Annotated in this window: 49 protein-coding genes and 1 other annotated feature (1 of these 50 running past the window's edge); of the genes, 3 read left to right on the plus strand and 46 right to left on the minus strand. The window is 50.4% G+C overall.

All coding sequences use genetic code 11. From position 1 onward, the window contains the following. Positions 1-410: 410 nt before the first annotated feature. From holA to DW826_RS12090, 6 genes are all read right to left on the minus strand, one after another. Entirely contained in the window at positions 411-1,388 is a 978-nt protein-coding gene (gene holA, locus DW826_RS12065) for a DNA polymerase III subunit delta (protein WP_117552825.1), read from the minus strand. A 54-nt stretch (positions 1,389-1,442) separates the two neighbouring features. Further along, positions 1,443-1,922, minus strand: coding sequence for a hypothetical protein (locus DW826_RS12070; RefSeq protein ID WP_117552826.1), 480 nt, complete (start codon positions 1,920-1,922; stop codon positions 1,443-1,445). Positions 1,923-2,027: 105 nt separating this feature from the next. Continuing rightward, positions 2,028-4,403: a DNA internalization-related competence protein ComEC/Rec2 gene (locus DW826_RS12075; protein WP_181968056.1), complete on the minus strand. Its 2,376-nt coding sequence runs from the start codon at positions 4,401-4,403 to the stop codon at positions 2,028-2,030. Between the two features lie 28 nt (positions 4,404-4,431). Beyond that, complete coding sequence (locus DW826_RS12080; RefSeq protein WP_015555043.1) at positions 4,432-5,370, minus strand: GerMN domain-containing protein; 939 nt, start codon at positions 5,368-5,370, stop codon at positions 4,432-4,434. A gap of 11 nt (positions 5,371-5,381) precedes the next feature. Continuing rightward, on the minus strand, positions 5,382-6,854 hold the full coding sequence (locus DW826_RS12085) for an ATP-binding protein (protein ID WP_015555044.1): 1,473 nt from the start codon (positions 6,852-6,854) through the stop codon (positions 5,382-5,384). Then, positions 6,841-7,725: a DegV family protein gene (locus tag DW826_RS12090; protein WP_015555045.1), complete on the minus strand. Its 885-nt coding sequence runs from the start codon at positions 7,723-7,725 to the stop codon at positions 6,841-6,843. The genes DW826_RS12085 and DW826_RS12090 overlap by 14 nt, the downstream gene beginning before the upstream one ends. A gap of 289 nt (positions 7,726-8,014) precedes the next feature. Here DW826_RS12090 and DW826_RS12095 point away from each other — a divergent pair, with 289 nt between their 5' ends. Beyond that, entirely contained in the window at positions 8,015-8,728 is a 714-nt protein-coding gene (locus tag DW826_RS12095; protein WP_117470929.1) for a hypothetical protein, read from the plus strand. Positions 8,729-8,788: 60 nt separating this feature from the next. Here DW826_RS12095 and sigE read toward each other — a convergent pair whose 3' ends face one another. From sigE to DW826_RS12260, 33 genes are all read right to left on the minus strand, one after another. Then, a complete protein-coding gene (gene sigE, locus DW826_RS12100; RefSeq protein ID WP_117470930.1) occupies positions 8,789-9,529 on the minus strand; it encodes an RNA polymerase sporulation sigma factor SigE in 741 nt (246 codons plus the stop codon). 75 nt (positions 9,530-9,604) lie between these two features. Next, positions 9,605-10,513 (minus strand): sigma-E processing peptidase SpoIIGA, encoded by a 909-nt coding sequence (locus DW826_RS12105; RefSeq protein ID WP_181968057.1) that lies wholly within the window; start codon positions 10,511-10,513, stop codon positions 9,605-9,607. Between the two features lie 414 nt (positions 10,514-10,927). After that, positions 10,928-12,124 (minus strand): cell division protein FtsZ, encoded by a 1,197-nt coding sequence (gene ftsZ / locus DW826_RS12110; RefSeq protein ID WP_117470932.1) that lies wholly within the window; start codon positions 12,122-12,124, stop codon positions 10,928-10,930. Between the two features lie 218 nt (positions 12,125-12,342). After that, positions 12,343-13,158, minus strand: coding sequence for a cell division protein FtsQ (locus DW826_RS12115; RefSeq protein ID WP_347472362.1), 816 nt, complete (start codon positions 13,156-13,158; stop codon positions 12,343-12,345). Between the two features lie 119 nt (positions 13,159-13,277). Continuing rightward, positions 13,278-14,540, minus strand: a complete 1,263-nt coding sequence (gene murA, locus DW826_RS12120; protein ID WP_242990596.1) for a UDP-N-acetylglucosamine 1-carboxyvinyltransferase — start codon at positions 14,538-14,540, stop codon at positions 13,278-13,280. 62 nt (positions 14,541-14,602) lie between these two features. After that, positions 14,603-16,030 (minus strand): putative peptidoglycan glycosyltransferase FtsW, encoded by a 1,428-nt coding sequence (locus DW826_RS12125; protein WP_347472363.1) that lies wholly within the window; start codon positions 16,028-16,030, stop codon positions 14,603-14,605. Between the two features lie 12 nt (positions 16,031-16,042). After that, positions 16,043-17,389, minus strand: coding sequence for a UDP-N-acetylmuramoyl-L-alanine--D-glutamate ligase (gene murD / locus DW826_RS12130; protein WP_117552829.1), 1,347 nt, complete (start codon positions 17,387-17,389; stop codon positions 16,043-16,045). A gap of 79 nt (positions 17,390-17,468) precedes the next feature. Then, complete coding sequence (gene mraY, locus DW826_RS12135; RefSeq protein ID WP_117470952.1) at positions 17,469-18,437, minus strand: phospho-N-acetylmuramoyl-pentapeptide-transferase; 969 nt, start codon at positions 18,435-18,437, stop codon at positions 17,469-17,471. 258 nt (positions 18,438-18,695) lie between these two features. Next, the gene (locus DW826_RS12140) at positions 18,696-20,429 is read right to left on the minus strand and encodes a penicillin-binding transpeptidase domain-containing protein (RefSeq protein WP_117552830.1); all 1,734 of its coding nucleotides are present in this window, start codon (positions 20,427-20,429) and stop codon (positions 18,696-18,698) included. Positions 20,430-20,501: 72 nt separating this feature from the next. Next, on the minus strand, positions 20,502-21,179 hold the full coding sequence (locus DW826_RS12145; RefSeq protein ID WP_117552831.1) for a YkgJ family cysteine cluster protein: 678 nt from the start codon (positions 21,177-21,179) through the stop codon (positions 20,502-20,504). 196 nt (positions 21,180-21,375) lie between these two features. After that, the gene (locus tag DW826_RS12150; RefSeq protein ID WP_117552832.1) at positions 21,376-23,550 is read right to left on the minus strand and encodes a penicillin-binding transpeptidase domain-containing protein; all 2,175 of its coding nucleotides are present in this window, start codon (positions 23,548-23,550) and stop codon (positions 21,376-21,378) included. Next, positions 23,528-24,019: a septum formation initiator family protein gene (locus DW826_RS12155; protein WP_117470938.1), complete on the minus strand. Its 492-nt coding sequence runs from the start codon at positions 24,017-24,019 to the stop codon at positions 23,528-23,530. The genes DW826_RS12150 and DW826_RS12155 overlap by 23 nt, the downstream gene beginning before the upstream one ends. Before the next feature lie 137 nt (positions 24,020-24,156). Continuing rightward, complete coding sequence (gene rsmH / locus DW826_RS12160; protein ID WP_015555056.1) at positions 24,157-25,092, minus strand: 16S rRNA (cytosine(1402)-N(4))-methyltransferase RsmH; 936 nt, start codon at positions 25,090-25,092, stop codon at positions 24,157-24,159. Next, entirely contained in the window at positions 25,089-25,514 is a 426-nt protein-coding gene (mraZ, locus tag DW826_RS12165; RefSeq protein WP_117552833.1) for a division/cell wall cluster transcriptional repressor MraZ, read from the minus strand. The genes rsmH and mraZ overlap by 4 nt, the downstream gene beginning before the upstream one ends. Positions 25,515-25,912: 398 nt before the next feature. Then, positions 25,913-26,065, minus strand: coding sequence for an aspartyl-phosphate phosphatase Spo0E family protein (locus tag DW826_RS12170; protein WP_015555058.1), 153 nt, complete (start codon positions 26,063-26,065; stop codon positions 25,913-25,915). 1 nt (position 26,066) lies between these two features. After that, positions 26,067-26,942, minus strand: coding sequence for a prolipoprotein diacylglyceryl transferase (lgt, locus tag DW826_RS12175; protein ID WP_117552834.1), 876 nt, complete (start codon positions 26,940-26,942; stop codon positions 26,067-26,069). Positions 26,943-27,179: 237 nt separating this feature from the next. Next, positions 27,180-28,277, minus strand: a complete 1,098-nt coding sequence (gene ychF, locus DW826_RS12180) for a redox-regulated ATPase YchF (protein ID WP_117552835.1) — start codon at positions 28,275-28,277, stop codon at positions 27,180-27,182. 302 nt (positions 28,278-28,579) lie between these two features. Next, the gene (locus tag DW826_RS12185) at positions 28,580-28,915 is read right to left on the minus strand and encodes a DUF1292 domain-containing protein (protein WP_117552836.1); all 336 of its coding nucleotides are present in this window, start codon (positions 28,913-28,915) and stop codon (positions 28,580-28,582) included. A gap of 167 nt (positions 28,916-29,082) precedes the next feature. Next, complete coding sequence (locus tag DW826_RS12190) at positions 29,083-29,613, minus strand: cob(I)yrinic acid a,c-diamide adenosyltransferase (RefSeq protein ID WP_117552837.1); 531 nt, start codon at positions 29,611-29,613, stop codon at positions 29,083-29,085. Positions 29,614-29,720: 107 nt separating this feature from the next. Beyond that, entirely contained in the window at positions 29,721-31,691 is a 1,971-nt protein-coding gene (locus DW826_RS12195) for an ATP-dependent helicase (protein WP_117552838.1), read from the minus strand. Positions 31,692-31,798: 107 nt separating this feature from the next. Further along, positions 31,799-33,256 (minus strand): glutamate--tRNA ligase, encoded by a 1,458-nt coding sequence (gltX, locus tag DW826_RS12200; RefSeq protein WP_117552839.1) that lies wholly within the window; start codon positions 33,254-33,256, stop codon positions 31,799-31,801. Positions 33,257-33,321: 65 nt separating this feature from the next. Beyond that, complete coding sequence (mgtE, locus tag DW826_RS12205) at positions 33,322-34,689, minus strand: magnesium transporter (protein ID WP_021905901.1); 1,368 nt, start codon at positions 34,687-34,689, stop codon at positions 33,322-33,324. A 506-nt stretch (positions 34,690-35,195) separates the two neighbouring features. Next, positions 35,196-35,753, minus strand: a complete 558-nt coding sequence (efp, locus tag DW826_RS12210; RefSeq protein WP_015555065.1) for an elongation factor P — start codon at positions 35,751-35,753, stop codon at positions 35,196-35,198. A 102-nt stretch (positions 35,754-35,855) separates the two neighbouring features. Then, positions 35,856-36,389: a YqeG family HAD IIIA-type phosphatase gene (locus tag DW826_RS12215; RefSeq protein WP_117484206.1), complete on the minus strand. Its 534-nt coding sequence runs from the start codon at positions 36,387-36,389 to the stop codon at positions 35,856-35,858. 117 nt (positions 36,390-36,506) lie between these two features. Continuing rightward, positions 36,507-36,962: a transcriptional regulator NrdR gene (nrdR, locus tag DW826_RS12220; protein ID WP_117470946.1), complete on the minus strand. Its 456-nt coding sequence runs from the start codon at positions 36,960-36,962 to the stop codon at positions 36,507-36,509. Positions 36,963-37,099: 137 nt separating this feature from the next. Next, entirely contained in the window at positions 37,100-38,155 is a 1,056-nt protein-coding gene (locus DW826_RS12225; protein WP_242992085.1) for a spore coat protein CotS, read from the minus strand. Positions 38,156-38,454: 299 nt separating this feature from the next. Continuing rightward, complete coding sequence (locus tag DW826_RS12230; RefSeq protein ID WP_117552840.1) at positions 38,455-39,687, minus strand: CCA tRNA nucleotidyltransferase; 1,233 nt, start codon at positions 39,685-39,687, stop codon at positions 38,455-38,457. Between the two features lie 30 nt (positions 39,688-39,717). Then, positions 39,718-40,284, minus strand: coding sequence for a biotin transporter BioY (locus tag DW826_RS12235; RefSeq protein WP_021905906.1), 567 nt, complete (start codon positions 40,282-40,284; stop codon positions 39,718-39,720). Beyond that, positions 40,284-41,717 (minus strand): proline--tRNA ligase, encoded by a 1,434-nt coding sequence (gene proS, locus DW826_RS12240; protein ID WP_117552841.1) that lies wholly within the window; start codon positions 41,715-41,717, stop codon positions 40,284-40,286. The genes DW826_RS12235 and proS overlap by 1 nt, the downstream gene beginning before the upstream one ends. Positions 41,718-41,970: 253 nt before the next feature. Then, positions 41,971-42,233 (minus strand) — a binding site (T-box leader). A gap of 127 nt (positions 42,234-42,360) precedes the next feature. Beyond that, positions 42,361-42,579, minus strand: coding sequence for a hypothetical protein (locus tag DW826_RS12245; protein ID WP_021905908.1), 219 nt, complete (start codon positions 42,577-42,579; stop codon positions 42,361-42,363). 226 nt (positions 42,580-42,805) lie between these two features. Further along, entirely contained in the window at positions 42,806-44,593 is a 1,788-nt protein-coding gene (locus DW826_RS12250; protein ID WP_117552842.1) for an ABC transporter ATP-binding protein, read from the minus strand. A gap of 77 nt (positions 44,594-44,670) precedes the next feature. After that, positions 44,671-46,575 carry an ABC transporter ATP-binding protein gene (locus DW826_RS12255; RefSeq protein WP_117552843.1) on the minus strand — a complete coding sequence of 635 codons (1,905 nt, stop codon included), beginning with the start codon at positions 46,573-46,575 and terminating at the stop codon, positions 44,671-44,673. Positions 46,576-46,772: 197 nt separating this feature from the next. Next, positions 46,773-47,273, minus strand: coding sequence for a helix-turn-helix domain-containing protein (locus DW826_RS12260; protein WP_117471073.1), 501 nt, complete (start codon positions 47,271-47,273; stop codon positions 46,773-46,775). 503 nt (positions 47,274-47,776) lie between these two features. Here DW826_RS12260 and pckA point away from each other — a divergent pair. Beyond that, a complete protein-coding gene (gene pckA, locus DW826_RS12265) occupies positions 47,777-49,381 on the plus strand; it encodes a phosphoenolpyruvate carboxykinase (ATP) (protein WP_117552844.1) in 1,605 nt (534 codons plus the stop codon). Between the two features lie 161 nt (positions 49,382-49,542). Here pckA and DW826_RS12270 read toward each other — a convergent pair whose 3' ends face one another. From DW826_RS12270 to DW826_RS12280, 3 genes are all read right to left on the minus strand, one after another. Continuing rightward, complete coding sequence (locus DW826_RS12270) at positions 49,543-50,271, minus strand: purine-nucleoside phosphorylase (protein ID WP_117552845.1); 729 nt, start codon at positions 50,269-50,271, stop codon at positions 49,543-49,545. A gap of 75 nt (positions 50,272-50,346) precedes the next feature. Further along, a complete protein-coding gene (locus DW826_RS12275) occupies positions 50,347-51,654 on the minus strand; it encodes a putative ABC transporter permease (protein WP_117505224.1) in 1,308 nt (435 codons plus the stop codon). Between the two features lie 121 nt (positions 51,655-51,775). Next, complete coding sequence (locus DW826_RS12280) at positions 51,776-52,000, minus strand: hypothetical protein (RefSeq protein WP_117552846.1); 225 nt, start codon at positions 51,998-52,000, stop codon at positions 51,776-51,778. 242 nt (positions 52,001-52,242) lie between these two features. On the opposite strand from DW826_RS12280, the gene DW826_RS12285 reads away from it, so the two are divergent. Beyond that, a complete protein-coding gene (locus tag DW826_RS12285; RefSeq protein ID WP_117552847.1) occupies positions 52,243-53,676 on the plus strand; it encodes an amino acid permease in 1,434 nt (477 codons plus the stop codon). Positions 53,677-53,756: 80 nt separating this feature from the next. On the opposite strand, the gene DW826_RS12290 is transcribed toward DW826_RS12285, so the two are convergent. The 4 genes from DW826_RS12290 to gdhA form a co-directional block, all read right to left on the minus strand. Beyond that, a complete protein-coding gene (locus DW826_RS12290) occupies positions 53,757-54,500 on the minus strand; it encodes a zinc ribbon domain-containing protein (RefSeq protein ID WP_015555080.1) in 744 nt (247 codons plus the stop codon). A 145-nt stretch (positions 54,501-54,645) separates the two neighbouring features. Further along, positions 54,646-55,827, minus strand: coding sequence for an amidohydrolase (locus DW826_RS12295; RefSeq protein WP_015555081.1), 1,182 nt, complete (start codon positions 55,825-55,827; stop codon positions 54,646-54,648). An 82-nt stretch (positions 55,828-55,909) separates the two neighbouring features. Beyond that, positions 55,910-56,854, minus strand: coding sequence for a D-2-hydroxyacid dehydrogenase (locus tag DW826_RS12300; RefSeq protein WP_015555082.1), 945 nt, complete (start codon positions 56,852-56,854; stop codon positions 55,910-55,912). A 292-nt stretch (positions 56,855-57,146) separates the two neighbouring features. Beyond that, positions 57,147-57,671: the 3' end of an NADP-specific glutamate dehydrogenase gene (gdhA, locus tag DW826_RS12305; protein WP_015555083.1), read on the minus strand. The gene runs 828 nt beyond the window's last position; the window shows 525 of its 1,353 coding nt (coding positions 829-1,353); the start codon falls outside the window, past its right edge; it ends in the stop codon at positions 57,147-57,149.

Below are 57,671 nucleotides of genomic sequence, written 5' to 3' on the forward strand. Positions count from 1 at the left end.
TAATGTTTTATACGCTATACCCAAAACTCAGAAAGAACCGGTGTGTCAGAAACAGCGGTTCTTTTTTATATCTCAGCACCGGTCAATGTACCCAGCAGGTTCGGAGACTCCTGCTCGATCTTTCTTATCGGATCCAGCTCCAGCACCGGTCAATGTACCCAGCTCCATCCAACCCCCAGCGCAGGCCTGCCTTCGGACCCGGATGCCTGATTGCGGGGGCTCTGGCTTCCTCTTGGCTCGCAGGAAAATGCGTTGGAGGAAAGGTGACACTTGTCTGAGCGCAGCGAGTTGTGTCACCTTTTCTCCGCCCTTAGCATTTTTCTGCAAGCCTAGAGGAACCGCCCCTGAAATCCACCAGCACCCGAATCCGAAGCCAGGCCTGCGCGTCCTTTTGCCAAGTTGATCCAACCTTACTCATACTTCTTCGCAATCAGCAACTCCACCGCCAACCGATCCGAGAGTCGACCGGTTTTCACAGCCTCCTCCGATTCCACACAAAACTCCACATAAGAAAGAATCTGCTCCCTCGTAAACGCCCTCGCCTGCGCCATCAGCTTCCCCGCCACAAACGGCGGTACCTTCACCCTGGACGCGATCTCACTCTTCTGCGCCCCCTTACCCGCCAATTCCTTCACCTGCAGAAGCTGGTTAAACTGCTTCGCGATCAAAAACATGATCCGCATCGGCGGCTCCTTCAGAGTCAGAAGATCCTCATAGAGATCCATCGCCTTCCTCGTATTCCCCGCCACGATCGCCGTCACCATCTCAAAGATCCGGTTCGTCACATGGACCGTCCCGACCGCCTCCACGTCCTCCTTCGTGATCACCTCGCGCCCCATGGTATAGCAGATCAGCTTCTCCAGCTCCATCCTGATATTCTCCATGTCATCCCCGGTCCGCTCCATAAAATACTCCATGACCTGGCGCGTGATCTTCTTCCCGTCCTTCGAAAGGATCCCCGCTGCCCAGCGCATCAGCTGGTCCGCGTCCTGCTTCTTTAATTCCGCTGCATACCCGTTGTCCTTCACCTTCTTGTAGAGCTTATTCCTCTTGTCAACCTCATTCTCCACAAACACCATACATGTAGACTCCGGGATCTCCGGGATATAATTCACAAGCTCCTCCGGCGCACTGCTCTTAAAAAATCCGCTGCCATCGATCAGCACAAGTCTCCGCTCAGCAAAAAAAGGCATGGTGTCCGCGAGACTAATGATCTCTTTCACATCCTGTCCCTTGCCCTCAAAATAATTATAATTCATCGTGTCATCCCCGGCGATCGCCTCCCGGAGACGCTTTTTATAACTGTTCACAAGAAACGGCTCATCCCCAAACAGCAAATAGACTCTCCTAAATGTCTTATCCTTAATATCCTGGTTTAAAGTCTGCATAGCCGCCTCCGTAAACTGTCTTATTGGTATCATTTTGAAACTTTTCTAATTTTATCAGATATACGAACACTGGTCAAGCTGCGCCTTCGGGCGCTTCGCGTCCTCCTCATCCTTTTTCTTCACGAGCACCACCAGGCTGTACACGAAGAATACAATGAAGACGATCGCTGCGGACATCGCCGCTGGGCTGCTCCAGGACAGTGTGATAATGTAGGACGGGATGATATACGGCGCGAGGACCAGAAGTTCTAAGAGTTTCTTTCTCTTTACATTCGTATAGGCGGTTAAGAATACAAAAAAGCTTCCCGCCGCCACCGCGATGACTGTTGACGCAGTGGATATGATAAGCGTATTCCGGACCGCCTTCACCGTTCTCTCCTCATGCAGCATGTCCACATAGTTTTGCAGACCAAAGCCTCCGTCGGTCGTCAGGCTCATCCGAAGGAGGCTTAAAATCGGCATAATGAATATGAAGCACACTGCGATGAAAAAGAGGATCCGGCCTGCAATTGTTTTAATTTTACTGGATTTCATGTTTTTTCCTCTTATTATAGAAACGCGATGTAAAATGCAAAACGGACTTTTTGTAAAATCTTTGTAAGCGGAAATTAAAACTTTTCCTTCCGATGTAAAGCACGGTCAGTCTGTGTCAAGCGGAAGCATCGTTTTTATTTTAAGTTTCTTTCCACCTGTCCGGACCATGACAGCGCCGGAAAGGCCTGTTTCATAGATCTTTGATCCGTGTTCTAAAAGCCGCTTCCGGACTTTCTCCGCAGGATGTCCGTACCGATTCTTTCTTCCGTAGGAGAGGATCGTCACGGATGGGGACAGTTTTTCTATAAACTCTTCGCTGGATGAGGTGGCGGAACCGTGATGTCCGGCTTTTAAGATCGTCACCGGAGTCAGAACGCCGGAAGTCAAAAGTGTTTCCTCCCCGGATGTCTCCATATCTCCCGTGAGGAGCATGGAAAAACGTCCGTAGGTCAGGCGGAATACCAGGGATTCCTCATTCCGGTCCGTGAACTCTGTTCCGCCATCCGGCGACAGGCATTCCATGGACATTCCTTTTCCCGGAAAGTTATTCCATATATCTCCCTTTTGGGCATAAAAAACAGGAATATCCCGCTTTTTCGCAAGTTCCGCCATCTTCCCGTAGATCTCATCCTTTCCCGCCTCCGGCATCATGAGACCTCCCACCCGGATTCCCGATTCCGGGTGTTCCAGAAGATACCGGATCCCGTTCATGTGATCCTGGTCCCCGTGGGTCATGACCGCAAGATCCAGACGCGTCACCCCCTGGCTCTTGAGATACGGCACCAGAACCTTCTCTCCGATGGATTTCTGCTGGCTGCTGCCGCAGTCCACCAGGATCGTATGGGATTCGGAGCGCAGAACGATTCCGTCGCCCTGGCCTACGTCGAGGAATGTGGCAGAGAATCCGGTTTGGCGGGATGGGAGCAGGAAAAGAAATGCCGCAAGCCAGGCGGCGCATAATAACACCAGGCGATGTTTTTTATTTTCCGCAATCTCCATCCCCCTCTCATAAACAACTGCTCCGAATATCATCAATCCATAATAACACCCAATTTTCCATATTTCCGGCTGCCCCAGCACTAGCTCTGCCCCCGGAAGCTCCCCTGTCCAATTACATATCACCTCATAAAATTTCAAAATATAATGCGCGCCTCCAAGCATCGCACCCCCAACCGATTCTGATAAAAAAGACAGACCTAGTCCAAGAAATCCCGATATGACCACATACGCCATAAGCGGGATCACAATTAGATTTAAGAACACCCCGTAGACCGGTATCCCAAAAGAATGCCAGAGAATGACCGGCGCTGTCACCACCTGGATCGAAAGACTTGTAAAGAACGCGGACGCTGCCGCAGATATTTTTTCATCCGTAAAAAGCTTTTCCCCCCGCGAAGAAAAAAGCCTGCCGGGATAGATCAGTGATGTCACCGCAAGAAAGGACAGCTGAAAGGACGCCTGGGACAGCAGATACGGATGAGCAACCAGCAATCCTGCCGCCGGAATACACATTGCCGTCGGAAGATCGTATGTCCGCCCTACGGCCGCCGCGAGAAAGGAGAGCCCTGCCATTGACACCGCCCGGGCCACAGACGCGCCGCTGCCCACCATCATGCCGTAGGCGCAGAGAAATCCCCCTGCGAAGATCCCGGAGATCCAGAACCCCGCCCCGCCTTTCCTGAAAATCTTCCAGATTCCCAGTCCCACAATGGAGACATGAAGCCCGCTGATGGCAAGGAGGTGGGATATCCCATTCTTCCGGTAAAGTTCATAAATTTCACTGTCCAGATCATCCTTCTCCCCAAAGAGAACCGCCGACAGAATTCCAGCGTCCTCCGGGAGAGCGATCGCCTTTAACCGCTCAGAAAGGCACCTCCGGATCCGGTACAGGCTGTCCGAAAATACATGTACCTTCCCGCCAGTCACCGTATATCCCTCCACATAGATGATCCCGGAAATTCCGCGGGACCTGCAATACAGACGGTAGTCAAACGCCCCAGGATTTCTCGCCGGATCTGCCGTTTTTCCCTCTCCGAAGACTCGGATTTTCTCACCGACAGCGGGTGATGGTTTTTGCTTCGAAACCGCCTCAGCTGCTTCCCCTGTTTTATTCACATCCAGATAACATAAAACTCTTCGAAGCTTCTCACCAGACTCCCCATCTTTACCTTCCATTGCGCAATCCCTAAGCACGACCTCCAGCGTCCCATCCTTCTCCTTCACCGACTGGACAGTTCCCTGAAGAACCACGCCATCCTCATGTTCCTCCCGGAAAAATCCCTCCTCCCGGGAGAAAACCGCCTGCTCCGCTCCCATCCGAAGACATCCGGCAGACATTCCCGCCACAAAAAGAAAGACCGGCAGCCCATATCTGCTCTTCCGGCGGGCAAACACGCACACCAAAAAGAGCAGCCAGACTGCCAGTCCAAAAATCATCTGCTCTGCCGGGATCCACAGGTTCAGTGTCTCTCCAAGTACCAATCCCCCTGTCACACACAGCAAAGGCCTTTTAATCGTTTTTTCCTCCTACGATATAATCGTAATTTCGTTCAAATACCGTGCTTAACGGAATCTGGTCCCGGAACACATCGTCCTGGGATCCGTTGATCCGGATCTGCACACGGCTCACCGTCGAGAGCTCCGCAAGGGAATCCACGATGGAATAGATCGGAATATATGCCGCCACATCCAGAGTGCTGTTTAAAAACGCCGCGTCAAGGTTGATTGAGCAGACCGAATCATTGACGGACACATTCAAAAGCTTCACATCTGACGGGATCGTCGCATAATGTCCAAGCTCCTGAGGACCTTCGATCAGCTGTTCCACGATGAGGCGCTCCAGGGATGTATTGCTGTTCTGCATAACTTCCCGCTTTTCCTCCACCAGCTGGTCTCCCGCCTCATTGGCAAAATACAGCGTCAGCTCCGTCCGCTCGAAGGAGTTGACATCGCGGATGCTGTCCACAAAATCAGAGGCGGAAAGCATTCCCACCGGGTTTCCCGCAGCGTCCGTGATCGGCTGCTCCGCGCAGTAGATGCTCAGATACTCGATATCCGGAATCTGGGTCAGTGTTTTCGTCAGCGCCGCCCGGCACAGGATCTCCTGCACCGAATTCATCAGCGCATAGTTGGCATCTGCATATAAATACAGAACATTCCCCTCGATCCGGTAGGTGATCTTTTCGATCCGCTCCGGTAGCGCTCTCTGACAGTCGAGATCCGCCGGCACATTTCCCATCTTATCGAGAAGTTCCCGGACCAGTGCATCCAGGTCCGTCGTCTCCGTCCGGTACTCGCTTCCAACGAGCTGGATCCCGGACGTGTTTAAATAGTAGATCGTATAGGCATTTCCGCTCTGCTCCACGGTCGTCTTTCCCGTACAGCCGCTTAAGGCGAACAGGACCGCGAAGAGGAGAAAAAACACCCGAAACATCCTAAATTTCTTCATTTTTCTCCCTCCTACGGAATATAGATCAACGGGATCCGCACCATAAAGGTACTTCCCTCGCCCTCGACACTGTCCACACGGATCGCGCCGTGATGCATCAGGACCACACTTTTCGTGATCGCAAGTCCAAGCCCTGTTCCGCCGGTCTCTCTGGATCTCGCCTTGTCCACGCGGTAGAAGCGTTCGAACACGCGCTCCTTAAACTCCGCAGGAATACCGATTCCGGAATCCGCAACCTTTAAATAGAAGAACTTGTGGTCGGCATCCAGTGTGACCCGGACCCATCCGTCTTCCTTATTATATTTGACCGCATTCTCCACCAGGTTATTCACCGCCAGGGAGAATTTCACCTCGTCAATATCCGCTGAGACATCGCGCTTACTCTCGAAGATCAGCTCGATATTCCGCTTTCTGGCGATGGGACGCAGGCGTTTTAAGACCATCTCGATCAGTCCGTTGATCTGGACCTGGCTGCAGGAAAGTCCCGAGGACGCCTTGTCCATGCGGACCAGAGTCAGAAGATCGTCGATGATCTTACTCTCACGGTCGATCTCATCGGAGATATCGTGCATGAATTCCTGGTAAAGTTCCTTCGGCGTGTCCTCCATTCCCATCAGGGAATCCGCAAGGACACGGATCGACGTGATCGGAGTCTTGAGCTCATGGGAGACATTGGAAACAAACTCCTGTCTCGACTGGTCCACGGCCTTCAGCTTCTCCAGGGTTTTATTGATGGTCTCGGAGATCTGCTTTGTCTCCCGGTACGCCTCCTCATTGACATCCTCATCCAGGTTTCCCTCACCTACACGCCGGATCGACGCGATCAGGCTTCCAAAGGGCTTCATGATAAAATGGACCGAGAGGACCGCAAGGATCAGCAGGATCACGAAGATCATCATCTCGTACAGGGATGCCTTATCATTCAGACTGTCCTCCAGACTGTACATGCTCTCCGTCGACGCTGTCACGATCATCACGCCCGCAGTCTTTCCCGTTGTGATGGTTCCCGTCTCCTGCTCAAACTCCGGAATTGGGATTGCCAGGACGAAATAGTGTTTCAGGCTGTCATACCGGCTCGTATTCTCACCCTGGAAGCACCTGATCACCTCATTGGAAATCAATGTCTTTCCCTTCGAGAGAGAAAACGTATCCTCTACGATCTTAAACCCGGAGTTTACGATCAGGATCCGTCCGCTGAAGATATCCGAGAGCAGGGAGAGCTCCGTATCGATGGCGGCGTTGTCCACCACCGAGTTTGTGAGATATCCAGTTCTTGACATCTTATTGCTCAGGATCTGACACTGGTTCTGGACATCAATGATCCGGCGCTCCACCTGACTCTGTCTTGAGGAACTGGCAAGGATCCGGCTCTCCACGAGAAGCGGGATCATACAGAACATCACCATCAGGATGATCAGGGGAACCTTGACGCTCGGCGTATGCTTCCGGTAAATTTTCCGGATCCTTTCCCTAATTTTTCTCATGTTCCTCTTCCATCTTTCTCGTTGCCGTCACAGCAAGGCTGCCCGGTCCGATATGGCACGCGATGCTTAAGGAAAGCGGTGCCATGTATACATCAGCATTCGGGAAGCGCTCTTCGACCTCTTTCTTAAACTCCAGCGCTGCTTCCTCGTTGTCGGTGTGGGCGATTGCCAGATGGCAGTTTCTGCACTCACTGTCGTGAAGCCTCCCGTCCAGCTCTTTCTGGATCGCGTTCATCATCATGGTCTTTGCCTGCTTCATGGTACGGGCTTTCGCGAAGGAATCAAGCTTTTCACCTAAAATGATCAGCACTGGCTTGATTTTTAAAAGTGTGCCGAGAGCCGCTGCAGCCGGTGTGATCCGGCCGCCCTTTTTCAGGTATTTTAAGGTATCGACGGTGATGAAGATGACGGAATCAGCCGCAGTCTCCTCCAGGCGCTTCTTGATCTGCGTTCCGTCCATCCCCATAGCTGCCAGCATCTGCGCGTCCTTTACAGACTGATACTGGGTCACAGAGATCCGTCGATTGTCAACGACGAACACTTTTCCCTCGTACTCATCCTCTCCCGCCAACATCATCGCTGTGGAGCAGGATCCGGAAAGTCCGGAGGACATCGGGATATGGATGATCTGGTCATACTCTTTTAAGAGCTTGTCCCACATCTTCAGGATGGAATCTGGTGTGGGCTGGGAGGTAGCGATATCAGCATTGTCCTTTAATCTCTGGTAGAACTGCTCCCGTGTCAGTGTGATATCTTCGTAATATGTTTCTCCATCTATCATAAACGGCATTGGCAGAACCGCAACTCCCATCTCTTTTGCCTGAGCCTGGGTGATTCCGCTGTTGCTGTCTGTTACAACTGCAATTTTCATACAAAACTGCCCCTTTCTGTTTCTCTTTCGTCCGCCCTCTTTCTCTCCATTCCATACGGACAGGACTCGCTCCTATTTTAACCGATTTCCTACCTAAATGGAAGTGCAAAACTGCCCAAACTGTGGACGAAATAGAAAATTTATGATATGCTGAGCAGTAAGTGAGTGAAAAGCATGCTCGCATGTTTGGCACGAGCGGCGAAGCGGATTACGGCAGCCGCAAAGCAGCGCTTAGTGTGAAAGCGCAGACCGTAATATGCAATGTATTTTTTATATGGAGGTACAGATTATGCCTTATTGTCCGAAATGCGATATGGAATTTGTCGAGGGAATCAAAGTCTGCAGCGATTGCGGCGGTCCCCTCGTGGAATCAAAAGAAGTGGCGGAAGCCATGAAAAAGAAGGAACAGGAAGAACAGCTTGCCGCCATGGCGCAGGAGATGGATCCGTTTTCCGGTGAAGGGACTGATACGGAGTTCTCCGGGGATAATCCACCCGAGAAGTCTTCCCCGGCCGCTGAGCCGGTCCACGCCTACGTGGATAAGGGCCAGCGCTACGATGACATGAGTTCCTCCGCATCCGCGTTCTTCTTAGTCGGCGGGGTACTTGCCATCGGCGCGGCACTCTGCCTTCTGGGAATTTTCCATCTCCCAATGGCAGGATTCCAGAAATATATGTTTGAGGGCGTTCTCGTTGTTCTCGCCATCGGCAGCTTTGTCGTTGCAGTCTCCTCAAGGAAGCGCGCTGCCGAGTTAAAGGTGGAAGCCGACGATGAAAAACGCCAGACCCAGGAGATCATCGATTGGTTCTTAAAGAATTACTCCGCAAAAGAGCTGGATGAGCAGCTTCTGATGGAAGACCCGGACCTCTCCGGCGAGGAACTGAGTCTCAAGCGCTTCGAGCTGATCCAGGATTTCCTCATCACCGGCCGCGACATCCCTGACCAGTCCTATGCGGATTCGCTCTGTGAGACGCTGTATACGAAGCTATACGATCAGGAATAATTTAAAAGACTGTCTGACCGATGAACCTGATTCATCAGCCGGGCAGTCTTTTTAATTTTCTTATTCAAATTTCACGATTTCCTTCTTCAGCCTCATCATGATCTTCTTCTCCAACCTCGAAATATATGACTGGGAGATCCCCATGAGATCCGCCACCTCTTTCTGCGTCATCTCCGCCCCATCCCGGCGCTTCAGACCATAGCGCAGCTCCACGATTTTTCTCTCCCTCGGGCTTAAGCGGCTCACCGCATTCTTAAGAAGGTCTTTTTCCACCTCATCCTCCATGTCTTTATAGATCACATCCTCCTCCGTCCCGAGAATATCCGACAGCAGAAGCTCATTCCCGTCCCAGTCCACGTTTAACGGCTCATCGATGGAAACCTCAAGCTTCATCTTGCTGGTCCTACGAAGATACATCAGGATCTCATTCTCAATGCATCTGGACGCATAGGTCGCCAGCTTGATATTTTTCGTCGGGTTAAAGGTGTTGATGGCCTTGATGAGTCCAATGGTCCCGATGGAGATCAGGTCCTCTACGCCAACGCTGGTATTGTCAAATTTCTTTGCTATGTAGACAACCAGGCGGAGATTGTGCTCGATCAGCTCTGCCTTTGCCTCTTTCTCCTCTTCGGTTCCAAACTTATTTAACGCCTCAGTCTCCTCCTTCAGTGACAGCGGAGCCGGAAGAATATCCGCACCTCCAATATAATGGATCTCCCCCCGCTCCGGACGAATCATCGTGCGGAACCCCATCACTTTTTTGAGGCGGAACCGGTTTGGCATAGAAATTCTCATAATCATACTCATTCTCTCCTTTTTCTAACTGTTAGTCACCTTCACAGTTATTTTTTCACACATCGTCGTTCAGACTTCATGTCAATCCCCTATTGCCACAGGCACATTTTCCCCTGACACCAGACACTCCGGCAGTATCATCGTAAAATCCTTCCCGAAAAACAGAGGTTCCTTCGAAATCGCCACGATCGGACGCTCGATCCAGATACTCCCGCACTCTTCGGACATGACCTCCATCCGGTCAAAGAGAACTCCCGGCAGCATTCCATTTTCCGTTCCGACAGCCCGGTATGGGATCATAAGGACTCCCGCCTTCTCGCCTAAGAACTCTTTCGCATCCGCCGCCGCGATAATGCTCACCGGCTTTCCCGTCACAGGCTCCAAGAGCCGATTCCCTGAATCCGCCATCGCCGTGAACTCCTTCGACTTTTCATTTAAGAAAAGACGGACCTGATACCGTGTTTTCCCGATCATCGGCCGCCTCACAAGAGCTACCGCCAAGAAACGAACTCCCATACAGAAAAATCCCATAAACATCAGACTTTTCCAGCCTGTAAGAAAACACCGCTCCCGCAGAATCGCCAGCCCACTCTGCAAAATCCCTGCGGATAAGACCAGGACTCCCAGTTCCTTCCCGCGCCACTTCAAAACTTTCATCCAGGAATCTCCTCTATCTGCAGAAGCATTCCTTTTCTCCTGGCGCATGGTCTGTTTTCCCGGAAAAGCGATCCAGATCATCAAAAATCCTGTCACCAGCAGTTTCCAAACTTCCCATATCCCAGCGAATACCGGCTGTCCGCCTGCAGGACATCTTCCCATAAGTTCCAGATAAACGCTTCCAGTACTGCAGAGTCCCCCGGCGATCCCGGCGCCCAGAAGTCTCAAGGCCTCTGCCCGCCTTCTCATAAGCACCGCCGCCAGCCATAAGATCAAAACATCCCGGTACACCTCCTCCAGAAAAAAGAGATCGGCGTACCAATCATACTCCACCGGACTTCCTCCTTTCCCTGGCATCCCTTTCTGATGTTTTCCCATAGTATACCTGTCTTTCTCTCCAGAATTTGTCAAAGCAGGGACGAGAAATTTGAAAACCCATCGGGTCGTTTTAACAGAATCTCTCCTGTTTTTTCATGAAGATCAGAGATTTCCGCAGACATTTGCGGAATACACGAAAAAAGAAGAACAAAAAGAGAGCAGATCTGGACAATTTTTGTCGCGATCTGCGGTGAAATTTCAGAAATATTTCGCGCGAGTGCGCATCATTGGCACGTTAGTGCCTTTTGTGTAATAGGGAATTCCTCGGAATTTCCTATTACACAAAAAGACCTGGAAAAGATTTCTCTCTTCCAGGTCTCAATATGTTCATAAATTAAATTCCAATACGGCTTGTCCGTCCTCAGAATCTTATCTGCGGTTCTTTAAGAAATCCGGGATATTGATCTGGGTCTCGCCGCGCTGTGCCGGACGGTAAACCGGGGCATTTCCAGTCGGGATGTTGTACTTCGGTGCGGAAGTCTCTGTTGTAGCTGCTGCCTCAGACGGAGTCTTTACGGACGGAGCAGTTCTCTGAACCGGGGCCTGCTGAGCCGGTACCTTTGTCTTGTAGTTTGTGAAATCCTTCATTGCGCGCTCAACCGGTGTGTTTGCACCGTGTGCGTCAAGGCCTGTAGCGATAACTGTGATCGTTACCTCGTCCTCCGCATTCTCATCGTACATAGCGCCGAAGATGATGTTAGCGTCATCGCCTGCAAGCTCCTGAACATAGCCAGCAGCCTCGTTTGCCTCGATCAGGCTGATGTCGCCGGAAATGTTGATGATAACGTGGGAAGCACCCTCGATGGTTGTCTCAAGAAGCGGGCTGGATACAGCCTGCTTAACAGCCTCAAGTGCCTTCTCGTCGCCCTTCGCCTTACCAATACCGATATGAGCGATGCCCTTATCTGTCATAACAGTCTGAACATCAGCGAAGTCAAGGTTGATAAGACCCGGAACATTGATCAGGTCTGTGATTCCCTGTACTGCCTGAAGAAGAACCTCATCGGCTTTCTTTAATGCATCCGGCATGGTTGTCCGTCTGTCAACGATCTCAAGGAGACGGTCGTTTGGGATCACGATCAGAGTATCCACTGCGTTCTTTAAGTTCTCGATTCCCTTTAACGCGTTGTTCATTCTCTGTCTGGCTTCGAAGCGGAACGGCTTTGTTACAACGCCGACTGTAAGAATTCCCATGTCTTTTGCGATCTGAGCGATCACCGGAGCTGCACCGGTACCGGTTCCGCCTCCCATACCACAGGTAACGAATACCATATCTGCGCCCTTAAGTGCCTGGGAGATCTCCTCCTGGCTCTCCTCAGCTGCCTTCTCGCCGATCTCCGGCTTTGCGCCTGCGCCGAGTCCCTTTGTGAGCTTCTCACCGATCTGCATGGCAGTCGGAGCTTTACAGAACTGAAGCGCCTGTTTATCTGTGTTGATACCGATAAACTCAACGCCCATAATATTTTCTTCTACCATGCGGTTTACCGCGTTATTTCCGGCACCGCCGACACCGATCACAAGAATTCTTGCGGCATTCTCTGCCTCGTTTATCTTAATCTCTAACAAGAATGTCTCCTCCTTTAATATCTATCAATCTATTACATCTGTATTAGCATGGTCATAAAAATCCCAAGTTAATCTAACATATATCATATTTGATTTTTTGAAAAATATCAACCTTAAATTTATGGTTTTTTTGAAAAAAACACTGATTTTCCGCTGTCCCCGGCCTAAGCTTTCTTACGGTCAGCGCAGCAAGTGCGCAGACCTGATGAATCGTTACTCTAATTCTTCTTCACAAAACGGTACGTCGGGCTGGAATTCGTCTCGTCATAGGTATCCAGATACAGCGTACCCGAAAGTCCTGTGAGCTCCGTCATGATATCGTGAAGCTCCGCGATCTTTCCGTCAAGGCTATCCGAATTTCCAAGCTCCACCGTGATGTCCCCCATCACAAGCTCCGCCTCATTGTAGCTGTTATAGTTGATCTTGTCCACCTGGATATCGCTGACATTCAGCACCTGGGTCAGGTTTAAGATCTCGCCGAAAATATCCTGATCCGCCACCGGAAGCGGCTGGTGCAGGACGATATGTCCGAACTCGAGACCAGTGATCACCGGAACGCCCGGAAGCTGCTCGGAAGAGCTCTCCACAATGATTCCATCCTTATCGAAGTACATGTAGCTGCTCATGTAGGAGACGCAGCCCACAACGCTCTTCTCAAACACAACGACCTCCACCTTTGTGGGGCTCTTGAAATTGATCTTATATTCCTCGATAAACGGAATGGACTTGTGCTCCTTAAACCGGTTCTGATAATAGCAGAACGCGGAATTTCTGGACCACTTGCCGTCAAATAAGAGCGACTCGATCTGTTCCTTCGTATACTGCTTATTTCCGCTCACTTCCACATCCTTGATCCGTATCGAAAAGACAAGAACGAGAAGAATGACGAGAATCGCCAGGAACACTCCAATGATGATCCCCGTCTTTCTTCCTCCTCTCCTGTTGTACATTCCAAATCCGTTGCTGCTTCTTCTCCCGAAATGGAAATTGAAGCCGCGTCTTCCAAATCCAAGACCTCTTCTTCTAAATAACATTTTCTCTTCACCTGTTATCTGATCACTTGTTCTCACGTAACATCATTGGGACCCGCGCACCTGACACACTGATCACCGGAAGACTCTGGTCTGGAGCAAAAAATCCATTGCCACGATCATCACAGCTCATCTTCCTCTATGTCTGCCCCAAGCTTTCTCAAATCTCTTCCGATATCCTCGTACCCGCGCTTTAAATGTCCACTGTCCGAGATCACACTGAGTCCGTCCGCCGCCAGGGCCGCCACTAGAAGCGCCGCCCCGCCGCGAAGATCCGGCGTCTCCGCAATTCCCGGAACAAGAGGATATCTTCCTCTTATTATGGCTGTATCTTTATGGAGCGATACGTCGGCCCCAAAGGCTGCAAGCCGCATCGCCGCCTCAAACCGTGCCTCATACACGGTCTCTTTAAACCGGCTCTCCCCGCTTCCCGCTGCCTCCACGGCGAGAAAGACAGACTGAAGATCCGTCGGAAATCCCGGGTATGGCCCGGTGTCGATCTCGACCCCGGCCGGACGCCGTTCCATCACCATACCGATCCTGGCTTTCGGTCCGGTCGCCCCGGATATCCGGATCCCGGCTCCCATTTTTCGGAGTGCCTTTAACGGTTCTACCAGAACCACCGGATCCACACCGGTGATCTCGATCTCCCCGCCGGCTGCCGCTGCCGCCGCCAGGTATGTCCCCGCACAGATTCTGTCTCCTGCCGTCACATGATCCGTCGGAAAGAGCTTTTCCACCCCGTCCACCGTGATAGTCCCGGTGCGCTCCCCGGATATCTTTGCTCCCATAGAACGCAGGAAGCTGCAGAGTTCCACGATCTCCGGCTCCCTGGCACAGTTTAGGAGCTTTGTCGTGCCGGATGCCAGAGCGGCAGCCATCAACGCGTTCTCCGTCGCCCCGACACTGGGATATGGAAAACGGAATGTTGTTCCACAAAGCTTTTTCGCTTTTGCAATCAGCATTCCGCCATCATCAAGTATCTCTGCTCCCATTGCCCGGAGCACATCCAGGTGAAAATCGATCGGACGTTTTCCGATCACACAGCCGCCCGGATACCAGGTCGTCACCTCCCCGGCCCTGGATAACAGCGGTCCCAAAAGCAGGCTGGAAGACCGCATCTTCCCCACCGTCTTCTCGGAGATCACCGTTCCAGAAAGCCCGGAGGCATCGATCTCCAGGACATCGTCCTGAAACATCACCTGACACCCAAGGTCCCTTAAGATCTCCGCCATGAGGAACACGTCCGAAATTCTCGGAACATTCCGTATCTCGGTTCTTCCCTCTGTCAAAAGACTCACCGCCATCATGGGCAGCACCGCGTTTTTTGCACCCTGGACTTTTATTTTTCCATGCAGAGGCTTAAGCCCCTGAACTTTAAACACCTGCAAACCGATTCCCCCGCATATGCCGCTATAAAACAGTATATGCAAGAGTATCAATTATGTTACTGCTGTTCCAGCCTGATCTGGTTGGACACACTTAGTACCATTCCCATCTCAATCATCAAAAACAGCACCGACGTACCCCCGTAACTGATAAACGGAAGCGTGATTCCCGTGTTAGGAATCACATTCGTAACAACGGCAATGTTCAAGACGACCTGGATCGCGATATGTGCCAGAACACCTGTCACCAGCATTGCACCAAATAGATCCGGCGCATTTCCGGCGATGACTAAAAATCTGTACAGCATGAACAGGAACATGAATATCACGGCTACCGCGCCGAAAAGTCCCAGCTCCTCGCAGATCACCGCGAAGATCATATCGTTCTGCGGCTCCGGAAGGAAGCTTAACTTCTGGATACTCTGTCCCAGTCCCTTTCCGAGAAGGCCGCCGGAACCGATGGCGTACAGTCCCTGAAGGACCTGATATCCACCGGACTTCGGATACGCCTCCGGGTTTTTCCACACCAGGATTCGGCTCAGCTGGTAGGAATGGAGGATTCCCGCCTTCTCGAGGGCGATGGCCACAGGCGGCGCGAAGACGATGACAGTGATTCCAAGCGCCACCGTCGCAATAAATGGCCATTTTCTCTTGCACGCGATAAACATCATGACGAAAGCGATTCCGCAGATGATGATACCGGAGCTTAAGTTGTTCATGGTGACGAGAAGTGCCAGAGGTCCGATGAGGACCGCGATCATTCCCCACACCCGCCATTCATTGATCTGCTTTCCAAGTCTCGTGATGAGCACGGCCAGAAGCAGGATCACCACGATCTTTACAAGCTCTGCAGGCTGAAAACGCAGGGATCTTGTTCCCAGCCATCTTTTCTTGCCGTTAACCGCGATTCCCAGTGGTGTAAATGTTACAAGGATCTCGCAGATATAGGATACCACTACTGCCGGAACAGTAAACTTCGCCAAGAAGTGATAGTCGATCTTTGAAATGATCAGCATCAGGATGAATCCAGCCACGGCGATCTGTCCCTGACGCACCATGTAGTAGTTGGACGGCTGCCTGCTCACCTGGGCATTGTAGGCGCTGGAACTGTAGATCATGATCAGTCCGAATACCGTAAGGAAGATAATGACCACTAAGAGGTCATAGTCGTAAAAACGGCGTGCTTTCTTTTTCCGTTTTCCCTCTTCCTGTACAGGAGCCCCGTACATCTGCTGCTGCCGCAGCATTTCCTGTCTCTGCTGCATCTCACGGCGCTGCTGCATCAGAAGCTGCTCTCTTCGCTGTCCCTCCTGCTGGCGTTTCGCCCGCTCTCTTTCAATCTGCTGACGCTCCAACTGTTCTCCGGACATCTGCTGTCTCTGCATCTGCTGTCTCTGCATCTGCTGTCTCTGCATCTGCTGACGATGTACCTGATGTCTCTGCGCCTGTGCCCTGCCGCCGGCTTTTCGAACTTTCTTTCGAGCCACGCTAAGCCTCCATTACAGCGCGTTGACGCATTCCTTAAAGATCCGTCCGCGCTCCTCAAAGTTCTTGAACATTCCCCAGCTTGCGCATGCCGGAGAGAGCAGCACATAATCGCCTGCATTCGCGTAAGAAGCGCATACCTGAACGGCCTCCTGCATGTCTTCCGCGTACATGATATCCGTGATACCATGTTTCTTTGCGCACTCAGCGATCTTGTCTCTTGTCTGGCCAATGAGGACGAGATAGCGGACTTTTCCGTCAAAGTTCTCGATCCACTCGTCATACTCGGAATGCTTGTCATATCCGCCTGCGATTAAAAGTGTCGGTCCCGGCATCGCCTTGATGGCCTGGATCGCCGCATCCGGGTTTGTTCCCTTGGAGTCATTATAATAAGTAACGCCGAAACGCTCTCTTACATACTCGATCCTGTGCTCGACTGCCTTAAATTCCTTGCACGCCTCGCGGATCATATCCATCGGGACGCCTAAATGGATCGCGATGGCAACGGCTGTCATCACGTTCTCGTGGTTATGTCTTCCGATGATGTTTAACTCGTTGACATCGAGGACCTTCTCGTTCTTTCCATCATGGCGGTAAACGATGAAATCTCCGTCCATGAAGATGCCCTCGTCGAGCTTCTCCTTGCTGCTGAAGTAGAGGACCTTGCACTTTAAGGTCTTTCCGAATTCTCTGAGGACCGGATCCTCGTAGTTTAATACGCAGGTATCTTCCTCTGTCTGGTTTCTTGTGATCCCCTCTTTGACCTGGATATAGCACTCCATGGTCTTATGGCGGTCCAGATGGTCCGGAGTGATGTTTGTGATCGCGGACACATTCGGATGGAAATCCATGATGGTCTCAAGCTGGAAGCTGGAAACCTCCGCGACGGTAACGGACTCGTCTGTGGTTTCAAGAGCGTGAGCGGTGTACGGATCACCGATGTTTCCTACTACGAATACGCTCTTATAGAACTTTCTCATGATCTCGCCTGTGAGGGCTGTCGTTGTTGTCTTTCCGTTTGTACCTGTGATAGCCGCAAGTTTTCCCTTTGAGCAGTGGTAAGCAAGCTCGATTTCACTCCAGATCGGGATCTTCGCCTCGTCGATCACCGCAACGAACGGTGACTCAAGCGGAATACCAGGGCTGATGACGCATAACTCCACACCCATAAGGTCTGTCTTCTTCAGTTCACCGAGAACGATCGTCACCTTCGCGCCCTCATCAAATTTTGCTTTCAGCTTCTCTTCGGAAAGCTTCTCATTTCCATCATAAAGAACCACTTCGCCGCCCTGGGCAAGCAGAAGCTTTGCGGCAGAAATACCGCTGATTCCCGTTCCTGCAACTAATACTTTCTGTGACATGGTTTCTCCTCCTATATACTCGTAATGAATGACCGCTCAGCCTGCTATTTTCCTGCGCATGTCTGAACATTTACCCTAATTATAATCCCATGTAGGCAACCAGGCAAAGGATCGCCGTAACGATCGAAAATACTGCGACAACTCTCGTCTCGGACCATCCGCAAAGCTCGAAATGGTGGTGGATCGGAGCCATCTTGAAGATTCTCTTCCCGCCAGTCTTTTTAAAGTATGTGACCTGAATGATGACGGAGAGGACCTCCACCAGGTAGATCAGGCCAACGACGGCGATAAAGATCGGCATCTGCATCATGAACGCGCTGGATGCCACGAAACCGCCGAGGGCCAGGGAACCCGTGTCTCCCATGAACACCTTCGCCGGATATACGTTGAACAGTAAAAAGCCTAACAGACTTCCCACAACGGCACCTGTGATCGGGCTGATCCCGCTGTTTTCTCCGATGGCAACCACGGTGAAGAATGTCGCCACAAGGATCGTAACACTTGTGCAGAGACCGTCAAGGCCGTCTGTAAAGTTTACACCGTTGTCGGTTCCGAGAACGATAAAGAATACCGCCGGAATAAACAGCCAGCCGAGATTCAGATAGTATCCATTTTCAAATCCGCCAGTGAAAGGGATCAGCATTCCTGTTCCCACTTCTCCGGAAGTCATCAGATAGTAGGTGAAAATCCCTGTGATGATGAACTGACCGATGAGCTTCTGGATCGGGTTTAAACCTTCCGAACGCTTCATGACGATCTTGATGTAGTCATCCAGAAAACCGATGATTCCGAATCCCACCGTCACGAAGAGGATCGGGATGATCCGCGGATAGCTCTTAATGTAAAATAAGGATGTGATCACGATCGCCGTGAGGATGATGAGTCCTCCCATCGTCGGTGTTCCCTGTTTCTTTAAATGGCTCTGCGGACCGTCATCGCGGACCTGCTGTCCGAATTTCAGCCGGTGAAGAAATGGAATGATCACCGGGCAGAGCGCTGCGCTGATTGCGAAGGCGATAATGATCGCCAGAATTGTCTCATTTACCATGCTGAACCTCATATTTTCCTGCTGCACCTCATACTTCCTATGTAAATTGACATGCCGTCTTCCGACAGCACCATGAAATTCAGCTGTTCCGCGCCTTCGGCGCTCCCACAGCTGCCGCCTGACAACATTTCATAGCGTAAATAGTATACGTCCTTTTTTCCCAATAATCAATCAGAACATTTGATACAAAGACCAAAAGACCTGAATTTCTCCTGCCATCTGTGCTCACATACGCACAAAGCGCAGAGCGGTTCAATATTAATCCGTCTCCGAAACCGACGTGATATCCAGATACGGCAGAATATTCGAAAAAATATCAGCCACCACCGGTGCCGCGATGGTTCCGCCGTAATAGATCCCCACCGGCTCGTCGATAGTGATCAGCGCGATGACCTGGGGATCATCGGCGGGCGCAAATCCTAAAAAAGAAGAAATATATTTCTTTAAGCTTCTCGGCAGCTTCTCCGATGTCGCCGTCTTTCCGCCGACCCGGTAACCTGGAAGCTTCGCCCGCTTTCCGCTTCCTTCCGCCACTACCTGCTCTAAAATATACCGCATGGTCTCGCTGGTAGCTTCCGACACGACTCCCATCCGCTCCGGATAGGAAAACTTCTGGTAATATGTCCCATCCGTGCTCTCCACATTCATCGCAAAGTGGGGCGTGATCCGCCTGCCCCCGTTTATGATGGAGGACGCCGTCGTGATGAGCTGGATCGGCGTGATCTGAAAGGACTGTCCAAAGGAGACGGTGGCCAGCTCCACAAGTCCCATATTTTCCTTCTTGTGCATGATCGTCGCTGCCTCGCCGGGGAGATCGATCCCGGTCTTTCCGAGAAGCCCAAACTGTTCGAAATAATGATAGAACGAATCCACGCCAAGTCTCGCGCCAACGTCGATAAACACCGGGTTACAGGAGTTCATGGCTCCCTGTAAAAATGTCTCTCCTCCATGTCCACCGATCTTATGGCAGCGGATCTTCCGGTCTTCCACGATCCGGAAGCCCGGGCAGGAGAACCTGTCATCCAGATGGACCACTCCCGCCTCCAGCCCCGCCGCGGCTGTGATGATCTTAAATGTGGAGCCGGGCTCGTAGGTATCGTTGATGCAGCGATTCCGCCACATCTTATTTCTCGCGTCCTGGAGCTCCGTCCCAGTGAGTCCGCCGCTTTCCACATTCAGCGTGAACGGGTCGTTCAGATCAAACTCCGGGACATTTACCATAGCGTAGATCTCCCCATTCCGGGGATCCATGACGATCACGGAGACCGCCTTCGCACCTTTTTTCTCCATGACCTGGTACGCCGCCTGCTCCGCGTACTTCTGGATGTTCACATCCAGGCTCACGGTCAGGGTATTTCCGGGCACCGGCTCCACCCGCTCCTCCGCGGCATTCTGGAGTTCCGTGCCCTTCGCGTCGGAAATCGTCAGTATCAGACCGTCCCTGCCCTTTAAGTACCTCTCGTACATGACCTCCAGGCCGATGATCCCCTGATTGTCCGCTCCGGTGAATCCCAGGACCTTTGATGCGAGACTTCCGTAAGGATAATATCTCTTATAATCTTCGTCGACCTTCACGCCGGAGAGTCCGAGATTCATGATCTGGTCCCCCACCGACTTCTCCACATTTGTCCGGATGATCTCCCTGGAAGACCACTTTTCTACCTTTTTCCGGACCTCCGGCTCCGGAAGCTCCAGGATCCGCACCAGCTCCCGGATCACCTTCTCCGGCTCCGTCACCTGATTGTGGATCACGGACACGGTGCAGACCGTCCGGTTCGCGGCGATCACGGTGCCGTTCCGGTCCACAATCTCGCCTCTGGCAGCCTTGATGGTCCGCTCCCTCTTGTGGAGCTCATCCGCCATCTTGCTGTAGTGGTCCGACCTCGCGATCATCAGGAATCCCAGCTGGGCGCACAGCCCCACCATCAGAAGCGCCGAGATTAGAAAAACGATAAAAAGCTTCTTTCTGTGATGTGTCAGAAATTCCGCCATGCCAAAACCTTCATCTTAAAAGTCTTGGTAATTAATATACGGGACTTCCCGTTTCCTCATGCACGGATTTTATTACATTGCAAGAAATCCAGCCAGCGCCCTCTTCGCCCCGGCCATTCTCTCCTCAAACTGCGGATAGAATTCCTCTTCCTTATTATAAGGAATCAGATAAAACTGTTTCATAAGATAAAGACTCACGGTCTTCGCCGCCTGTCCGGAGGTGTCTTTTCCGATCACCCGCTCCAGATCCTTTAAAAAGTAATGCCAGGTACAGACAAACTCATCATACCGCTTCGGCTCCGGCATATCGATCCATTTTTTAACCTTTACCTTGGCCCTGGTCTCCTTCGCGCACTCGTAAACCTGCAAAAAATACTTAAAACCGCCGTCCCCATAAATTCTTCCAAGCGGAAACAGCCGGCAGATCCCTGGGCGGTACGCATGAATCCTGCAGCGTCCATTCTGGTCTAAAAAGGAACAGGCCTCCTCCTCCCCCGCCATCTTGAGGTTCGGGAGAATGATCCCATCCACCACATTAAGTTCCAGAGGTCCCGCGAGAAGCGCCTCAAAGGTCTTCCCTGTCCCCGCCGTCATGCGGTACGCGTCAAAAGGATCGAGAACCACGGAGGTTCCCATCCCGGTACAGCAGGCATGGCAGCCCTCACACCCTGCGCAGTCCGCCTTCACCATATCATCCAGGCCATAGAGTTTTCCGTCGGAAACCTCCGCCATATCCATCTCTCTGTTCATGATCTTCTCCTATTATTTCCCATATGTAATTGTTCAGCACCCTCACCTGCAGAACCTGCCACCGGCAGTTTTTTCCAGATGCATGGCAACAGTTACCCTATATACTAATTTGTGCAGGAAAACGCTTATGCAAGCAAGCTTGCAGCACATTTTTCTGCACAAATATAAATTACCACATGGCTCAACCGTCAGCAAATTACTGCGCGGCCTGCGTTGTCTCCTCTGCTCCATTTTCCATGGTCTCAGTCTCCTGGACTGATTCCATGCTCTGGGCTTCGCCCGCACTCCCCGCCGCAGATTCCGATCCGTCAGACGGTATATCATCCGGAAGTCCAAGACCGTCATCATACGGGATCACTTCTTCCTCCGGCGCAGGCTCCGTCTGGATCACATTTCCTTCCGCATCCGTCGGTGCCTCAGTCTCCGCCCCGGTCTCTCCGGTTCCAGGCTCCAGTCCGCCCTCGTTGTTGTTTGCGATTCCCTCGTTCTGATCCGCAAGACTTGCGTCCTCCGTCATCGTATCCGTATCCGGGAATACATTTAAGTATGGAAGCGCTTCCGCCATGATCTTCTGAAAGACCTCTGTGGCGAAAGTGCTGTGCGCCTGCTCTTTGCCCGGAAGATTCGGGGTATCGATGACCACGTACACAAGAAGCTGCGGGTCATCCGCCGGCGCAAATCCACAGAAGGATACGAGATAGTTGTGCGCGGAACGCGGAAGCTTCTCCGCCGTTCCCGTCTTTCCGCCGACCTTGTATCCGGCAACCCGTCCCGCCTTACCGGTTCCTTCCTCATCGTCAACGGTCATAAACAGCGCATGCCTGATAAAGTCGCTGGTGGACTGGGAAACGGTCTCCCGCACCAGATTCGGCTCTATTTTCTTCACAACAGAACCCTGATCATTTAAGATCTGCTTTACCACATGGGGCTCATAGTAGGAACCGCCGTTGATGACAGAGGCGAATGCCGCCGCCATCTGGATCATCGTGCTGTTATAGCTCTGTCCGAAGGAGTTTACCGCAAGGTCTGTCGGGCCCATATTGTCCGCATTGTAGATCAGTCCATATGCCTCTCCCGGAAGATCGATTCCGGTCTTCTGACCCATGCCGAATAATTTCTGATATTTTGCAAACCGCTGTACTCCGAGTTTCGCCGCGATCTGCATCATAGCATCGTTGCAGGATTTCATTAAGGACTGCTCTAAGGTCAGGATTCCGTGTCCATAGATATGGGAACATTTGATCCTGTAGCCGCCAATATCCTGTCCGCCGTCGCAGAGAAATGTATCATTCTGACTGATGACGCCTTCCTCAAGCCCCGCCGCAACTGTCATCGGCTTCGCCGGGGAACCCGGCTCGTAAGTATCATTTACACAGAAATTTCTCCACATCTGGTTCCAGGCATCCATCCTGCCCTCATCCGTCATGGCCGTGATCTCTTCCTGAGAATAGGCATAGCTCAGATCTCTCGGATTATTCAGATCAAATCTGCGGTTGGAGGACATGGCAAGGATCTCACCGTTTCTCGGGTCCATGGCGATAACAGCCGCCGTCTTGCTTCCGATCCCGCTCATCCATTCGTCGATATACTTTTCCACGATCCTCTGGATATTCACATCGATGGTGGAGACGATGGTATTTCCGTTCTCAGCGGATTTAATGACCTTCTCCATGTTGAACTCGTCATCCAGGTATCCATACTCTCTTCCGTTTGTTCCGGTGAGCTGGTCATTGTAATACTGCTCAATTCCGCCACTTCCCTGCTTTCCGTTATCGTAGGAGAATCCCACCACGTTGCAGGCCAGGGTATTATACGGATAAAATCTCCGGTACTCATCCTCAAACCAGACGCCCTTGATCTTCTTTCCACTGTCTTCCTTTGACTTCGCGTAGGCATCATTCAGCTCTTTCTTTTTTGTCTCAAATTCTTCCTTCTTGTCTGCGGAGATCTGTTTCTCATAAGGCACATAGTAGGAATTTTCATTGGCGGAGATCGTCGCCAGAATATCTGCCCTGTCGTATCCGAATACCTCACAGAGTGCGGACACCGTCGGTTCCAGGTAGTTCTCTTTATCCTGGTTGATCTGGTTCGGATCAAGGATCAGGTTGTAGACCTTCTCACTGGTAGCCAGATATGTTCCGTTCCGGTCCACGATATCGCCGCGGCGGTACGGGATCGTCCGGCTGTCGTAGGAGGAATGCTGGTTCAATACGATCTGGGTGTAGTCCTCGTTTTTATCCTTGATCATCCGGTATAAAACAACGACAAGACCAAACAAAGCCAGCGTCGTTACGAGAACCGTAACCGCCAGCTTTTCTTTCATACTCATGGTAAAAACTTTCTTATTATTACCGTTCCGGGATGTCTTCATACTGTCTTACATACTCGCTTTCCGTCTTATTGTATAAGCGGACCTGGTCCTTATTGGCATAAACCATTCCCAGTTCCTCAGTCGCTACCTTATACACATAATCCAGGTCCACCGACGTGTTGATCCTTGTGAGAAGAGCGTCGTTATCCCCTTTCAGTTTTTCAATACTCTCCTCCAGACTCTCAATATGATTGAGTCTCGCTGTGACGGAAGACTGAAGCTTTAAATAGCTCACACAGATATACAGTGTGCAGATCACCGCCACTGTCAGCAACAATACGGAAAAAAGATTCATCTGAAGCGCTTTTTCCTGATTTCTCCGAACTGTAACGGTATGGGATACATTCCGCTTCTGCTGATGTCCTCTTTCCTGCTCCTCGTACCGGGGAACACGCTCGACTTTACGGACAGTATTTCCCTCTACATATTCTTCGGTCTGCGGGGCTCTTTTCCGTCTCCTTGCTGCCATACCATCACTTCCTTTCTAATATATATGCAACAGTCCAGTGCCGTTCTGCTCATGTTCCCCTGTTGTCGATTTCAGGAACATGCAGACCTGCTGAACATTTACCATAAACTTTCTGCTTTTTCTGTACTTGGGGGCTCTCAGCTTCTCTCGAACACCCTCAGTTTCGAACTCTTTGATCTTCTGTTCTCTTCCAGTTCCTCATCTGATGGAACGATCGGTTTTCTCGTCACAACGCGGCCTTTGCTCTTTCTTCCGCATACGCATACCGGGAAATCCGGAGGGCAGATACACGGATTTTCATTTGTGCGGAATCTCGTCTTCACGATGCGGTCCTCCAGAGAGTGGAACGTAATGATCGATAAACGTCCACCCGGATTTAAGAGGTCGATCATTGTGTCGATGGAATCGTTTAACACATCCAGCTCGTGGTTTAATTCAATGCGGATCGCCTGAAATGTCCGTTTTGCCGGATGTCCGCCCTCAGCACGGATCTTTGCCGGGATCGCGCCGCGGATGATCTCTGCGAGCTGCAGTGTCGTCTCGATTGGGTGGATCTCCCTCTCTCTGACGATGTGCTTCGCGATATTCTTTGCGAAACGATCCTCGCCGTAATCGCGGATAATTCTATACAGCTCCATCTCGCTGTAGCCGTTTACGATATCCGCCGCGGTCTTGTCGTTTCTCTGATCCATTCTCATATCCAGCGGGGCATCCTCTCTGTAAGAGAATCCACGGTCCGCCGTATCCAGCTGGTATGAAGACACACCAAGATCCAGATAAATGCCATCCACCTTTTCAATTCCAAGGTTAAAGAGCACTTCCCGGATATTCTTGTAGTTGCTTCTCACGATCGTTACTTTATCTTTAAATGGGAGAAGACGTTCTGTCGCCGCCGCGATCGCGTCCGCGTCCTGATCGATTCCGATCAGGCGGCCCTTTTCGCCGAGTCGCCGGGATACTTCGTATGCATGTCCGCCGCCGCCTAAAGTCCCGTCCACGTAGATCCCATCCGGTTTTACATTCAGGCTGTCGACGGTTTCCATCAGCAGGACTGATTTATGTTCAAAAATCATATGCCAAGACCTTCCATATTTTCTGCAATTTCTTCCATGTCATCGTAGACATTCTTCTCGTTCCAGACCGCCTTGTTCCAGATCTCAATCCGGCTTCCGATGCCGACTAAGACGACGTCTTTTTCCAGCTTCGCGAATTCTCTTAAAACAGAAGGGATCAGGATCCTTCCCTGCCTGTCCACCTCACAGGCACAGGCACCAGCCAGGAAAAATCTCGAAAACTTTCTGGCATTAGCATTCGTAAGAGGAAGCGCGTGGAGCTTTTCCTCAAAAGATTTCCACTCAGAATTTTCGTACACGAAGAGACACCCATCCAATCCCTTTGTAACAACGAACTCATCGCCCAGCTGCTCACGGAATTTGGAAGGGACAATCAGACGGCCTTTTGCATCGATTGTATGACTGTACTCTCCAATGAACATTACTCACTCCTGTGATTATGTGGTCCATCGTAATCCACTGATCCACCATTTTAAACCACTTTTATCCACTTTCCACCACTTCTAATGTAATCTTAGTACATTTACTTTAAAATAGCAAGGAATTTTTCATTTTTTCATGTACAAAACAAGGGTCACTGTTCACGCCTTGCGCAAACAGTAACTGATTATGCCGATGCTTCGCATTCCGAATCGGCAAAATCCACTACCACCACTGTATTGTACGGAATTTTCAGTTCAGAAAATTCCTACCCGTGTACAGTAACAAACAAGGTGCCATTTTATGGAAATCTTCCTATAAAACGCGAAAAAGCCACCTTTCAGGCAGCTTTTCCGCATTTTATCTGGAGTATATTCGATTTTTATGTACTGTGGCCCCCTTAGTATCCCGCGTCCATATACTGTTCGATCAGCCGGTCAAGTTCCACACTGTATCGGTAGATCAGATCGTAGGACTCCTTTCCATCAATACTTCCGTTCAATCGTTTTCTCGCCTCTTCGATCTGATTTACCAATTCTTCCCTGCTCTCCATATCAGTTTGCTTCCTTTCCCTGGACGAAAGCCTTTCTCCTGTTGTAAATAAGGATCACAAGAGAGACGGTCGCCAGCACAACAGACAATGCCTGGGATACCGCGATCTGGGTACCCGGTATCAGGAGAGAATCCGTTCTCAATCCTTCGATCCACGCTCTTCCGATTCCATACCCGGCCAGATAGATACAAAGCATTTCCCCTGTGAACGTTTTCCGCTTGCGGAACCAGAGCATGAACATCAGGAGACCGAAGTTCCAGAGGGACTCGTAGAGGAACGTCGGATGGACCTGAATGTACTCGATTCCATTGTCCAGGATCAGATGGTCAAGGAGATTTTGTGAGATCATGCTCTCATTCACAATGCTGCGTCTGATCCGCATGGCAAACAGGCAGTCTGTGTAGCGGCCGAAGGCCTCGCAGTTGATAAAGTTACCCCATCGTCCGATCATTTGTCCGGTTATAAGTCCAAGGCATGCGCTGTCTGCCATGGACAAAAAGGAAAGGTGGCGTTTCTTTGTAAAGACAAGCAGTGTCAAGGTCCCGGCGATCACTCCCCCGTAGATTGCAAGTCCGCCTTTCCTTAAGTTCACGATCTCCATCAGATGGTCCTTGTAGTAGGCCCACTGGAAGAAAACATAGTAGATCCGCGCTCCGATGATGGAAAAGATAATTCCGTAAAGCGCAAAATCAAGATAAATATTCGGATCCTGTCCCCTGCGCTTCGCATCGGACTGGGCAACACAAAGTCCTAAGATCATGCCGATCCCGATGATCAGTCCGTAGTACGCAAAGGATATTCCTCCGATTGAAAAGCTCTTCACCATATGAGGAATCGAGATCCCCAGGTGAACGAAGCTTACATCTGCTCCTGACATTGATTCTGTTCTCCTTTTTTCTTTGGTGAATTTTATTTTACTCCGAAAAGCGGCAAAAAGCAAACAGATTCGCTTGACAGTCCTCGTGTTTATTCGACATGAACTGCCGTTCACGTCTTGCGCAAACAGGAACCGTCAGGAAACTGTCCTAAAACAAAAGAAAAGCCATGGAATGGTGTTTAACTGATACACTCCATGACTTTTATATTCCTTATTCTATCAGATCTTCAGGAGAAATTATACATTGAACCGGAAAAGAACGACATCTCCGTCCTTCATCACGTAGTCCTTACCTTCCATGCGGACAAGTCCTTTTTCCTTCGCTCCGTTGTAGGAACCGCAGTCTAAGAGATCCTTGTAGTTTACAACCTCTGCCTTGATAAATCCGCGCTCGAAATCGGTGTGGATCTTTCCTGCTGCCTGCGGTGCTTTTGTGCCGACCTTGATGGTCCATGCACGTGTCTCCTTCTCTCCTGCTGTCAGGTAGCTGATAAGACCGAGGAGACGGTAGCTTGCCGAGATCAGCTTATCAAGTCCGGACTCCTTTAAACCAAGGTCATCTAAGAACATCTTTTTCTCATCATCATCCAACTCGGAGATTTCTTCCTCGATCTGCGCACACACAACAAATACTTCACTGTCATTCTCGGAAGCGAACTTGCGGACAGCCTGTACATGTGGATTGGAAGCGCCGTCATCGGCAAGATCATCCTCACCAACATTCGCAGCGAAGATCACCGGTTTCCAGGTAAGGAGATCTAAGGAAGCAACAAATGCCTGCTCCTCATCGTCCTCACACTCAAAGCTCTTTGCAAGATTGCCGTTCTCGAGGTGTTCCTTCACAGCCTTTAAGATATTTAATTCTTTCGCAAGTGCCTTGTTAGAAGCTGCGCCCTTGCCCATCTTCGCGATCCGGCGGTCGATGACCTCGATATCGGAGAAGATCAGCTCTAAGTTGATGGTCTCGATGTCGCGAAGCGGATCAACGCTTCCGTCTACATGGATAACGTTCGGGTCCTCGAAGCAGCGGACAACGTGAACGATAGCATCCACCTCACGGATATTCGCGAGGAACTGGTTTCCAAGTCCCTCACCTTTGGATGCGCCCTTTACGAGACCTGCGATATCTACGAACTCGATCACAGCCGGTGTGATCTTCTCGGAGTTGTAAAGATCGGATAAGAGTTTCAAACGGAAATCCGGTACCGGAACAACGCCCACATTCGGGTCGATGGTACAGAACGGATAGTTTGCGGATTCAGCGCCCGCCTTTGTCAAAGAGTTGAATAATGTACTTTTACCTACGTTCGGCAGGCCGACAATGCCAAGTTTCATGGTAATTTTCCTTTCTAAACCTTTATACGCAAAAATATGGTTTTTACATAATTTAATGTGATCCCATACGACCACAAGTGTATTTAGCATAGCACAAAACATGCGGAAAAGGAAGGGAATTTCCGCAAAAAAGGAGCCAAAAAGAGTTCATCCGGTCAATTTTTTGCGACCGGATATATCTTTTTGACTCCATCAATGCTTTTTATCTTTGTCTCCGAACCAGTTTTCCTGTCGGAAACATATCTCCATTTTCCGCTGCTCTGTTGACAGACCCGGTCTGAAAACACTATTTTGCTCCCGGCTTAATCGTCTAAGTCTTCCTCGCTTACGATTTCATCGTACTCTGCTGTATCAAGGAACTCGTCGAAAGCGTCCGCAACGATCTCGTACTCCTCATCGCTCTCGATATTCTGGATATCCGGGTTGCCCTCTGCATCCTCTGAGTAGCGGTATAAGTAGACCTCTCCGTCCTCAGCCTCATTGCCATCTAACGGGAGAAGCGCAATATATTCCTTATCTGCCGCCTCGAAGATCGTAAGAACCACGCACTCTAAATCTGTTCCATCATCCAGTGTCAGAGTGACAGTCATCTCCTCATCGTTTGCTGCGTCCTGATTCATATTTTTTTCCTTTGCCATAACCTCAACATTCCTCTCATTTCCGGCCGTGTGCCGTTAATTGACAACCGTTTTATCTGCGGCCGCTGTTTTTTATAGAATACCAGTAAACATCCATAAAATCAATAGAAAGAATTACCTAAATCCAGTTACAGTACACAGGCACTCCATGTCCGCGCACTGTAACATCAGTATTCTATTCCGCGTCGTGCCATGATTCCCTTGTCAAACGGATGCTTTCTCTTGCAGATCTCCGACACATAGTCCGCCGCCCCAAGTAGCGACTCCGACGGGTTCCGCCCCGTAAGGACGATTTCCAGTCCATCCGGCTCGCCCTTTTTCGGCCGGTTTTCCAGAAAATCCAGGATGTCCTTTTCCAGTACCATCCCGTAGTTCACCGCCGCCATGATCTCGTCAAAGACCACGAGATCCGCAGTTTTCGCCAGCTCTGCCGCCTCCAAAAACAGATTTCTGTTATAATCCGCGCACTCTTTTTTCGTCTCCTCATCCATGGACCGGACAAAGCCAAAGTTCTTCCGGCACGGGATCAGTGTCACCTCCGGAAGTCTCTTTAAGATCTCCACTTCCCCGGAGTTATCTGTCTTTAAAAACCGCGCGATCACGACACGCCTACCGCTGCCCGCTGCCCGGACCGCAAGCCCTATCGCTGCGCTGGTCTTTCCTTTTCCGTCACCACAGTAAATATGGACAAGTCCCATTTGTCTCCTCCATTCTTCATGCATTCACAGCAGGAAAGAACTGTTCTCTGCTATGGTGCCTTTCCGGCGGCCTAAGCCGCAATGACTCTGGCTCCTCTCTGAATCCTCTACAAACCTGCTTCCCCGATAAACCGCGAAACATCCGTCTTCCTGTGATACCGCTCCCGCACCGCCGCCACATGGAGCCGGTCCTTTGCTCGGGTCAGGGCCACATAAAACAGCCGCCGCTCTTCCTCGATATCCGCCGGGAGTCCCGCCTTGTGATGCGGAACGATCCCCTCATTCACATCCACCACGAACACCACCGGATATTCCAGCCCCTTCGCGCTGTGCATCGTGGACAGTGTCACCCGATCTTTCGCTTCCCTGGTCTCTTCGAGATTCTGCTTTTTCAACTCTTCCTCGTACCGCACCGCATGTTCCTTCCAGGCCTCGAAGGTCTCAAACTCCGCCGCGCTCTCCGCCAGCTTATCCGCCGTCTCGAAAAGTTCCTCCGGTTTCATTCTCCGGAACTCCGCGTAGGACCTGAGATAATCGTCATACCCGATGACCTTTCGGATATAGTTCACCGCTGCCACAGGCTTGAGCCTCGACATCGCCCTGAGATCCGCCTCCAGATCACATATCCGGTCCTCCATCCAGGCCCTGTCCTGATAAAAGGACTTTAACCGGTCGAAGGACACCGTCGGAGTATCAAAGGCGTCCCTGCTGAAATACCGGTTCGGACGGTTCATGATTCGGTAGAAATCCGACCGTTTCCTGCTGCCCGCCGCGATCTCCATGTAGGCAAAGAGGTCCTTCGCGATCCAGTGGCTATAGAGGTTTGGGATCACATCCCGGAGCTGAAAGGGAATATTGTATCCCATGAGCCGCTCCGCCATCAGCCCGGAGTTCGCTCCGGTGCGGAACAGCACCGCGATCTCGTTCCACATGTACCCGGCGTCATGGTACGCCCGGATACTCTGGGCCACCGTGTCCATCTCATGTCCCGGATTGTCAAAGACCCTGAAATCCACCGGCCGCCCGGATCCCCGGAATGGCTCCAGTTTCTTCTCAAAGCGAACCTTATTGTGCCCAATAAGCTTCAGCGAAGTCTCCACGATCTCCTTTGTGGACCGGTAGTTTGTTCCAAGAAGAACTCTCTTCGTCCCCGGAAAATCCTTCTCAAATCCCAGCATGATCTCCGGCTTCGCCCCGCGGAACCGATAGATGGACTGGTCATCATCCCCGACGATAAAGAGGTTATTTTCCGGCAGCGCTAACATCCGCACCACCTGGTACTGCAAAAGATTGATGTCCTGGAATTCGTCCACCAGAATATACTTGAATTTTTTCTGCCAGGCAGCCAGGATGTCCTTCCGCTCCGTGAACAGCTCATGGCACATGACGAGCATATCGTCGAAATCGATCTTTCCCGTCTGCTCCAGCATCTCATCGTACCCGTCATAGAGCTTCTTAAACCACTCTTCCGGGCAGTTCTGGGAATAGTAGTATTTTAAGTCAAGGCGCTCGCCCTTCACGTAGCTGATCTCGTTGATGATGGAGGAGATAAACTCCGCCTCGTCCTCCACCTCCATCCCGGACTCATCGAGAAACTTTTTAAAATACTGCCGCTTTTCCTCCCCGCTGATCACATTTCCGGCGGGAAAGCGGTACGCCCACTTTAAGATGTGGTAAAAGACGGAATGGAAGGTTCCGAAACTCACACGGCTGCCCGCGGCTTCCAAAGAATTTCCGGCTCCCTGCGCGCGCTGCCTGGCCTCGGCTGCACTCTGTTGGCTTTTTTCCGGCCTGTGCAGACTCCATCCGTTTTTCGGCAGGTGATCATCTTTCTTCCCCGCCTTTCTCCGCTTTTCATCTTCCTCCCGCGCCAGTCTGAGAAACCGCTCCTTCATCTCCGCGGCCGCCGCTTTCGTGAACGTAATGACAAGAATGCCGGAGGGGTCAACGCCCGCCTCCAGCAGTCTCTTGATTCTGTGTGTAATTACTGTCGTCTTTCCGGACCCCGGACCCGCTAAGACCATCATCGGTCCATCCCGGTGCTCCAAGGCCGTCATCTGTGCTTTATTAAAATCCATATTTATCCATTCCGGTCAGGTTTCTTTCTGTTTCTGCCCGGTCCGCCGCATGATCGTATTGCGGTTTTGCGACTGTTCAGTCATCTCACCGCTACGCGATTTGCAAATTACTCAGCAGCCTCCAACAACTCAATTCCCTTCCTGATACGTGCCAGGGACTCCTCTTTTCCGATGATCTCCATGATCTCGGTAGCGCCTGCCGGTGTCATCTGTTTTCCAGATACTGCTGTGCGGATCGGCCACATAACGAAACCAGTCTTTACGCCCTTATCGGCAACATATTTGGACAGGGTCTCAAACAGAGCGTCGTTGCTGTAGATTTCCTGTGCCTCAAGGATCGGAAGAACCTCCTTTAATGTCTCTAAGGAGTTCTCCTTTGTTGTCTTCATCTTCTTATGAACATACATGTCCGCGCTGTACTCCGGCATCTCCTCGAAGAAGTCGACCTGATCCGCGATATCGCACAGTGTCTCGATTCTCGTCTTCACCATTCCGGCAATCTTCTTTAAGTCTAACGGTTTCTTGATCGCAGTCTCAAGGTACGGCTTTGCAAGCTCGAAGAACTTCCCATCGTCCATCTTCTTGATGTACTCGCCGTTCATCCAGCGAAGCTTTGTCATATCGAAGACAGCCGGGGACTTGCTCATATTGTGGTAGTCGAACGCTTTTACAAGCTCCTCAAGAGTAAAGAACTCCTGGTTGTCTGTCGGGGACCATCCTAAGAGGGCAACGAAGTTTACGATCGCCTCTGTTAAAAAGCCCTGCTCGAGAAGATCCTCGAAGGAGGAATGTCCGCTTCTCTTGCTTAATTTCTTGTGCTCCTCGTTTGTGATGGTTGGGCAGTGTACATATACCGGAACTTTCCAGCCGAATGCATCGTAGAGACGGTTGTACTTCGGGGAGGAAGAAAGGTACTCGTTTCCGCGGACAACGTGTGTGATCTTCATCAGATGGTCATCCACAACGTTTGCGAAGTTGTAGGTTGGGTATCCGTCGGATTTGATAAGAACCATATCGTCGAGCTCTGCGTTGTCTACCGTGATATCTCCGTAGATCTCATCGTGGAATGTTGTAGTTCCCTCTTTCGGGTTGTTCTGGCGGATAACGAACGGCTTTCCTGCCTTTAAGTTTGCCTCTACCTCTTCTTTGGTAAGATGCAGGCAGTGCTTATCGTATACCATGATCTCCTCACCGTTTACGGTCTTCTTTAATGAATTTAAGCGCTCCTGGGTACAGAAGCAGTAATATGCCTCACCTTTTTCTACAAGCTTTTTCGCGTACTCCATGTAGATTCCGGCTTTCTGGCGCTCACTCTGGACATACGGACCATAGCCGCCGTCCTTATCCGGACCCTCGTCATGGATCAGTCCGGTCTTTTCCAGTGTGCGGTAGATGATTCCCTCAGCACCCTCAACGTGGCGCTCCTGGTCTGTATCCTCAATACGGAGAATGAAATCTCCGCCTTCATGCTTTGCGATCAGGTATGTGTAAAGAGCTGTTCTTAAATTACCTACATGCATCCGGCCGGTCGGGCTCGGCGCAAATCTTGTTCTGATTTTTTCCATAATCCATATCTCCTGTTGATATATATTTATCCGCGGATAGTTCCGCAGACAGACATTCTTTTTTTCTATACCGTCATATCTAATAAATGACAAGCCAGATTAAAGTACACCATCAGACTCACCGCATCCACGATCGTCGTGATCATCGGTGACGCCATGATCGCCGGATCAAGCTTTAAGACCTTCGCCCCGATCGGCAGTGTGCATCCGATCGTCTTCGCAACGATGACCGTACAGAACAGGCTGATCACGACGGTCACGCAGATCATCGTGTTGCCCGGATACTGGATCATCAGACGGATAAAGTTTACCACCGCCAGGACAAATCCAACGATCACGCCGACCCGTACTTCCTTCCACACGACCTTCAGGATATCCGAAGGCTCCACATCGCCGATAGCCATACCACGGATGATCATGGTGCTGCTCTGGCTTCCGGAGTTTCCGCCGGTATCCATAAGCATCGGGATAAAGCTTACAAGAAGCGGGATTGCCGCAAAGGCATTCTCATATTTTACGAGGATTCCGCCGGTGATCGTACTGGAAAGCATTAAGATCAGAAGCCACGGGATCCTGTTTTTTGCCAATGTGAAGACGCCGGTCTTTAGATACGGCTTTTCACTCGGCAGCATCGCCGCCATCTTCTCGAAGTCCTCGGTGGCCTCTTCTTCCATGACTTCCATGACATCGTCAACGGTGATGATTCCCACAAGGCGGTCCTCACTGTCAACTACCGGCATGGAGAGCAGACCGTACTTGTTCATCGTGTCCGCCACCTGCTCCTGGTCATCGGTCGTCTGGGCTTTGATGACGTGGGTGTCCATAATATCGCCCACCAGACGCTCATAGGGCTGAAGGAGAAGATCCTTTACCGTCACAACGCCGTCCAGCATTCGTTTTTCGTCCATCACATAGCAGGTGTAGATCGTCTCGGAATCCACCGCGTGATGACGGATATAGGCGAAACACTGTTCCACCGTCATAGTCTTCTTTAATCCGACGTACTCAGCCGTCATGATACTTCCGGCTGTGTTTTCCGGATAGTTTAAGAACTGGTTGATCAGTTTTCTCGTCTCCGGTTTCGTGTTCTGAAGGACACGGCGGACCACCGTTGCCGGAAGTTCCTCCACCAGGTCTACGGCATCATCCACATAAAGCTCTTCCACGATCTCGGAAAGCTCTTTATCGGTGATGCTGTTGATAATGTGACTCTGCTTGTCCACCGGAAGCTCGGCAAACACTTCGGTCGCCAGCGCCTTCGGCAGCATCCGGAACACGATGACCGTACGCTCAGAATCCAGTTCTTCGATGAATGACGCGATATCCACCTCGTTCAGTTCCACAAGCTCTTCCTTTAACAGGCGGTACTTTTTCTCCTTCGCCAGCTCCAGAAGATGCTCCATGTCAAATGTCTCATTTCCATCATTCGGCATTTTCTTTTCCCCCATAATCAGTTGCTTTCGCTCAGCATTTTGCCGTTCTTTTCACGCGATTATGGAAGCAAAGACACCTGCAGCCGCCGCATTTCCCCTGCGCCGGTCCACAAGCTCCTGTACAGTTAAATTCGGCAATACACATAACAGATCGTCCCTGTCATGCCTATTGCCACTGGTTCAGGGTGTGCGTCTGCTTCCATCGTATGACTTCGACCTTCCATTATGTGTTCACTTCCTTTCTCTGTGCTTTCCATTATAAGAAAATTTTACCCAATTGGCAACCGGTTACGCAATTTTTCGTGAAGAAGATGAATTTTCAGTTCAGAAAATTCCTACCCGTGAACAATGACAAAAAGCCGCCAGGATATGGGCTGGCAGCGTTCATGAACACAGTGTTATTAGTTTGTTACTATTACGTTACTGGTTGTGCGTATTTTACAGCGTTTTATGGAACGAAAACCCCAGGAAACATAAGGTTTCCTGGGGTTATAATACTTCGTGGATTAAGCTCTGGAAAGGTACTCACCAGTACGTGTATCGATCTTAACGCGGTCACCCTGGTTAACGAATAACGGAACGTTGATCTGAGCGCCTGTCTCAAGAGTAGCCGGCTTTGTTGCGCCTGTAGCTGTATCGCCCTTGAAGCCCGGCTCTGTATCTGTGATCTCGAGCTCTACGAATAACGGAGCCTCAACAGAGAATACCTTGCCATTGTAGGAGCAGACTTTAACTGTCTCGTTCTCTTTAACGAACTTTAATGCATCACCTACAACATCTGTGGATAATGCGATCTGCTCGTATGTGTTAACATCCATGAAGTTGTAAAGGTCACCGTCTGCATACAGATACTGCATATCTACGCGGTCGATTCTTGCTGCTGGGAATTTCTCGGTCGGACGGAATGTTCTCTCAACTACACCGCCATTGATAACGTTTTTTAATTTTGTTCTAACGAAAGCAGCACCCTTACCCGGTTTTACGTGCTGGAACTCTAAGATCTGAACAACCTGTCCATCGATTTCAAGTGTAACGCCATTTCTGAAATCACCTGCTGATACCATAAATGATAATCCTCCTTAAAACTGTTTCCAATTATTTCATTTCAAATTTCACGCTTATCGCTGATTCTATCCTATTCTATACTATTCTCCAACGGTTTTCAACTATTTTTTGCAAAAATCCCCGGCTGTCCGCCCCGTTTTTTTCAATCGTTTCCTGTAAAACATGAGAACTACCGCCTCGAGATACCGTTTCAGGACAATCTGGATCTCTTCTTTTGGATTGATGGGCTTTACAAGGATCGAATAGAGGCCTGTCCTGTTTGCGCCCCAGACGTCCGTAAACAGCTGGTCGCCGACAAAAAAAGTGGTATCACGGTCCGTTTTCATCCGCTCCATAGCCCGCTCGTAGCCTTTTCTCGACGGTTTCCCACCCTTAAAAATATAGGGACTTCCCACCTTGTCCGCAAAAGGTGATACACGCGGCTCCTTATTATTGGAAAGGATGCAGGTGGAAAAGCCGATGGCGCGGAGCCGCTCAAAGAGCTCGATCGCCCGCTTGTCCGCCGGTGCCCCGTGGGGAACCAGGGTATTGTCCACATCGAAGATGATTCCCCGGTATCCTCTCTCATAAAGTTTCTCGTACGGGATCTCGTATGCGCTGTCCACATAGTTCCCCGGATAGAATATTTCAAACATAATATTACCCTTAATTCAGCACTTCAGCCATACCTGCTCCTGTTTTTATCCGGGTGAACAACGTCATTCATTGACCCTTTTGCAGACCGGTGCACAGCCAAACCGCCTCTTTTGCTGTTATTTATTATTTAAGAACTTAGCCAATTCATCCATAAACGCGTTCACATCCTTAAATTCCCTGTAGACAGACGCGAAACGGACGTATGCAACCTCGTCCACCATCTTGAGTTTTTTCATGACAAGCTCGCCGATGGTCACGGACGGGATCTCACGCTCTTCCATGCTGAAGATCTGCTTCTCGATCTCGTCGATCATCTTCGTGATCTGGTCCGAGGAGACCGGACGCTTATGACATGACAAAAGGATTCCGTTTTCGATCTTCGCACGATTGTACGGTTCTCTGGAATCATCTTTCTTGATGATCATAAGCGGCAGTGTCTCTAATTTCTCATATGTCGTAAAGCGCTTTCCGCACTCCTCGCACTGACGTCGGCGTCTGATCGAGCTGTTATCATCAGCCGGACGCGAGTCGATGACCTTTGTATCCTGGGCACCACAAAACGGACATTTCATGGGACTTCCTCCTTTGCTGCCGACCGTACTATTTTTCCGCTCACGGCCGCATTTTTATACCATATCTTATCACACTATCCTCTGGTTCCGCAAGTCTTTTGCTCTTTATCCGTAATTCCGATCTCCTGGCTTTTTCCTTACACGCCTTGAATAACTGTCTGTATAAAGCTCTCCCTCGCCTCCTGCTGAGCCTCCAGCTTTCTGATCTTCTCCGTACTCTTCGCGGGCACCCAGGCCTTGTTGGCGTTGTAATAAAAATTGATCTGTTTCCAATACTTTTCCGGATATAAAAACAGGTAATAAAGCACCTGCCGCTCCACTTCCGAGACCGGCAGCACCCGTTCGTAGGACTCCATGACCTGCCGCCCCAGCCGCTCATTCCAGTCATGCTTCTCCATAATCTTCCTGAGGAAATAATACAGGTCCTCCATCTGGACACCCAGGTGCATCTGGTTGAACTCCGTCACCGCCGTGTACCCATTTCCGATCAGGATATGGTGGTAATCCGGCTCCCCATGGCAGACCGCGTACCCATCTGCGATCTCTTTTCCGTGAATCTCATACAGCCTTTCCATGCCCCGCTCTGCTTCCACGGCCTGGGCCGCGAAAATTTCAAAATTTCCGATCACTCGGAGCTCAAATTCATTTTTCTTCCGCTTTCCGCGGATAAATGTCCTCGCCTTCTTTAACTCCCGGTTGTGGCGGCGCATGGCCTCAAAGAGCGGCAGTGAGATCATGGATCTCATATTCCACGTTTCCTGCCGTTTGATCATGCGGAACTGCCGATGCAGAAGCGCCAATGCCCGCACAGCCGACAATACCTCTCTTTCATCCTTCAGGTCACATTCCCGGTCCGCGAACCATTCCTTCACGATATATCTGGTCCCATCCTCCGCCGTCGACAACAGCTCCCCCTCAGAATTTCTCACATATTGGTCCGCCTTCAGAGTCTCCATTCCATCTAAAGACTGCAAAACCGCCTCCTCAAACTCCAGGCGGTTCACACTTCCACGATATTCCTTTAAAAGCCGCAGTCCCAGATCCGTCTCAAGGATCCAGGATCCTCGTCCTCTCCGCAGCACATCCACCCGAAATCCGTACGTCTTCTCCGCCTCTTCCTTCCAGTCGATCACGATTCTATCCCCCCATATCCTGCTCTGACCTTTTCCATCGACAACAATTCCGGCCCTCATCCTGCTGCCGGAATTTCCTTCTGCACAAGATATGAAATGAAAGGGGGGATTATTCCCCTGTTTCCAGAATACGGCCTGTACGTTTTTTGCTGCTTTCTGGCTGCCCGCCGTTAAATAAAAAAATATACCTTGGCACATTCTCGCGCCTCGCGCGGCCGCTTGCGACAACCTACATTTTCGCGCGAGTGCGCATCATCGACACGTTAGTGCCTTTTTTGTAATAGGGAATTCCTTGGAATTTCCTATTGCACAAAAAAAGACACCTGCAAAATTCTCTGCAGATGTCCCTACTGACATTTTTATTTCTCTTTAAATTGATTGATTTTCTCCAATAATATATCTTTTTTATTTAATTCTGGTTTTTCAAGCACCAGATTCAAAAGGTACATGAGCCCGTCGCCGATCTGCTTTCCTTTTACCAGACCTTTTGCGAGAAGATCGCCTCCGTTGACCGCCAGCTGCTTCAGGCTCACGCAGTCTCCTGCCTCTTTGATCTCCTCAAAAAGCCGCAGGATCCCCGGAACTGTCTCATCTCCGTCCAGCTTCTTTAGCTGCATGGCTCCGAGGAACTGGTACTCCGTCACCCGGCTTAAAAGTCTCCGGATCTCGACCTTATCGACCGCAAGCGGTGCCTGGAATGCCGTAATCATGTTCTTTACGTTTCCAATAGTATCATTGTCAAGCTTTAATCCGCGAAGGATCTTCACCGCCTGCTCCGCTGTCATATGGCGCAGGAAACCGGCCCATCTATGGGATTTGTCCGCCGGAAGCGCAGCGATGCCAGCACAGCATTCTTTTAACGGATCCCTGGAACTTCTGCTCTCCAGCTCCCGCTCAAACACCTCTGTAAATCCTGGCGTCACATACTCCGCGATCCCCGTCGCGTCCACCATCCAGATCTTCTCCGGATGATCCGACAGCAGAAGCTTCGTGAGTTCCACCTGGATCCGCTCCTTGCTCACATGGACGAGGTTCGGCGCGATCTCAGCGATGGCCTTGTACGTCTCATCCTCGATCACAAAGTCCAGCTGTGCCGCAAACCGCACTGCCCTGAGAATCCGCAGCGCGTCCTCCGTAAACCGGTCCTTCGCACAGCCGACGCACCGGATCACCCGGCGCTTCAGGTCTTCCATGCCCTCAAACTCATCCACGATCCCCGTCTCATGGCTGTATGCCATGGCATTGATCGTAAAGTCCCGGCGCTTTAGATCTTCCCTGAGATCCGGCGTAAACTCAACCGTCTCCGGATGTCTTCCGTCCAGATATTCCCCGTCGATCCGGTATGTGGTGACCTCATAGCCGCTTCCATGCTTAATGATCGTCACCGTTCCATGCTTAAGGCCTGTATCCACGGTTTTCCCGAAGATCTCCTTCACCTGCTCCGGCTTTGCGGAGGTTGTAATGTCCCAGTCCCCCGGAATTCTCCCGAGGACTGCGTCCCGGACACAGCCTCCGACGATAAATGCCTCGTATCCATGGCTTCGTATATTGTCAATGATCCATTCCGCCTCATAGGGCATCTCAATTCTCACCGGTCCGGTTTCCTCCTTATAAATTAGTAATCATTTCCCCAGATTCTTAAGAACTGGGATCAGCCGTTTCGCCAAAACTGCCGCCAGAACACATAAAATAAAATCCTCACCGACCGTCAGAAGAAAGCAGTTGACAAACACGACCTTCCATCCGACGCTTACGCCAAGGACAAAATTGCTGCACACATAAAAATAGATCATCCCGCAGCCATAGTCTGCGAGAAGTCCCCAGAATGCAGAAAATAAAAGCCAGGAAAAAGATGTACTTTTCCTGATCTCATATACACGTCCCGTCACATAGGCCGCCGCCGCAAATCCGATCAAAAAGCCGAATGTAGGCTTTAAAAGATACGCCGGACCACCGCCCGTGGCAAAGACCGGGATCCCACACAATCCGATCACCAGATATGTCAGCACGCTGGCAAATGCCCTTTTTGATCCAAGCAAAAGCGCCGCAAGTAGCACAAAGAAAAACTGCAGCGTAAAGTGCATGGGCACTGGCTGCACCGGGATCGTGATCTTAAGAAAAGCTCCGACGCCGATGAGGGCTGTAAACAGCCCTCCGAGCGTCAGATCCCTGATGTTCCATTGCTTCATTAATATGCTTTGCCCCAGTAAACCATCTTGGTTGCCGGTTTGCCGCAGCATACGCAGGTCTCAGCAAGCTTCTCCTGCTTGAACGGCATACACCTGGATGTAACGCCGACCTGCTCCTTTAACTTGTCCTCGCACTCCTGGCAGCCGCACCACATTGCGCGGATGAAGCCCGGCTTATTGTCAGCGATATCCTTCATCTCTTCCATGTTGTGTGCGTCGTAGGTGTGGGCGTCACGGTGTGCTTTCGCGCGCTCGTACATGTCATGCTGGATCGTCTTTAAGAGCTCATCCACCTTCTCTGCGATCTCGCTTAAAGCAACGGTGATCTTCTCGTGGGTGTCACGGCGTACTAAAACAGCCTGACCGGCCTCGATATCCTTCGGTCCAAGTTCTACACGGATCGGGATTCCTCTCATCTCGGACTCGGAGAACTTCCAGCCCGGGCTCTTATCAGAATCATCAACTTTTACGCGGAAGTTGGAGAGAACCTCCTCGACCTCTCTTGCCTTCTCAAGAACGCCCTCCTGCTGCTGGCGGATCGGAACGATCACAACCTGAGTCGGAGCTACGTTCGGCGGAAGTACAAGACCCTCGTTGTCACCGTGTACCATGATGATGGCACCGATCATACGGGTCGTCATACCCCAGGAGGTCTGGTGAACATATTTTAACTGGTTGTCCTTATCGGAATACTGGATGCCGAAAGCCTTTGCGAAGCCATCGCCGAAGTTGTGGCTGGTTCCGGACTGGAGTGCCTTTCCGTCATGCATTAAGGACTCGATGGTATAGGTTGCCTCAGCACCTGCGAATTTTTCTTTATCTGTCTTCTGTCCGCGAACGACCGGGATCGCAAGGAAATCCTCGCAGAAATCTGCATAGAGGTTTAACATCTGGATCGTTCTCTCCTGAGCTTCCTCTGCTGTCGCATGTGCGGTGTGGCCTTCCTGCCATAAGAACTCTCTGGAGCGGAGGAACGGTCTTGTCGTCTTCTCCCATCTTACTACGGAACACCACTGGTTGTATACCTTCGGAAGGTCACGGTAGGAGTGGATGTCTTTCTGGTAGAAATCGCAGAACAGGGTCTCGGATGTCGGGCGGACGCAGAGACGCTCCTGAAGCGGCTCAAGACCTCCCTGTGTTACCCATGCAACTTCCGGTGCGAAGCCTTCTACATGGTCTTTCTCTTTATCAAGTAAGCTCTCCGGGATGAATAACGGCATGTAAACATTCTTTACGCCTGCTTTTTTGAAGCGCTTGTCCAGTTCATGCTGGATGTTCTCCCAGATCGCGTATCCGTCCGGTTTGATGACCATGCAGCCCTTTACGCTTGCATAATCACATAATTCTGCTTTTTTTACAACGTCTGTGTACCACTGCGCGAAATCGTCTTCCATAGAAGTGATGGATTCCACAAGTTTCTTCTCTCTTGCCATTGCTTTTCTCCTTTATATGAATTCTTGGATTGCATACATCTAAAATTTCTGAGGATGCAGGACGCCTGTTCCGTTCCGGGGCACTCCCCGTGGAAACGAAAAAAATGTGCCTTGGCACATTCTCGCGCCTCGCGCGGTCGCTTGCGACAATCTACATCTTCGCGCGAGTGCGCATCTTTGGCACATTAGTGCCTTTTTATGTAACAGGAAATTCCAAGGAATTCCCTGTTACATAAAAAAGGCTGTCGTCCACAAAAGGGACCGACAGCCGGCGTTACCACCCAAATTAGCTCCCGCACTTTACGGGAACTCTCCTCTGATATCCGTTAACGCCGGATCTACGCTGTACTTAGCAATGTAGTCATTCACTGCGGCAATCTGTTTTCACTGCCGTTTTCCACATCTCTCGCACAAAGCTCCGAGGCCGGTTCAACAACGCGCACATGGAAGCTCTCACCGTCTGCTTCCTCTCTGGGATGCCGCCATTCATCTACTTTCCCTCTTCAATGCCTGTCTGATATGCATATATGATGGATTTTAATGGATTTTTCCATGTTTGTCAAGACTCCGGGACGGATTTTGCAGGCCGGCATCACCATCCCGGAGTCTCACACTTTCTGTGTCCATTCTGAACACACGATCTTTAAAATATCAGCTTGATCAACAGCCATCCCGCCGCGATGCATAACAGCACCAATGCAAATGCCGTGGAAATTCCGAATACGATTGCTCCGACAGCGATGGATAAGATAAATCCAAACAAGCTCAGCACCGCGCCGAGAAGTTTTCCACATACGCCAAGCACAAGACCAACGCACTTAAAGATCACGACAAGAAATATGATCGCAAATAAAATTGACATGATTTCGCCTCCAGTCAAACAAAATCTCGAGGATTTCTTCGGCTTATTATATTCCCACTGTCAACATTTGTAAATATAAATCAGCTCCCAATCGCTAAATACCTGATCTGGTGTTACAGTTCATGCTTACATGAACTGTAACCGATTTTACCGATGCTTCGCATTCCAAATCGGCAAAATCCGCTGCCATAACTGTATTGTACGGGATTTTCAGTTCAGAAAATCCCTATCCATACACGGTAATGAGCCGCCCAGTTCCGTCCTTCTGGTAAACACGGTGGGAGATCGAGATAACAGTACGTCCTTCCGACGCGCTCTTTAATGCCCGGAGCACCACCTCCTCCGTCTCCGCGTCAAGGTTCGCCGTGATCTCATCGAGAAGCAGGATCCCAGGTTTTCCGGCAACGGCTCTCGCGATGGATAAGAGCTGCCACTGACCCTGGGAGAATATCTCCGGTTTACATAATGTGTCATAGCCATCATCCAGGCTCACGATCGTCCCATGGAGTCCCACGAGCTTCGCGGCCGCCTGCACCGCCTCGTCCCCGATCGCCGGGTCAAACAGTGTGATCTGGTCGCGGACCGTGCCCGGAACCATATGAAAGGACTGTTCCACATAGCCGAACTTCTTTCTTTTCTCCTTGTCAGAGAGCCGATATGCCGCCTCGCCCTCAATCAGAGCCTCACCGGAATTCGGGCGATAGAGTCCCAAAAGCAGCTTAAAGATCGTACTCTTTCCGGCGCCGGTACGTCCCGTCAGCGTTACCTGCTCGCCCGGATAGATTGCGAAATTCATGTCATTTAAAACGATGTGGTCGTCGTAGCCGAAGGTGACATCTTTAAACTCCACGCATGGTTCTGTATTTTCGAAAATTCCGCTATCATTTACCTTGACTGCATCTAAATCTATACTCGCCGCACTGGTGTCCCCGGAACTATTCTCCGCTCTCCCCTGCGCATTCTCTAATTCCTGTACAGCGCCATTCTTTCCAACTGTATGTCTGGAATCCACAAATGCTCTCTCTTCTACCATCTCCCTCTCTGGCTTCGCCAGAAACTCGTTGATCCGGTAAACACCCGCAACCGCCGACTGGATCGTCTGGATCTCCATGCCGAGGTTCTCGATCGGCGAGAATACCTGGGAAATATAGTTGATGACTGCGACAGATTTTCCCACGGACATGCCGAACAATGCCAGGATCTTCGCGTTTCCGGATGCCGCAAGCAGCATGACGATCGCCACCGCCACCGCATTCAGGAACAGGATCAACGGCGAGTAAACAGCGTCGTAAAAGTTCGTCTTCTCGACCGCCGAATAGCTCTCCCCGATATAGTCATCATACCGTTTCTCCATATACGTCTCTTTTCCAAGTGTATGGATCGTTCTGATACACCGGATTGTCTCCGGAACATGATTTGTGACACGGCTCATTGCCGCGCGGTTCTCTAACTGTGCCGTCAGCATCTGCTTCTGGACGATTCTCGTGAACGCAAAGATCACCGGAATCAATACAACAAGAAGCAGCGCAAGTCCCCGGTTCTGGAACCAGATCACCGCAAAGATACTGACGACTCTGCAGGCATCCGCGAACATGCTGATGATTCCGGAGGTAAACAATGCCTCCACGGTATCTACATCGCCCACAAACCTGGAAACCACAGCACCCGGCTCTTCCTTATTTAATGTGTCAGCGCTCAGCCGGACAAGCTTCTTCGAAAGCTCGCTTCGGAACGCATGGGTCATCTTCTGTCCAAACACAGTCAGGAAACTTTCTCTCAAAGACTCCAGCGCCCCCGACAAAAAGATCAGCAGAAAATACTCCGCTGCCATGGAAAATCCCGGGAAATTTCCGCCGGCGATCCGGTCAATGATCTTTCCGAGAACGAGAGGCGGAAACAGGGAAATGACAACGGCACCCGTCACCGTCAGAATGATTCCGATGGAAAGCCCTTTTTCCCGCACGACGGTATTTCCGATAATCGATGCCGCGCTGATACGTCTATTTGCAGTCATGATTTCCATCTCCTCTCCCCAGAATTTTCACGCGGTCTCCCTGATGGATTCCCGCGATTTCCGCTTCTTTTCGTTGTCTATTCAATATCCTCATATTTCTGTGCGCCGTCAGGATGATCTTTTTTCTCACTTGACAGAATATTTTCATCTTTCTCCGAAACCTGCGCCCTGTAAAGCTCCGCGTACTGCGGATTTTCCGCCATCAACCTCTCATGGCTGCTGCATGTTCCCATCTTCTGGTCCATCCAGATCACCTGGTCGAACTCCGGGAACAGGTATAGTCTGTGGGAGATCAGGAACACGATCCTGTCTTTCGAGAGCTCCTTCACATGCTCAAATACCTGTTTTTCTGTATTTCTGTCGAGCGCCGAGAACGGATCATCCAGAACCAGCACCGGCTTTCCATGGCAGAGTGTTCTCGCCAACGCAAGACGCGCCGCCTGCCCTCCCGAGAGACGGACGCCACTGTTTCCCACAACGGTCTTCTCCTTCTCCTCCATCTCCCGGACCTCTTCGTCGAAGCATACAGCCCTAAGCCATGTCCAGACGTTGTCATCATCCCCCAAGAGCACGTTGTTTTCCACGCTGTCTCCCAAAAGCTCCGGATCATGTCCAAGATACCCGATGATCCGGCTCCGCTCATTTTCCGTGTAGGAGGAAAGCTCCCTGCCGCCGTAAGTCAGATGACCCTCATACGGATATTCGCAGAGAAAACTCTTTCCCAGTGTAGATTTTCCGCACGCCACCGGACCCGTGATGCCAATGATCTGATCTGGTTTTGCAGTGAAGGAAATATCCTTGAAGATCGGGGAACTGCCCGGATAGGCGAAGGTGAGATGGGAGGCCGTGACTACGTTTTCTTTGACTCTGTTCTTTTCTGACTGCTGCCCAGCTTTACGCACCGCACTGCCTCCCGGTCCATTCTTCACATCCTTGTCGGAGCTTTCAGTATTGTAGTTTTCATTCTGCGCCGCGATCTCATCTTTCTCCACAGCCTCAGACGCCCGCTCCATGTACGGATGGATCCTCTTCCAGGAAACCTGCGCCTTGTGGACCGCATTGAAGAGCTTCGCCGCCTTCGAGGACTTATCGGAGAGCTTCGCGTAACATGCCAGGAATGTGGTAAATGCCGCCACATCCCATGACGTCCAGCCCATTCCGAGGATATTTTCTGAACCGAAATACAGGATCATCACAGTTCCCGCCATGGCGATCACCTTGTAGACCGGCGGCAGAGCCGCGTTCCAGATATTCGCCTTCACAGCTGCTTGTTCATACTCTTTTAAGTGAACCTCGTAGTTCTCCCCGCGCTCCTTCTCACATCCGAAAACACGGTATGTAATGGCGTTGGTGATCCTGTCCAGGGTCGCATCGTTGAGCTTTCCGGTCTGCTTCTTGTAAGCTGCTCCCGTTGTCTGGACGATCCGTTTCATCTTCTCTGCTATAATATAGGAAAAAGGGGGAAAGATCATGGAACAGAGCGCCAGTCTCCAGTCGTAATAGAGCAGCATGCACACATATCCGAAAAGCGCCACACCTGTATCAAAGATCTCCGTGGTAAACTTTCTCATACCTTCCACGCAGTCATCCACGTCGGAGATCGCCTTCGTGATGACGTTTCCGGCGCCCTCTTTTTCCAGCTCCACACGGGATTTATGTATCAGTGTCCGGTACAGGATCCGCTTCATCCGCCGGTTTACATTGTTGGCGAACCGGCGCACATAGAACCGCTTGATATATCTCGCCAGCTGCACCGTTCCGATCACGATCACATAGGCGGGCGCCAGCCGGAGCATCGCCGGAAAACGCTCCGTCCCTGTCAGGATCTGCATCAGGCAGCCCGCCATCTTTCCCTCAAACCATGGCCCCGCCATGAGGCCCAGGTTATAGATCAATCCCGACACTGTGATCAACGCCAGAACCTTCCATTCTGCCCGGAAATACATCATGATCTTATCTGGGCGAAAATTTTTCTTTTCCATTGCTGTTCTTTCCTGAAGTCTTATAAACTTTTCCGAGTTACCGATTTCTCTCTGAAGCAGCTTCTTCCGGAGTGTCTGTTTTTATTTTTGCTGCAATTTCTTCAAAAATATCTTTTTTCTGCACCAGACCCAGAATTTCTCGTTCTCTTTATTATCACCGCTGCTTTCAAGATCCTAGCTTCAAACAGTTCTATTTTTTACATCTTTTTTTCATCTGCACCCTCTATATTCTCTTCCTTATGCTTCTCCACTAACTCCGCTACATCCACAAATCCAGCTCTCCGCTCATTCTTCGACCGCCAGTACAGTTTGTCGAGCGTCTCACAAAATGCGTTTTTCTCCTCCTCCGGCAGCTCCGCCAGCAGCCACTCATAAAAGACCGCCTCGATACTCGCCTTCGAATTCTTTAATGCCTCCGCCTTTTTTGTCGCGTAAAGCAGCTGGCTTCTTCCATCCGCCGGATTCGGCTTTCTCTCGAGATACCCTTTTGCCTCCAGGCTTGCCGCCCGCCTCGCCGCAGCGCCCTTATCGATCTTAAGAGTCTCCCGTACCTCCGTCTGGGTGATTCCCGGATTGTGGCGCACGAGATGGATAAAATCGAATTCCGCTGTTCCGATCCCCTCTTCCTTCATGGTCTGCACCGTGAACTTTCCAACCTCACGGGCGATCTTTGTGATCTTTCTTCCAGTCTGGTCCATAAAGTCTCCTCCAAATATCGCTTTACTTTTGCTCTCCCGGCTTCACGCTATCTGCGTATCTTATTCCTGTTCCATAGAATTACAATATCGTAAATCCCGGCGGACTCCCTCGTTCATATCCGTCCTGTCTCACCACTATGCAAATTTTAACACAATTTTGCTCCAGATAGTTGTACCATCATCTAAATTGGATGATAGTACAACTATCTAATTTTGTCAACCTCATATTTCTGCTTTTTCTTCGAAAATAATGTCTTTACTTTATTTTCTTAAAATTTCAGTATGAAAAACAGCATCCGGCAAAAGAATGACATTATTTTAACAAAGTCTGCCATTTTGTTGTTGATTTTGTCCAAATTTCATGTATAATGGAAGTGAAAGATATCATTATTGCCTGTAAAATTTCCAGGTAATGGTACCTGTTCAACCCTGAACATGTACAAGACGATAGTCCTGCCCCACTGCGGTCGGGACCAAATTTATGAAAAGAGGTTAGATAAGCGATGGCAAAGATTGATTTAAGCAAGTATGGCATCACCGGAACCACAGAGATCGTCTACAACCCGTCTTACGAGATGTTATTCGAGGAGGAAATGAAGCCGGAACTCGAAGGCTACGAAAAAGGACAGGTCAGCGAACTCGGAGCAGTTAATGTTATGACCGGTATCTACACCGGCCGTTCACCGAAAGATAAATTTATCGTTGTGGATGAAAATTCCAAAGATACTGTATGGTGGACTTCTGACGAGTATAAGAACGACAACCATCCGGCTTCCCAGGAAACCTGGAAGGCAGTAAAAGATATCGCATTAAAAGAGCTCTCCAACAAGAGACTTTTCGTTGTCGACGCATTCTGCGGCGCAAACAAAGACACCCGCATGGCGATCCGTTTTATCGTTGAGGTCGCTTGGCAGGCACACTTCGTAAAGAACATGTTCATCAAGCCGACTGCTGAAGAGCTTGAAAACTTCGAGCCGGATTTCGTTGTTTATAACGCATCCAAAGCAAAAGTTGAGAACTACAAGGAACTCGGCTTAAACTCCGAGACAGCTGTTGTCTTCAATATCACAAGCCGCGAGCAGGTTATCATCAACACCTGGTACGGCGGAGAGATGAAGAAAGGTATGTTCTCCATGATGAACTACTACCTTCCGTTAAAGGGCATCGCATCCATGCACTGCTCCGCTAACACAGATATGGAAGGCAAAAACACAGCGATCTTCTTCGGACTTTCCGGAACAGGTAAGACAACTCTTTCCACAGATCCGAAGCGTCTCCTGATCGGTGATGACGAGCACGGCTGGGACGACAACGGAATATTCAACTTCGAGGGCGGCTGCTACGCTAAAGTTATCAACCTTGATAAAGAATCCGAGCCGGATATCTACAACGCGATCAAGCGCGATGCTCTTCTCGAGAACGTAACACTTGATAAAGACGGTGTGATCGACTTCGCTGACAAGAGCGTAACCGAGAACACCCGTGTATCCTATCCGATCGACCATATTAAAAATATCGTTCGCCCGATCTCCGCAGGTCCGGCAGCTAAGAACGTGATCTTCCTCTCCGCAGATGCATTCGGTGTACTTCCGCCGGTATCCATCCTGACTCCGGAGCAGACAAAGTACTACTTCCTGTCCGGTTTCACAGCAAAGCTTGCTGGTACAGAGCGCGGAATCACAGAGCCGACACCGACCTTCTCCGCTTGCTTCGGTCAGGCATTCCTGGAGCTCCATCCGACAAAATACGCGGAAGAGCTTGTTAAGAAGATGGAAAAGAGCGGCGCTAAGGCATACCTCGTTAACACAGGCTGGAACGGAACCGGCAAGCGTATCTCCATCAAAGATACCCGTGGAATCATCGACGCGATCTTAAACGGCGATATCTTAAACGCACCGACAAAGAAGATCCCGCACTTCAACTTCGAAGTTCCGACTGAGCTTCCGGGCGTTGACTCCAAGATCCTCGACCCGCGTGATACATACGCAAACGTTGCTGACTGGGAAGAGAAGGCAAAAGACCTCTCCGGCAGATTCGTCAAGAACTTTGCAAAATATGAGAGTAACGAAGCTGGTAAGGCTCTCGTTGCCGCTGGCCCGCAGATCTGATCGTCTTACTGATTTAGCTTTATAAGCTGATAAATGTCAGAGGACACTGCATGTAACGTGCAGTGTCCTCTTTTTGCATCTTATCACTATTACGATCCTTAACATTCTGAGCCAGCAGGATCCGCTCCTACTATAAGCTGGTCTTTCCTGTTCAGCGCTCTCTACTCCGCATGTGCCGCCGTCTTAAGCGCCAGCCGTACCAGATCATCCATGGACTGGGCATGTTCCCGCTCTGGAAGGTCCACAAAGATCTCCTGTCCGTTCTCGTCATAGCGGATTCCTGTTGTGATTCCCACCATCATCAGAGCCCGGCATCCAAACTCTGCTGCCGCCGTATAAAATGCGCAGCCCTCCTGTTCAGAGCACAGCATGCCGTACTTCTTCCACATCTTCGACTTATAATTTTCGTCGCGGTAAAGTCTGTCGTTGCAGACCGTTCCGCCCACGTACGTCACGAGATGTTCCTCATCCGCAATGCTTCTCGCGGTGCTCAAAAGCCCGAAATCTGCCACCGGTGAGAAATGTCCGTTGAACATGTTGTCGTTGATTCCGCTGGTGGTGCTGACCGCCTGGGACAGGACGATATCGAAGTTTTTCATATCGTCCCGGTAGCCGCCGGAGGTACCTGCCCGCACCAGGATCTTACAGCCATAATCCCTGCAGAGCTCCGTGGCGTAGATCAGCATGGACGGTCCGCCCATTCCGACTGCCATCACAGATACCCGTACTCCCTCAAACATTCCCGTATAGCAGTACGCACACCGCACATCATTCACAAGCACCGCATCTTCCAGATAATGTTCCGCGATATACTTCGCCCGGTTCGGATCTCCTACCAGGACGATCCGCTCAGAAATTTCGCCGACTTCGGCATGATTATGCATCGTCATCTGTATTCACGCTCCTTTTTCTTTCATATGTATATCCTACCATAATTTCACCGGATTGTCTGCCGGAAACCATGGTTACTCCACTTTCAGCGCATTCGGATAGATCTTTTTCAGCACCTCATCCCCATAATGCTCATCCATCACCTGCTGCCAAGCGGAATCCGCTGGGATTCCCTTTTCCCTCTCACTGCTTCGCACAAGGGCCAGCCCGGAGACCGCCATGTCCACGCAGAAAAATATCAGGAGAAGCCATGTCGCTGCCTTTCCGAAGTTTATCGGAATCTTCTCGATCCAGGCGGACATTACCGGGTAGATACCCTTGATCCATGCCACAGCCGCAATTCCCCAGAAAAAGCAATACAAAAGATTGATCCGCCCGCCAAGGTTAAACGGAATCTTACTGTAGTCCCAGAAAACTTTTCCAAAGAGCATTTCTGTCAAAACGCTGCAGGTATACTCATAGGCACCGCCGAGGAATGTTCCCATAAAGAACAGGAACCGGTCGGAATACTTCCGGTAGCGGTACAGCAGCATCGTCGCCGCAGCCAGGGCCACGCCCCAGACGATGCTGAACGGTCCCCAGACAAAGCTGCTGCGGCTCATCCACACGCCCGCCGTCACCCGGCAGAAGATCGTCTCCACGATATCTCCGAGGAACGCGCCGACTACCAGAAGCAGCGCGATCTTGTAAAAACAAAGGCCGTAGGCGAATATCGTCTTTCTCTGCTCAGCCTCCGCCTGGAGCTCCTCCCGGTATACCGCCTCCGGGTAGGCGTTCTGGATACGGCGGTCCACCCAGCCATAGATCTTCCGCTCAAGCCTTGAGCTCACACCTGTGAGCCAGGAATCCACGCCTTCCCACTGGCGGATTCTGCGGCTTCTGCCGGATAAGATACATAAGGTCGCCGTGACATCCATCGCCAGCACAGCCGCCAGAATCCACACGATCAGATGCCCCGGAGTCCGCGGGAGCATCCGGAATACCCGCACCAGGACCGGTGCACCCCACCGCATCGTAGCGGCACCAAGAACGCCCCATACGATAGACACCGGCACACAGATATATCCGTCCAGGTTCCATTTCATGTGGGAATAATCCCACCACCGCTCATGGTACATCCTCTCGATCACATGGCCAGCGATCCACTCCGCCAGGGTCGAAAAGATCATACTGCCGAGAAACAGCCAGATTCCATGCAGTTCCCGGCAGACAACAAGCATCGCGGTTCCCGTAATACCGTAAAGCACGCAGAACGGCCCATTCACGAGACCTCTGTTTACAAACCGTCTCTGCCGCACTGCCGCTGTCACCGTCTCGAGGACCCAGCCGAAAAAGCTGAACGCAAAGAACAGCCACAGTCGCTCAAATCCTGTATACCCCATATTTTGTACCTATCCTCTCCTGATTTTTCTTTTGTTTTCCCGGAAGCATTGCCTCATTTTTGCATCTGTTCCCCGGAATACGGTCCTCCGCTTTTTCATTCCCTTATTTTTCATCCTGCTTCTATAAAAAGCAGAACATGTATCCAGATATTCTACCACATTTCTTCTTCATATAGAATATGTTTCTTTTATTTCGTTTTTTCAAAGTTTTCCTATTTAAATAAGGGCATCTCCCACCGCACCCCTGCATCCAATATTCCGAATAAATATGCAGTGGATTCTCCGCTTTTTCCATGACTTTTGTCATATTTGTCCTTCTCGCAAGGACATCTGTTTTTTCATTCATATTTCCACACCGCTGCCCCAATCCCTCATCCCTTTCATTTTTCTCTCTGTCCCCCCCTTTTCTTTAGAAAATCTTTTCGATCCGACCTTTTCCTGCATTTTTATGGTTTTCTACCAAATTTTCTTAATTGATTTCCATTTTTTTCTCATAAAAAATTGTTCATATTTCCATAATTATATGTTATACTAGACAAGTTCGTGTTACGCGGACAAATACAATTTTATATCAAAGGAAGGTTTCTTATGGAAAACACCAAGAAAATCGACTGGTACACCCTGGCCTTCATGGCATTCTCCACGGTTTGGGGATTCGGAAACGTGCTGAATGGCTTCGTTTACTTCAACGGAGTACAGGTAATCTTCAGCTGGGTTCTGATGTTCGCTCTCTATTTCGTGCCGTATGCCCTGATGGTAGGTGAGCTCGGCTCCGCGTTCAAACAGTCCGGCGGCGGCGTGAGCTCCTGGATCCACGAAACGATCGGCCCGAAATGCGCTTATTACGCTGGCTGGACTTACTGGGCTTGCCATGTAACTTACATCGCAAGTAAAGGAAGCGGCGGATTAAAGGCATTAAGCTGGATGGTATTCCAGAACGGCTCCACTTACGACACATTCCCGACGATCGCTGTACAGATGGCAACACTCGCTGTCTTCCTGTTCTTCTGCTGGGTTGCAAGCCGCGGCTTAAACCCGTTAAAGAAATTAGCAACGATCGCTGGTTCCAGTATGTTCGTAATGTCCATCCTGTTCATCTTAATGATGTTCGCAGCTCCGGCAATCAACCCGAACGGCGGTTTCGTATCTGCTGATTACACAGTAAAAGGTCTGATCCCGCAGTTCAACGTGAACTACTTCACATCCCTCTCCATCCTTGTATTCGCAGTCGGCGGATGCGAGAAGATCTCCCCTTATGTAAATAAGGTAAAAGATCCGTCCAAGGGATTCCCGAAGGGTATGATCATGTTAGCCGTTATGGTTATGGTCTGCGCGATCCTCGGAAGTATCGCGATGGGCATGATGTTTGATCCGGCTGTCATCAACGAGAGCACAGACAGCTTCAAGTCCTACGTTTCCAACGGCGCTTACTGGTCCTTCCAGAAGCTCGGTGAGTACTACCATGTTGGCAACCTCCTGCTCGTTATCTACGCAGCATGCAACGCCATCGGTCAGTTCTCCACACTTGTATTAAGTATCGACGCTCCGCTTCGTATACTTCTTGACAACGAGGACGCAAGACAGTTCGTTCCGTCCGGCCTCTTAAAGAAGAATGAGCATGGCGCATACATCAACGGTATCAAGATGGTTATCTGCTTATCCGGCAGCATCATCCTGATCCAGTCCTTCGTACCGGGTGCTGCATCCGTTCTGACTCAGTTAAACAAACTGAACTCTGTAACCATGCCGCTTCGTTACTTGTGGGTATTCGCAGCATACATTGCTCTCAGAAAATCCCTCAACAAGTTCAACCCGGAGTACAAATTTACAAAGAACCAGACAGTTGCCCTTGTTGCAGGCGGCTGGTGCTTCTTCGTAACCGCAGCTTGCTGTCTCCTCGGAATGTATGTTGAAGGCGATATCGCTTCCACAGCATTAAATGTAATCACACCGGTAGTGCTCACAGCACTTGGTCTGATCTTACCGGAGATCAAAAAGCGGGAAGTTGCAAAGGCAAAATAATTTATTTCAATGACAAAAAGACTCTGGAGTATTCTGATCAAAAATATCAGAATTCCAGAGTTTTTTCAGTTCATTTCAATTTACACTTCCTCGATCCGATGCAGCTCCCACACTCTCACATTCACCGGTTCCACGGCGCCGCCGCAGTATGGGCAGACGCGATCGCCAAGACCGGCGATCGGTGCGCCGCAGTGGGGACAGCTGACACCGATAGCGGTCTCGCCAGCGCGTATCTTTGTGATATCCTGGATGTAGACCAGCTCCATATTGAAGCGGTGCTGTTCTTTTTCCTGCTCCACATTTTTCTTTTTATCCGGCGTCTTTAATGTGTGCAGGTACTCCACCGCGGACTGGATCCGGATCCGGCATTTTCCCGGATCTTTGTCGTATCTGGAGATCTCCGTCTGATGGACATGGATCGCGTCAAATTCTTCCCGGATCTCCTTCTCCTCCATCTCCTCGATCTTCAGCCGTACCTGATCCCTTAAGGACACAGACACCTTTCCAAGGTAAGAGAGATCCCGGTGCTCCAGCGCCTCCAGATAGCCCTTTAACTGATTTTCACACCTCTGCTTCCACTCCGGCCAGTGAAACTCTGGGAAATCCTTCTCGATCCGCGGAAGCTCCACCCTCGTCATTCCAGACACCGACTTCGGCGTATCGTCCTCCAGCGCTTCCTGACGCTTCAGCCCTTCGATCAGACTCGAGGTTCCGAAAAATTCCCGCGAAATCTGCCGGATCTTAAACATCACAAAAAAGAGAGCTCCGATCAGACCCAGCCCAGTCACGATCGCGACGATGAGGATCGCGTTTCCTGCTGTCATATCGTTTCCTCCTGCTGTAAGGAATCCTCCAAACGGACCCCTTTCGTTATCGTGGTTTCACCATGTATTTTCAACTGCTGACCACATAGACAAAGCAGGGCGACCAGCCGGAGTTCTACTCCAACCGCCGCCCCAGGATCATCCATTATTTATTTAAATAATCGATCGCAGTCTGTGCTAACAGGGAAGAACCTCTCCAGAGGATATCCTCGTCCACATCAAAACGGCTGTTATGTAACGGCCATACCGGATCCTGATCCTGTTTAGCGGTACCGAGCCATACAAACGCGCCTTTCTTCTCTTTCAGATAGAAGGAGAAGTCCTCCGCCGGCATAGCCGGGAGTTTTACATCCACAACATCATCTTTGCCGAAGAGCTTGATTGCTGTATTGCGGATCAGCTCAGCGTCCTCCTCATGATTTACAAGTGCCGGATAGCCATGACCATAGTTGATATCAGCAGTTGCGCCGGACTGTAAGCAGAGACCATCGAGAGTCTTTCTCATAGAATCCTCGATCATCGCGCGGGTGTCCTCATTTAATGTACGAACGGTTCCGTCCAGTGTACAGTCACCTGCGATAATGTTGTATCTTGTTCCTGCGTTAAAAATACCGAATGTCACAACAGCATTGTCAAGCGGATCAACTTTTCTGCTGACGATGGTCTGTGCGGCCATAACGAACTGGGACCCGAGAACAACAGCGTCAATACCCTGATTCGGTTTTGCGCCATGGGCAGTCTTACCATGGATATTGATCGTAAAGTGGTCTGTTGCAGCCATTAACGGGCCTGCCTTCACCCCGATCTTGCCGTGCGGAAGATCCGGCCATACATGAAGACCGAATACAGCTTCCACATCATCCATATATCCGGAATGGAGCATTCCTCTGGATCCGCCAACCGGAGACATCTCCTCCGCAGGCTGGAAGATCAGTTTCACCGTTCCGGCGATCTCTTCTCTTCTCTCGCAGAGAAGCATTGCAGCACCAAGAAGACCCGTCATGTGGTTGTCATGTCCGCAGGCATGCATAACACCGTCATTCTGGGATTTATAAGGAACCTCATTCATCTCCTGGATCTGTAATGCATCCATATCCGCACGGAGAGCAACGACTTTACCCGTTTTCTTTCCCTTGATAACTCCCACTACACCGTATCCGCCGACATTTTCATATACTTCGTCGCATCCCATCTCCTTCAGATACTCTGCTACCTTCTTTCCGGTTCTTTCCTCATGCTGGGAAACCTCCGGGTGCATGTGAAAATCTCTTCTGATTTCAGATAATTTCGGCATGAAAGCCTTTGCTGACTCCGTAATTGTGCCCATTTTTATGTCCTCCTTATTTTTGAAGTCTTAATGAAAAGAACCCGGCGACAGTCCGTCTCCGGGTTCTTCTGAGTTCTCTGAATTATAAACCAAGAGCCTCTTTAACTTTAGCAACGATATGAACACCGATGTCCTTAGAAGCATCTACAGACTGAGCGCCGATGTGCGGGGATACGATGAAGTTATCGCACTCGAACAGCGGGCTTGCGAATGTATCATTACCTGTTAAACCGCTGCCTGCAAGCTCGTTCTCCATAACGTCTGCTGCGTAGCCGCCGATTCTACCCTCTTTCAGAGCTTCATACATATCAGCCTCGTTTACGATACCGCCACGGCTCATGTTAAGAACAACAGCGCCGTCTTTCATCTCAGCGATGGATTTCTTATTGAAGAGATTCTTTGTCTCCGGTGTCAGCGGTACATGGATGGAGATGAAATCAGCAACCTTGATCAGCTCGTCGATAGAAGCCTTTGTTGCGCACTGCTGCTTAAATACGTCGTCCGGAAGGAACGGATCGTAAGCAACGATGTTCATCTTGAATGCACGGCCAAGCTCGCCTACACGCTGACCGATACGGCCGAATCCCATGATACCAAGAGTCTTTCCTCTTAACTCACGGCCTTCGAATTTGTACTTATCCCACTCATGGTTATATTTTACATCGTAGTTTGCTGTAAAGGTTCCACGGGAGATGTCTAACATCTTGGAAATTGTTAACTCTGCTACTGCGTTTGCGTTTAAGCCCGGTGCGTTGAATACCTGAATTCCTTTGGATTTCGCATATTCCATATCGATATGGTTTAAACCAACGGAGCAAACGCCGATAACCTTTAAGTTCTTAGCTGCGTCGAGGATCTCTTTGTCGATCTTCGGGTCTACACGCATGATCAGGACATCAACATCACCGATCTCAGCGATAAGCTGCTCTTTGCTGGACGGAAGATTGTCAGCTGTTTTAACGTTCATGCATTTGCTGAGTTCCTCAGCGATACCACCCCATACTTTATCAATGATAAGGCAATTCATAATAAAATTCTCCTTTCAAGAAATGAAATTATTCCCCAAACCCTCAGTGAACAGGAATTACCCTGCTCTCATTATATTTTACAAAACCAAACTAATTTTGTAAAGCATTTTCGCGAATATGTTTTATTTTCTTAATAGCCGTCATGCCGTCAACGCCCTCTCGCAGACGCCAACAACTTAAAAGGGATGCCGTCGGACACACTCCCCGACAGCATCCCCAATATTCAGAACCTAATGCTCTTTATGCAGTTTTCGCAAATCGGAAGCTGTCATATTTGAGACTCGCTTCAAACTACCAAGCGATACCCTGAGCCATCATAGCATCTGCAACCTTCTGGAAACCAACCATGTTAGCACCTGCAACCAGGTTGTAACCAAGGCCGTACTTCTCAGCGCACTCAGCAGAACCATCATGGATCTCTGTCATGATCTGATGAAGCTTATCATCAACTTCCTTAGCTGTCCAGGAGATTCTCTCGCTGTTCTGGCTCATCTCGAGAGCGGATACAAGAACACCACCAGCGTTAACAGCCTTAGACGGAGCAACAACCATGTTCTTCTGATCCATTAAGAATCTAAGAGCTTCGTTTGTTGTCGGCATGTTAGCAACTTCGATGTAGTACTTGATGTTGTTAGCAACGATTCTCTTAGCCTGTGTAAGGTCTACATCGTTCTGTGTAGCACACGGCATGATGATATCAACTTTCTCGCCCCACGGCTTGTCTCCAGCTACGAACTTGCAGCCAAACTTATCAGCGTAGTCCTGAACTTTGTTACGTCCAGAAGCTCTCATCTCAAGCATGAAGTCGAATTTCTC

Origin of the sequence: Clostridium sp. AM34-11AC (genome assembly GCF_003435375.1) — a bacterium.
GTDB classification, from domain to species: domain Bacteria; phylum Bacillota; class Clostridia; order Lachnospirales; family Lachnospiraceae; genus Pilosibacter; species Pilosibacter fragilis.

What these genes read in the sequence shown, in the direction of transcription:
- DW826_RS12290 (WP_015555080.1), bottom strand. Translation starts at nt 54,500, where the DNA reads ATGACAGCAGGAAACGCGATCCTCATCGTCGCGATCGTGACTGGGCTG.
- DW826_RS12145 (WP_117552831.1), bottom strand. Translation starts at nt 21,179, where the DNA reads ATGAACAGAGAGATGGATATGGCGGAGGTTTCCGACGGAAAACTCTAT.
- DW826_RS12275 (WP_117505224.1), bottom strand. Translation starts at nt 51,654, where the DNA reads ATGGGGTATACAGGATTTGAGCGACTGTGGCTGTTCTTTGCGTTCAGC.
- DW826_RS12260 (WP_117471073.1), bottom strand. Translation starts at nt 47,273, where the DNA reads ATGGACCAGACTGGAAGAAAGATCACAAAGATCGCCCGTGAGGTTGGA.
- lgt (WP_117552834.1), bottom strand. Translation starts at nt 26,942, where the DNA reads ATGTCAGGAGCAGATGTAAGCTTCGTTCACCTGGGGATCTCGATTCCT.
- DW826_RS12245 (WP_021905908.1), bottom strand. Translation starts at nt 42,579, where the DNA reads ATGTCAATTTTATTTGCGATCATATTTCTTGTCGTGATCTTTAAGTGC.
- proS (WP_117552841.1), bottom strand. Translation starts at nt 41,717, where the DNA reads ATGGCAAGAGAGAAGAAACTTGTGGAATCCATCACTTCTATGGAAGAC.
- nrdR (WP_117470946.1), bottom strand. Translation starts at nt 36,962, where the DNA reads ATGAAATGTCCGTTTTGTGGTGCCCAGGATACAAAGGTCATCGACTCG.
- pckA (WP_117552844.1), top strand. Translation starts at nt 47,777, where the DNA reads ATGGCAAAGATTGATTTAAGCAAGTATGGCATCACCGGAACCACAGAG.
- DW826_RS12225 (WP_242992085.1), bottom strand. Translation starts at nt 38,155, where the DNA reads ATGAGGGCCGGAATTGTTGTCGATGGAAAAGGTCAGAGCAGGATATGG.
- DW826_RS12255 (WP_117552843.1), bottom strand. Translation starts at nt 46,575, where the DNA reads ATGGAAAAGAAAAATTTTCGCCCAGATAAGATCATGATGTATTTCCGG.
- DW826_RS12300 (WP_015555082.1), bottom strand. Translation starts at nt 56,854, where the DNA reads ATGAATTGCCTTATCATTGATAAAGTATGGGGTGGTATCGCTGAGGAA.
- DW826_RS12270 (WP_117552845.1), bottom strand. Translation starts at nt 50,271, where the DNA reads ATGACGATGCATAATCATGCCGAAGTCGGCGAAATTTCTGAGCGGATC.
- DW826_RS12150 (WP_117552832.1), bottom strand. Translation starts at nt 23,550, where the DNA reads ATGAAGACATCCCGGAACGGTAATAATAAGAAAGTTTTTACCATGAGT.
- DW826_RS12280 (WP_117552846.1), bottom strand. Translation starts at nt 52,000, where the DNA reads ATGAATGAAAAAACAGATGTCCTTGCGAGAAGGACAAATATGACAAAA.
- DW826_RS12170 (WP_015555058.1), bottom strand. Translation starts at nt 26,065, where the DNA reads ATGGAGAGCAGGGAAGAATTGGTAAATCAGATCGAAGAGGCGAGAAAA.
- ychF (WP_117552835.1), bottom strand. Translation starts at nt 28,277, where the DNA reads ATGAAACTTGGCATTGTCGGCCTGCCGAACGTAGGTAAAAGTACATTA.
- holA (WP_117552825.1), bottom strand. Translation starts at nt 1,388, where the DNA reads ATGCAGACTTTAAACCAGGATATTAAGGATAAGACATTTAGGAGAGTC.
- DW826_RS12195 (WP_117552838.1), bottom strand. Translation starts at nt 31,691, where the DNA reads ATGGATTTTAATAAAGCACAGATGACGGCCTTGGAGCACCGGGATGGA.
- mraY (WP_117470952.1), bottom strand. Translation starts at nt 18,437, where the DNA reads ATGGTAAATGAGACAATTCTGGCGATCATTATCGCCTTCGCAATCAGC.
- DW826_RS12155 (WP_117470938.1), bottom strand. Translation starts at nt 24,019, where the DNA reads ATGGCAGCAAGGAGACGGAAAAGAGCCCCGCAGACCGAAGAATATGTA.
- DW826_RS12115 (WP_347472362.1), bottom strand. Translation starts at nt 13,158, where the DNA reads ATGTTATTTAGAAGAAGAGGTCTTGGATTTGGAAGACGCGGCTTCAAT.
- DW826_RS12140 (WP_117552830.1), bottom strand. Translation starts at nt 20,429, where the DNA reads ATGGCGGAATTTCTGACACATCACAGAAAGAAGCTTTTTATCGTTTTT.
- DW826_RS12190 (WP_117552837.1), bottom strand. Translation starts at nt 29,613, where the DNA reads ATGGGACTTGTCCATATTTACTGTGGTGACGGAAAAGGAAAGACCAGC.
- DW826_RS12235 (WP_021905906.1), bottom strand. Translation starts at nt 40,284, where the DNA reads ATGAAGCAATGGAACATCAGGGATCTGACGCTCGGAGGGCTGTTTACA.
- rsmH (WP_015555056.1), bottom strand. Translation starts at nt 25,092, where the DNA reads ATGATTTTTGAACATAAATCAGTCCTGCTGATGGAAACCGTCGACAGC.
- mraZ (WP_117552833.1), bottom strand. Translation starts at nt 25,514, where the DNA reads ATGTTCATTGGAGAGTACAGTCATACAATCGATGCAAAAGGCCGTCTG.
- DW826_RS12080 (WP_015555043.1), bottom strand. Translation starts at nt 5,370, where the DNA reads ATGAAGAAATTTAGGATGTTTCGGGTGTTTTTTCTCCTCTTCGCGGTC.
- efp (WP_015555065.1), bottom strand. Translation starts at nt 35,753, where the DNA reads ATGGTATCAGCAGGTGATTTCAGAAATGGCGTTACACTTGAAATCGAT.
- sigE (WP_117470930.1), bottom strand. Translation starts at nt 9,529, where the DNA reads ATGATTATGAGAATTTCTATGCCAAACCGGTTCCGCCTCAAAAAAGTG.
- DW826_RS12185 (WP_117552836.1), bottom strand. Translation starts at nt 28,915, where the DNA reads ATGGCAAAGGAAAAAAATATGAATCAGGACGCAGCAAACGATGAGGAG.
- DW826_RS12295 (WP_015555081.1), bottom strand. Translation starts at nt 55,827, where the DNA reads ATGGGCACAATTACGGAGTCAGCAAAGGCTTTCATGCCGAAATTATCT.
- DW826_RS12095 (WP_117470929.1), top strand. Translation starts at nt 8,015, where the DNA reads ATGCCTTATTGTCCGAAATGCGATATGGAATTTGTCGAGGGAATCAAA.
- DW826_RS12085 (WP_015555044.1), bottom strand. Translation starts at nt 6,854, where the DNA reads ATGAGAAAAATTAGGGAAAGGATCCGGAAAATTTACCGGAAGCATACG.
- DW826_RS12250 (WP_117552842.1), bottom strand. Translation starts at nt 44,593, where the DNA reads ATGACTGCAAATAGACGTATCAGCGCGGCATCGATTATCGGAAATACC.
- DW826_RS12285 (WP_117552847.1), top strand. Translation starts at nt 52,243, where the DNA reads ATGGAAAACACCAAGAAAATCGACTGGTACACCCTGGCCTTCATGGCA.
- DW826_RS12215 (WP_117484206.1), bottom strand. Translation starts at nt 36,389, where the DNA reads ATGTTTGAAATATTCTATCCGGGGAACTATGTGGACAGCGCATACGAG.
- DW826_RS12070 (WP_117552826.1), bottom strand. Translation starts at nt 1,922, where the DNA reads ATGAAATCCAGTAAAATTAAAACAATTGCAGGCCGGATCCTCTTTTTC.
- murD (WP_117552829.1), bottom strand. Translation starts at nt 17,389, where the DNA reads ATGTCACAGAAAGTATTAGTTGCAGGAACGGGAATCAGCGGTATTTCT.
- DW826_RS12090 (WP_015555045.1), bottom strand. Translation starts at nt 7,725, where the DNA reads ATGAAAATTGCAGTTGTAACAGACAGCAACAGCGGAATCACCCAGGCT.
- mgtE (WP_021905901.1), bottom strand. Translation starts at nt 34,689, where the DNA reads ATGCCGAATGATGGAAATGAGACATTTGACATGGAGCATCTTCTGGAG.
- gltX (WP_117552839.1), bottom strand. Translation starts at nt 33,256, where the DNA reads ATGGAAAAAATCAGAACAAGATTTGCGCCGAGCCCGACCGGCCGGATG.